Source organism: Microbacterium sp. UBA1097, from assembly GCF_002313585.1.
Lineage (GTDB): Bacteria > Actinomycetota > Actinomycetes > Actinomycetales > Microbacteriaceae > Microbacterium.
Window position 1 is genome coordinate 1 of the sequence record NZ_DCBW01000058.1, and the last position, 57,671, is coordinate 57,671.

General features: G+C 65.5%; 52 protein-coding genes, 2 tRNA genes, 1 other RNA gene and 1 pseudogene (1 of these 56 running past the window's edge). 15 read left to right on the forward strand and 41 right to left on the reverse strand.

What is annotated here, in order from left to right:
* Window positions 1-223: 223 nt before the first annotated feature.
* From B4F19_RS13370 to B4F19_RS15920, 12 genes and pseudogenes are all read right to left on the reverse strand, one after another.
* Window positions 224-676, reverse strand: coding sequence for a GNAT family N-acetyltransferase (locus B4F19_RS13370; protein WP_292735649.1), 453 nt, complete (start codon window positions 674-676; stop codon window positions 224-226).
* An 895-nt stretch (window positions 677-1,571) separates the two neighbouring features.
* Window positions 1,572-1,988, reverse strand: coding sequence for a hypothetical protein (locus tag B4F19_RS13375; protein WP_292735651.1), 417 nt, complete (start codon window positions 1,986-1,988; stop codon window positions 1,572-1,574).
* Entirely contained in the window at window positions 1,985-2,380 is a 396-nt protein-coding gene (locus B4F19_RS15915; protein ID WP_366768201.1) for a PadR family transcriptional regulator, read from the reverse strand. Before B4F19_RS15915 ends, B4F19_RS13375 begins: the two co-directional genes overlap by 4 nt.
* A gap of 18 nt (window positions 2,381-2,398) precedes the next feature.
* On the reverse strand, window positions 2,399-3,538 hold the full coding sequence (locus B4F19_RS13380; protein WP_292735652.1) for a hypothetical protein: 1,140 nt from the start codon (window positions 3,536-3,538) through the stop codon (window positions 2,399-2,401).
* Window positions 3,535-4,281, reverse strand: a complete 747-nt coding sequence (locus tag B4F19_RS13385; protein WP_292735654.1) for a CPBP family intramembrane glutamic endopeptidase — start codon at window positions 4,279-4,281, stop codon at window positions 3,535-3,537. Before B4F19_RS13385 ends, B4F19_RS13380 begins: the two co-directional genes overlap by 4 nt.
* A 3-nt stretch (window positions 4,282-4,284) precedes the next feature.
* Complete coding sequence (locus tag B4F19_RS13390) at window positions 4,285-5,220, reverse strand: SagB/ThcOx family dehydrogenase (RefSeq protein ID WP_292735656.1); 936 nt, start codon at window positions 5,218-5,220, stop codon at window positions 4,285-4,287.
* A gap of 834 nt (window positions 5,221-6,054) precedes the next feature.
* The gene (locus B4F19_RS13395) at window positions 6,055-6,972 is read right to left on the reverse strand and encodes a TOMM precursor leader peptide-binding protein (protein WP_292735658.1); all 918 of its coding nucleotides are present in this window, start codon (window positions 6,970-6,972) and stop codon (window positions 6,055-6,057) included.
* Between the two features lie 34 nt (window positions 6,973-7,006).
* Window positions 7,007-7,369 (reverse strand): hypothetical protein, encoded by a 363-nt coding sequence (locus tag B4F19_RS13400; protein WP_292735660.1) that lies wholly within the window; start codon window positions 7,367-7,369, stop codon window positions 7,007-7,009.
* 35 nt (window positions 7,370-7,404) lie between these two features.
* On the reverse strand, window positions 7,405-8,658 hold the full coding sequence (locus tag B4F19_RS13405; RefSeq protein WP_292735662.1) for a YcaO-like family protein: 1,254 nt from the start codon (window positions 8,656-8,658) through the stop codon (window positions 7,405-7,407).
* Window positions 8,659-8,905: 247 nt separating this feature from the next.
* Window positions 8,906-9,694 carry an ABC transporter permease gene (locus B4F19_RS13410; protein ID WP_292735664.1) on the reverse strand — a complete coding sequence of 263 codons (789 nt, stop codon included), beginning with the start codon at window positions 9,692-9,694 and terminating at the stop codon, window positions 8,906-8,908.
* A complete protein-coding gene (locus B4F19_RS13415) occupies window positions 9,691-9,876 on the reverse strand; it encodes a hypothetical protein (RefSeq protein WP_292735666.1) in 186 nt (61 codons plus the stop codon). The genes B4F19_RS13410 and B4F19_RS13415 overlap by 4 nt, the downstream gene beginning before the upstream one ends.
* A 153-nt stretch (window positions 9,877-10,029) precedes the next feature.
* A pseudogene (locus B4F19_RS15920) lies at window positions 10,030-10,659 on the reverse strand (ABC transporter ATP-binding protein); the annotation flags it as partial.
* Between the two features lie 537 nt (window positions 10,660-11,196).
* On the opposite strand from B4F19_RS15920, the gene B4F19_RS13420 reads away from it, so the two are divergent.
* Window positions 11,197-11,337 (forward strand): hypothetical protein, encoded by a 141-nt coding sequence (locus B4F19_RS13420; RefSeq protein ID WP_292735668.1) that lies wholly within the window; start codon window positions 11,197-11,199, stop codon window positions 11,335-11,337.
* On the opposite strand, the gene B4F19_RS13425 is transcribed toward B4F19_RS13420, so the two are convergent.
* A complete protein-coding gene (locus B4F19_RS13425) occupies window positions 11,309-11,689 on the reverse strand; it encodes a helix-turn-helix domain-containing protein (RefSeq protein ID WP_292735670.1) in 381 nt (126 codons plus the stop codon). The two genes, B4F19_RS13420 and B4F19_RS13425, sit on opposite strands and share 29 nt — an antisense overlap.
* Before the next feature lie 101 nt (window positions 11,690-11,790).
* Window positions 11,791-12,585, reverse strand: coding sequence for an MOSC domain-containing protein (locus tag B4F19_RS13430; RefSeq protein ID WP_228178023.1), 795 nt, complete (start codon window positions 12,583-12,585; stop codon window positions 11,791-11,793).
* 52 nt (window positions 12,586-12,637) lie between these two features.
* On the opposite strand from B4F19_RS13430, the gene B4F19_RS13435 reads away from it, so the two are divergent.
* From B4F19_RS13435 to chrA, 4 genes are all read left to right on the forward strand, one after another.
* Window positions 12,638-13,534, forward strand: coding sequence for a metalloregulator ArsR/SmtB family transcription factor (locus tag B4F19_RS13435; protein WP_292735672.1), 897 nt, complete (start codon window positions 12,638-12,640; stop codon window positions 13,532-13,534).
* Between the two features lie 74 nt (window positions 13,535-13,608).
* Complete coding sequence (locus B4F19_RS13440) at window positions 13,609-14,019, forward strand: arsenate reductase ArsC (protein WP_228178021.1); 411 nt, start codon at window positions 13,609-13,611, stop codon at window positions 14,017-14,019.
* Complete coding sequence (locus tag B4F19_RS13445) at window positions 14,016-14,780, forward strand: aquaporin (RefSeq protein WP_228178020.1); 765 nt, start codon at window positions 14,016-14,018, stop codon at window positions 14,778-14,780. Before B4F19_RS13440 ends, B4F19_RS13445 begins: the two co-directional genes overlap by 4 nt.
* Before the next feature lie 9 nt (window positions 14,781-14,789).
* On the forward strand, window positions 14,790-16,022 hold the full coding sequence (gene chrA, locus B4F19_RS13450) for a chromate efflux transporter (protein ID WP_292735674.1): 1,233 nt from the start codon (window positions 14,790-14,792) through the stop codon (window positions 16,020-16,022).
* Here chrA and B4F19_RS13455 read toward each other — a convergent pair whose 3' ends face one another.
* Complete coding sequence (locus B4F19_RS13455; protein WP_228178018.1) at window positions 16,023-16,601, reverse strand: isochorismatase family protein; 579 nt, start codon at window positions 16,599-16,601, stop codon at window positions 16,023-16,025.
* A gap of 20 nt (window positions 16,602-16,621) precedes the next feature.
* Window positions 16,622-18,928 (reverse strand): MMPL family transporter, encoded by a 2,307-nt coding sequence (locus B4F19_RS13460; RefSeq protein WP_228178017.1) that lies wholly within the window; start codon window positions 18,926-18,928, stop codon window positions 16,622-16,624.
* 53 nt (window positions 18,929-18,981) lie between these two features.
* Here B4F19_RS13460 and B4F19_RS13465 point away from each other — a divergent pair, with 53 nt between their 5' ends.
* Window positions 18,982-19,938: a DMT family transporter gene (locus B4F19_RS13465; protein WP_292735676.1), complete on the forward strand. Its 957-nt coding sequence runs from the start codon at window positions 18,982-18,984 to the stop codon at window positions 19,936-19,938.
* A gap of 7 nt (window positions 19,939-19,945) precedes the next feature.
* On the opposite strand, the gene B4F19_RS13470 is transcribed toward B4F19_RS13465, so the two are convergent.
* The 11 genes from B4F19_RS13470 to B4F19_RS13520 form a co-directional block, all read right to left on the reverse strand.
* On the reverse strand, window positions 19,946-20,332 hold the full coding sequence (locus B4F19_RS13470) for a hypothetical protein (protein ID WP_292730393.1): 387 nt from the start codon (window positions 20,330-20,332) through the stop codon (window positions 19,946-19,948).
* A gap of 209 nt (window positions 20,333-20,541) precedes the next feature.
* A tRNA-Thr gene (locus tag B4F19_RS13475) sits at window positions 20,542-20,614 on the reverse strand.
* Between the two features lie 68 nt (window positions 20,615-20,682).
* Complete coding sequence (locus B4F19_RS13480; RefSeq protein WP_228178014.1) at window positions 20,683-22,230, reverse strand: alpha/beta hydrolase; 1,548 nt, start codon at window positions 22,228-22,230, stop codon at window positions 20,683-20,685.
* Window positions 22,227-23,399 (reverse strand): DNA polymerase III subunit delta', encoded by a 1,173-nt coding sequence (locus B4F19_RS13485; RefSeq protein ID WP_292730400.1) that lies wholly within the window; start codon window positions 23,397-23,399, stop codon window positions 22,227-22,229. Before B4F19_RS13485 ends, B4F19_RS13480 begins: the two co-directional genes overlap by 4 nt.
* 59 nt (window positions 23,400-23,458) lie before the next feature.
* Entirely contained in the window at window positions 23,459-24,088 is a 630-nt protein-coding gene (gene tmk, locus B4F19_RS13490; protein ID WP_228178012.1) for a dTMP kinase, read from the reverse strand.
* Entirely contained in the window at window positions 24,085-26,817 is a 2,733-nt protein-coding gene (topA, locus tag B4F19_RS13495) for a type I DNA topoisomerase (protein WP_228178011.1), read from the reverse strand. The genes tmk and topA overlap by 4 nt, the downstream gene beginning before the upstream one ends.
* Window positions 26,818-26,880: 63 nt before the next feature.
* On the reverse strand, window positions 26,881-27,198 hold the full coding sequence (locus B4F19_RS13500) for an Rv3654c family TadE-like protein (protein ID WP_228178010.1): 318 nt from the start codon (window positions 27,196-27,198) through the stop codon (window positions 26,881-26,883).
* Window positions 27,198-27,530: a TadE family type IV pilus minor pilin gene (locus B4F19_RS13505; RefSeq protein ID WP_228178009.1), complete on the reverse strand. Its 333-nt coding sequence runs from the start codon at window positions 27,528-27,530 to the stop codon at window positions 27,198-27,200. The genes B4F19_RS13500 and B4F19_RS13505 overlap by 1 nt, the downstream gene beginning before the upstream one ends.
* Entirely contained in the window at window positions 27,527-27,724 is a 198-nt protein-coding gene (locus B4F19_RS13510; RefSeq protein WP_228178008.1) for a DUF4244 domain-containing protein, read from the reverse strand. Before B4F19_RS13510 ends, B4F19_RS13505 begins: the two co-directional genes overlap by 4 nt.
* 46 nt (window positions 27,725-27,770) lie before the next feature.
* Window positions 27,771-28,721 carry a type II secretion system F family protein gene (locus tag B4F19_RS13515; RefSeq protein WP_228178007.1) on the reverse strand — a complete coding sequence of 317 codons (951 nt, stop codon included), beginning with the start codon at window positions 28,719-28,721 and terminating at the stop codon, window positions 27,771-27,773.
* Window positions 28,718-29,746 (reverse strand): TadA family conjugal transfer-associated ATPase, encoded by a 1,029-nt coding sequence (locus tag B4F19_RS13520; RefSeq protein ID WP_228178006.1) that lies wholly within the window; start codon window positions 29,744-29,746, stop codon window positions 28,718-28,720. Before B4F19_RS13520 ends, B4F19_RS13515 begins: the two co-directional genes overlap by 4 nt.
* Window positions 29,747-30,130: 384 nt before the next feature.
* Between B4F19_RS13520 and acs the strand changes: the two genes are divergently transcribed.
* Entirely contained in the window at window positions 30,131-32,095 is a 1,965-nt protein-coding gene (gene acs, locus B4F19_RS13525) for an acetate--CoA ligase (RefSeq protein ID WP_292729770.1), read from the forward strand.
* Between the two features lie 92 nt (window positions 32,096-32,187).
* On the opposite strand, the gene B4F19_RS13530 is transcribed toward acs, so the two are convergent.
* Window positions 32,188-32,655, reverse strand: coding sequence for a RidA family protein (locus B4F19_RS13530; RefSeq protein ID WP_228178004.1), 468 nt, complete (start codon window positions 32,653-32,655; stop codon window positions 32,188-32,190).
* A 4-nt stretch (window positions 32,656-32,659) separates the two neighbouring features.
* Window positions 32,660-32,872, reverse strand: coding sequence for a DUF4177 domain-containing protein (locus B4F19_RS13535; protein WP_228178003.1), 213 nt, complete (start codon window positions 32,870-32,872; stop codon window positions 32,660-32,662).
* Between the two features lie 119 nt (window positions 32,873-32,991).
* Here B4F19_RS13535 and B4F19_RS13540 point away from each other — a divergent pair, with 119 nt between their 5' ends.
* From B4F19_RS13540 to B4F19_RS13555, 4 genes are all read left to right on the forward strand, one after another.
* Window positions 32,992-35,604, forward strand: a complete 2,613-nt coding sequence (locus tag B4F19_RS13540) for a transglycosylase domain-containing protein (RefSeq protein ID WP_228178002.1) — start codon at window positions 32,992-32,994, stop codon at window positions 35,602-35,604.
* Complete coding sequence (locus B4F19_RS13545; protein ID WP_228178001.1) at window positions 35,601-36,560, forward strand: metallophosphoesterase; 960 nt, start codon at window positions 35,601-35,603, stop codon at window positions 36,558-36,560. The genes B4F19_RS13540 and B4F19_RS13545 overlap by 4 nt, the downstream gene beginning before the upstream one ends.
* Before the next feature lie 24 nt (window positions 36,561-36,584).
* Window positions 36,585-36,658, forward strand: a tRNA-Pro gene (locus B4F19_RS13550).
* A 197-nt stretch (window positions 36,659-36,855) separates the two neighbouring features.
* On the forward strand, window positions 36,856-37,632 hold the full coding sequence (locus tag B4F19_RS13555; protein ID WP_228178000.1) for an HAD-IIB family hydrolase: 777 nt from the start codon (window positions 36,856-36,858) through the stop codon (window positions 37,630-37,632).
* Here B4F19_RS13555 and B4F19_RS13560 read toward each other — a convergent pair.
* Window positions 37,613-38,320 carry a FadR/GntR family transcriptional regulator gene (locus B4F19_RS13560; protein WP_228177999.1) on the reverse strand — a complete coding sequence of 236 codons (708 nt, stop codon included), beginning with the start codon at window positions 38,318-38,320 and terminating at the stop codon, window positions 37,613-37,615. The genes B4F19_RS13555 and B4F19_RS13560 overlap by 20 nt on opposite strands.
* 104 nt (window positions 38,321-38,424) lie before the next feature.
* Here B4F19_RS13560 and B4F19_RS13565 point away from each other — a divergent pair, with 104 nt between their 5' ends.
* A complete protein-coding gene (locus tag B4F19_RS13565; RefSeq protein ID WP_228177998.1) occupies window positions 38,425-39,267 on the forward strand; it encodes a DUF1295 domain-containing protein in 843 nt (280 codons plus the stop codon).
* 21 nt (window positions 39,268-39,288) lie between these two features.
* Here the strand turns inward: B4F19_RS13565 and B4F19_RS13570 are convergent, their stop codons facing one another.
* From B4F19_RS13570 to B4F19_RS13585, 4 genes are all read right to left on the reverse strand, one after another.
* Complete coding sequence (locus tag B4F19_RS13570; protein WP_228177997.1) at window positions 39,289-39,942, reverse strand: thymidine kinase; 654 nt, start codon at window positions 39,940-39,942, stop codon at window positions 39,289-39,291.
* Window positions 39,943-39,974: 32 nt separating this feature from the next.
* On the reverse strand, window positions 39,975-41,450 hold the full coding sequence (locus B4F19_RS13575; protein WP_228177996.1) for a malate:quinone oxidoreductase: 1,476 nt from the start codon (window positions 41,448-41,450) through the stop codon (window positions 39,975-39,977).
* A 52-nt stretch (window positions 41,451-41,502) separates the two neighbouring features.
* Window positions 41,503-42,573: an aspartate-semialdehyde dehydrogenase gene (locus B4F19_RS13580; protein WP_228177995.1), complete on the reverse strand. Its 1,071-nt coding sequence runs from the start codon at window positions 42,571-42,573 to the stop codon at window positions 41,503-41,505.
* A gap of 124 nt (window positions 42,574-42,697) precedes the next feature.
* Complete coding sequence (locus tag B4F19_RS13585) at window positions 42,698-43,984, reverse strand: aspartate kinase (protein ID WP_228178037.1); 1,287 nt, start codon at window positions 43,982-43,984, stop codon at window positions 42,698-42,700.
* A gap of 161 nt (window positions 43,985-44,145) precedes the next feature.
* Between B4F19_RS13585 and B4F19_RS13590 the strand changes: the two genes are divergently transcribed.
* Window positions 44,146-45,540 carry a threonine/serine ThrE exporter family protein gene (locus B4F19_RS13590; protein ID WP_267189641.1) on the forward strand — a complete coding sequence of 465 codons (1,395 nt, stop codon included), beginning with the start codon at window positions 44,146-44,148 and terminating at the stop codon, window positions 45,538-45,540.
* A 24-nt stretch (window positions 45,541-45,564) separates the two neighbouring features.
* Here B4F19_RS13590 and recR read toward each other — a convergent pair whose 3' ends face one another.
* The 7 genes from recR to ffs all read right to left on the reverse strand — a co-directional run bounded on the left by recR (window position 45,565) and on the right by ffs (window position 55,363).
* Window positions 45,565-46,158, reverse strand: a complete 594-nt coding sequence (gene recR / locus B4F19_RS13595) for a recombination mediator RecR (RefSeq protein ID WP_228177993.1) — start codon at window positions 46,156-46,158, stop codon at window positions 45,565-45,567.
* Window positions 46,159-46,160: 2 nt separating this feature from the next.
* Window positions 46,161-48,275 carry a DNA polymerase III subunit gamma and tau gene (locus B4F19_RS13600; RefSeq protein WP_292727096.1) on the reverse strand — a complete coding sequence of 705 codons (2,115 nt, stop codon included), beginning with the start codon at window positions 48,273-48,275 and terminating at the stop codon, window positions 46,161-46,163.
* Window positions 48,276-48,295: 20 nt separating this feature from the next.
* Window positions 48,296-50,839: a glycoside hydrolase family 65 protein gene (locus B4F19_RS13605; RefSeq protein ID WP_292735682.1), complete on the reverse strand. Its 2,544-nt coding sequence runs from the start codon at window positions 50,837-50,839 to the stop codon at window positions 48,296-48,298.
* Window positions 50,836-51,621 carry an HAD family hydrolase gene (locus B4F19_RS13610; RefSeq protein ID WP_292735684.1) on the reverse strand — a complete coding sequence of 262 codons (786 nt, stop codon included), beginning with the start codon at window positions 51,619-51,621 and terminating at the stop codon, window positions 50,836-50,838. The genes B4F19_RS13605 and B4F19_RS13610 overlap by 4 nt, the downstream gene beginning before the upstream one ends.
* 127 nt (window positions 51,622-51,748) lie before the next feature.
* Window positions 51,749-52,981: an acetate kinase gene (locus B4F19_RS13615; RefSeq protein ID WP_292735686.1), complete on the reverse strand. Its 1,233-nt coding sequence runs from the start codon at window positions 52,979-52,981 to the stop codon at window positions 51,749-51,751.
* Window positions 52,978-55,161: a phosphate acetyltransferase gene (gene pta, locus B4F19_RS13620; RefSeq protein WP_292735688.1), complete on the reverse strand. Its 2,184-nt coding sequence runs from the start codon at window positions 55,159-55,161 to the stop codon at window positions 52,978-52,980. The genes B4F19_RS13615 and pta overlap by 4 nt, the downstream gene beginning before the upstream one ends.
* A gap of 105 nt (window positions 55,162-55,266) precedes the next feature.
* Window positions 55,267-55,363: signal recognition particle sRNA small type (gene ffs, locus B4F19_RS13625), an RNA gene on the reverse strand.
* A gap of 142 nt (window positions 55,364-55,505) precedes the next feature.
* Here ffs and B4F19_RS13630 point away from each other — a divergent pair.
* Complete coding sequence (locus tag B4F19_RS13630) at window positions 55,506-56,519, forward strand: AAA family ATPase (RefSeq protein WP_292725875.1); 1,014 nt, start codon at window positions 55,506-55,508, stop codon at window positions 56,517-56,519.
* A 1-nt stretch (window position 56,520) separates the two neighbouring features.
* Window positions 56,521-57,671: the 5' portion of a DUF58 domain-containing protein gene (locus B4F19_RS13635; RefSeq protein WP_292735690.1), read on the forward strand. 70 nt of this gene lie beyond the right edge of the window; the window shows 1,151 of its 1,221 coding nt (coding positions 1-1,151); the start codon lies at window positions 56,521-56,523; its stop codon lies off the right edge, out of view.

A 57,671-nucleotide genomic window follows, 5' to 3' on the forward strand; every position in this document is an offset into this window, starting at 1 on the left:
GCGCTCACGACTCCAAATACTCAGCTCCGCAACGAGGTGATGCTGTCGAGGCGATAGCTGAGTCGCTGACGAGGCAGCAATGTCGGCTCAAGCGGATCTCCGAACCACTCGAAACGAGGTTCGCGGCCGCGCGTACTCTCCCCTCGACGGAACGATTCAATACCCACCAGTTACGTCCCTCCCCCGGAGCTACGGCACCACCCGATACTCGACGGCGAGCGGATCAGGTTTCGCTGCGGAGTGATCTGTCCGGGGAACGTTCGATGAGCCAGGGACGGTGATTCTCGCCGGGGGCGAAGCCCATCTCGCTCGGTCGGAAGCTCCGAATCGGAACCCGCCGAATGCTCGCGCCCAGAGATGCCGCAAATCGTTCGTTGAGAGCTCTTGCTGCGGTGTTCCCGTCCAGCGTCGCCGCGACGATATCGTGATGCGGCTCGGTGCTCGCAACCGCGTGCAGCAGCGCGAACCCTGCCCCGCGGCGTCTGGCCTGGGGAACTATTGCCACCAGTTGCACAAACATCGGCGCGCTATCCGTGCGACCAGCCAGAGCGATACAGAAGCCGACGGTGCAGTCCGAGATCTCGGCTAGGAAGACAATCTTCTTCTCGATCGTCGAAACGTTGAAAGCAACACCCTGGATGGTTGTTGACTCGCACTCTGCCTGGACCCAGCGCATCCACCTTCCGTCCTCAACCGTGGGCTCGGCAGGGCGAATCCACACTTCCGAGGGCGGCAATGAATCGAGACGCTCCCGCCACTCGTCAAAGCCCGGTTCCGCATACGGCGAATGAGCGTGCAGGAAAGTCATGAGCGCCGCCCAAGCCCCGGCAGGCCTCCCCCAACCGTGCGGACGCTGGAACCTGACAGCTGCCAGGCCTCGACCGGAGGGATGTATCGACTCCGCCGTTCGGCGCGAAGCTGAGCGCGACCTCGCTCCCGCAACTCCTCAAGTCGAGCGACCATCGCCTGCCCGGCGTGCTCAATTGCAGCCGACTCGACGGCACGTGTCCGAGGCGTGACCTCGGGATATGTGCTGCCGGTTGAAACAGTCGACGGCGCAGGTTCAAGTATCCCCGACGCGCGATGCCCCGTGCCACTGCATCGCGCTTCCGAGGCACTCTCGTGAGCACAGACCACGCCTGCCGCGGTCGCGGACGCACGCCGACCGCACACCCGACATATGACCCTGAACACTCCCTGCACCTCCGAGAATGACGAAGCGGTCGGCACAGATGCGCCCCGATCATCTGGGTAGAGAGTAAACGCGAGCTGCGACGCCGACACCAGCGTGCCCATCAGACCCCGATGCGCTACCTATAGATGTCCTGACCCAACGAGTTGCGATCGGTCTTCGAGGGGAACGGGCGAGCAGTCACCGGTCGGAGCATTGCCACTGATTCGGGCCTCACCCGTGCCCGCTGACGCAATATTTGCGCACACGCAACGCTTACTAGTGACGAGGAGGGCCACCGGCACCGCTTCCGTCGTTGGAAAGCTCTGAGTGAGAGGTCTCGTGCGCCAGTGGCCCTACTCTGGTCAGCGTTGCGGGCGCGAAAGTATTCCGAACCCGATCATTCAAAAAGCTCATTCTTCGTATAGCCCTCGTGCTGCCTGCGGAGATATAGCTGGATCGCAACAACCGCAGCGGCGCATGCAAGTGCGGCGAGTATCGACTCGAGCCACCCAAGAGGGAGGGCCTCGGGCCAGAAGAGGCGACCTGCGATCAACAGGTAGAAGGCGCATATGAACATGAAGGAGGCATACGCGAGTTCTCTGTGCAATCCGCGCGAACTTGCCCCGTCTGCGATTCCACAGCTAAGCCCGGACAAGAACCACACCGCACCGTACCCTCCTCCTACCCACGCCACACCCTCGGCGTTGTGTGTCGCGACGAAGTAGCTCATGAGGGGCAGGAAGGCGATGGTCGTGACCGAGTTCACCAACATGAACCACTTGAGGCATGTGTTGCGGATAAGTGATGCGTTCACTTCGCCCCTCTTTCGATAATGGCCTGGACTACGGGATCTGAAAATGCGCGGATGTTCCTATACGCGAAAGACTCAAGTACGCTGCGTCCGAGTTTGGACAACGAGAATATGTTCCTCGCCGGCCCGTGAGGCGACTGCTCTTGATGACGCTCGACCAAGCCAACGTCTGTATGTCGTCGCAACTGCCTATAGAGAACCTGTTCGGATGGCCGATATGCGCCATCCGTGACCTTCTCAACTCGAGCACGTATCGCCCCGACGTCACCCGCCGCTTCGTCAAGAACAACGAACGTCCAGAACGTAAGTAGACCTTGACGGAAGACGCTCTCCCAGCTCTCCCGAAGGTCGTCAGCAGCCGACGTGTTATGCATGCCTAGTATTATACTAGGCATTTAAATCACGCGCAATAGTCATTCGAGCGATCTCGGCTCCGGCCTGCGCAACCTCAATATCAGGTCGGGGTCGTGGACGCTGTCGACGCGAGCCGTTAGCTCACCTTCTAGTGATACTCCGAAGAACCTGGCGGCAGTGGTTGTTATGGCTGTCAGCACCCACTCCGTCGAGAGAAGGTGCGCCAGAAGAGTCGCTTCCTCCTTTAGCGCGAAGCCAGGAACAACTCCAACGCCTGGACTGAGGCTTGCGGGCAGCAACGTCCCGCCAGCCTCGACAAACGCGCTTACGGCCGTTCGCAGCACTTGCCACCCGCGTTCGACAACCCGCCGCTGCGCAGGTGACGGTTCTCGTAGCCCGGACTTCGAGGCGAGTTGCTGGCGGCCGGCAAGGTAACCTCCAAAGCGACGCATCTCCACTAGGTGGCGTGCGTGCGGAAACACGGGAACGAGCTCCTCGAGGTGGCTAGTCTCTAGTGCCTCGCGGGGGAGTATGGAGCGGCGAAGCGCAAGCATGCCGGTAAGAATCGCGACCCCAGACTGAGCAACTGCTTCGGCACGTCTGATCACCTCCTCATCACGCAGGTTCGCAATCCCACTCAACGTGTCGCCCTCATGGCTCGTTGTGCCGAGCACATGGTGAGCACCGACGAGCGCCGCGTTGCCAACCGCCGAGAGCTCGGCCGCAACGACTCGGGTCGTCCGGACGAGGATTGGCAGATGGGTTTGCGCCCGGACCGATCGCACGAACGCTGCGTCCCCAGTACGAACGCTAATGACACCCGTCTCTTCACAGCTGTACGCCGATAGTGAGCGCCCCAAGGCCATGCGATCGGTGATCTGCCTCTCGGACTCGGAGCGCGGGTCCTCGTCTGTGAGCGTTGGCCCCGCAGCAACGATGCGAAGCTCCGGGTGGGCGGCTCGTGCTCGGTAAATCGACTCGAACGTGGATCCCGAGTCGACCACAGCGCCGACACCGAAGCGGAGCGTGGCCTCCGCGATGGCGTCCGTGGCCCTGGTCGCGGAGTCCTGGAGAGACTCGCGGTATCCCATGAGCGAGGAACCCGCGTCCAATAGGAGCGGCGTCCTTACCTCGTTCGCATCCGTCTTGTCCCAGCCGCCACGCTGGAAAGTCGCTATGCCATCGCGCGCATCTGTCACGGGGAGATTCTCGCCCCCTCTCCGACGTTAGCCCGTGGTTTGCCCCAGCGACGAAATTGCCGCCACACCAGGATTTGGTAGCCGATGTGCACCATCAGAGCGGGCAGGATCGAACCCGACACCAGGGCAACGGCACCGAGCGATAGGCCGAGCAATATCTTGCCCAAGACCGCAGGCAGCCCGAAAGCCAGATGGCTACCGGCGTAGAAGGTTGCCTGCAGTACGAGAGCCAACCACGGGTCCAGGCCCAGCGGAACGCAGACGAGTAGTACCGTTCCTCGGTAAAGCACTTCCTCTGCGGTCGCCGTCCACAGCGTGATGCCCGCGAACACTGCGGGTCTCTGAGCAATCAACGCTACGCCGATGAAGGATTCATCTACTCCCGGCATCGTCCCGCGGAGGCTTGCCGGGAGCGCATCTACAGGTGTCCTGCTGGCGCGTCGATTGATGAGCGCGCGAGACAGACGTCGCTCAAGCTGGAAAGCAACAAAACCGGCGACACTCCCTGCAACGAACGCCGCGACCATTACCCAAGGGCTTCCAACCTGGACGGCGTTGAGTGGGTCGCCGCCGACGCTCGCCGAAAGCCCAATAGCCACGAGCAGGCAGGTCGCGCCAAGCAGCAACGGCGCAACTATTGACGTCGTTCGACGGAGGGATGGAAGTATCGAGGTCGCGAGGAGCGAGTACCCCCCCAGAACAAGAAGCGGTATCAGCAGGAACCCAGCGACTGTCCCTGCCATGAGTTACTCTTCCGGCGCCAGCGTTATCCGCCCCGCTGGCCCGATTCCGATCAAAAGGCTCACAAATTGACGGGAGCCATCGAGCTTGAAGAAGTTGTTGATCGCCTCGTCGAAGAATCCTGCTACAGCGCAGCAGCTGTAGCCGGTCGCGGTCGCAACGAGATAGAAGTTCTGCGTGAGAGCCCCTAGATCGACGTGAGAAAAACGCAGCGAGCGCGTCTTGTATTTCCACGCCACTTTTTCCTGATTGTGAATGATCGTCACAACCAGCGGCGCGTGGAACAACCAGTCGCCTTCAAAAGTAACGTCCTGAACCGCGAGTCTCATGTCGCCTCGATCCCGGAGGACCAGCGCATGCCCGACTGGATCGTACATGTAGAAACCTGGCTCGAGCCCAGCCACGCGGTTCACGATGATTCCAACATCGACAGAGTTGAGCCCACCGATAGTTGGATACCGGAATAGCGGCATGTCCTTGACTCCGTAGCCCGCCTCAACCCCGCGGCGACCGGCGGCAAAGTGTAGCAACGTCGATAGCTCATCAAGCGTGACCGGCTCATTGGAGAAATTCCGGTTCGATCGGCGCGCGTTCAACACATCGCTGAGGGCCACATCGAGCTTGTCAGCGGGCGGCGGTAGAGAGATCGCCTCCTCGCGTGCGCTTATGTAGTCCAGGAGATCAGTTGGTAGTTGAGTGCTCTGGCGCTGCGATGTGAAAAATTCGCCTACGGAGCGCACAAAGACACGCTGGATGATCTCTGCCAGACTCGCGGGTTCGCCCGAGCGCTCGTTGACTACGTCAACGGCGGACTCGATGACTTCGCGAATCGCATCCTGAGAGCGAGCGGGAAGGGACGGAATCACGTCGATGGCGAGCTGCACATTCGGATCGAGTGTCCGCTTCGAGGAGGTATCAATAGTTACAGAGGTAGCAGCCATCAGGATTCTCCAACGTTCTGAGGGGCATGTCCATGAGTCGCGGGCGACTCGATTCGACTTAGCAACAAGACCGCGACTGTTCCTCGGTCCACACCATCGTTCCGCAACAGGTCGTTTACCTCGCGATCTATGAACGCTTCCACCAGCGCTGGGCGCCAACCAGTCCCCGGGGGCAACAAGCATCCCCGGAGAAGTCCGGAAGCGACGAGTCCGGCACTCATAAGTGACGAGCGGTAGCCACGCTCGCCATGGAGGAACTGCGACCGCGCAATTGTCGCCACGAGGAACGCGAACGCTCTGCCAGGACCAGACAGGTTAGGAACGCCGGGTATCGCGTGTTGCAGTGCGACTGTGTCGTCCTCGCTCCACGTCGCCTCATACACGAGGTCGGGCCGGCCTGGCACCTGTCGCCAAAGTGCGCCGTCTGCGACCACGAGAACGTCAACACCATAAAGAGCGGCCACCACCTGCGGCTCTGTCCAACACGGAGCGAAGACTTGCGCGAGTTGCGGAGCCACTGTCTGCCAACTCACAACTCTATTGGAACCCTCCTCAGCCATCCGCTTTGCACCTTCATCGGCTGTTGTGAAGTAGAACTCGCGCACCGTGGAGGCGATCTTTTCGGGCAATAGCCGCTTGACTCCCGCGGGAGTGAGACTCGATGCAAGGTGATAGCGCTCCCCTTCGGTCCCCCGCGCGTCACCCAGCCGACTCGCGGCCGCCTTGACGCTGTTCGGGTCGAGCTCAACGGTGTCCAGTGGTGGCACGAGCGTCTGTTCGAGCATTCGCTTCACTTCGTCCACGCTAATTGCCATTAGTTCGACCTCCTCTGTGTCAGATGAAAGGGTGTCGCAGGTAAGGGCGGTTTTGGATGCACGCGGGACAGCGAGGGAGTTGGAGCACTCGATCCTTCACAATCTCGAGTCGCCCTAGATCTACTCGCATCACAGCGCCCTCAAGGAAGCTGCCCCTACCTGCGAGGTGTTGAGCGACCGAGATTGATGTGTACGAAGCAGCCAGGTCCGCGACGAAGCGAGGCAAGATCGACCCGCTGCCAGCTCCCAGTGATGACTTGTAGTAGAGGTAGTCGAGCCGAAGCGAGCGCGCAGCCTCGTCCATGGTGTCAAAGTCATGGAAACATGCGGTGTACTGAGGCCGAAAGAGAGGCCCGATGACGCATTCAGCTCCATCAACGAAGACCGCATGCCATGGCCGCCCCGTGCCGAGAGCGATTTCGTTAGCATCAAAGAACACGCCGATATTGGGCTGGTCCGAGGCAACAACGACAAGATCTGAATCGTCGAAGACTGCTGAATCAACCTCAGGGCATGACGCAACTTTCGCGCCGAGATCACCGAGTTGAGCAGCCAACGCCTCCGCGATCATCCCCTCACCCACGATGCCGACCATCGCATTGGTGATTTGCTGCGGGGCAGGTAGGTCAAGGCCGACTGAAATGAACGCGCCAGTCGTAGCAGACTCCTGTATCAACACCCTCTGGTCGACGAGCGTCTCGATCATGGAGTCCACGACCTCGGTGGGCACATCCTCTGAGACGGCCAGAGTGTCCCTAGAAGCGGGCAAAACAAAGTGTTCAACGATGTCACCGAGCACGCCGTTTCGTTGATCATCCTTCATTCGTCGCGAGAGCGTCGAACGGCTTCCCAGCCGAACGACGATCTCGTCGTTGCTACTACGGACGACCGTAAGCGCCGGATTCACGACAAGCTTTGAGTCTGATGTTTCGAGCAAGATACCCCCTTGAATGACATGGAATAACGCAGGCTCACCATCGCGAATGGTGATAGTTCCTCTGGACGATGGACAAGAGAAGTGCGACAAGAATCCCCGCGCTCCCCAGCGCAGTCAGAGTGTTCCATACGAGGTCGACGCCCTCGACCAGCATGGCCGTCGCCACGATCAGCGACAACACTGAGTACGTCGCCGCCGAAACGACGCCCAGCCAGCGGCGCCACAATACGAAGAGAAAGGAGCTTCCAACCCAGCACCCAGCGAGCACATGCGAACCAAGGCTTGGCTCGGGTATCCCTTGAATAGGACCTACGACGAGAGTCAGCGCAAGCACGCACCACTGCAGGAGCTTGATGCCAAGCAGGACCAGCACCACTCGCCAGGCACCCATGCTCATCGAAGCTCTGGGGGTGGTCTCATCGCTCGACGCACTCATGGGAACGGCAAGGGCTGGGTGGTGAGATCGTCATACCCCAGAGGCGTAGTGTCGATGCTCATGATCTGACGGATTTCACGGTACCGCCGGTGTCCCAGCATGGGCATATTCGGCGGGAAGGCGGGCACCAGTTCCGGGATTAGAACCTTCCGCAGACGCACCACATCAAATGTCGACGGCGTGAAATCAAAGGCTATGGGCGTAAGAGAGTGCTGCTCGCAGATATCAAGAACGCGCGCCAATTCGGCGTTGGGGTTGTCCCCGCGCCAATCGGGTAGTGACGAAAGGGGAGCTACTCGCTGCTGGGGATCTCGGAAGTACCAGTCGAGTTGCCGCTGGTTCGCTGGAAACCCATAGTACGGAATGACCTGGATAAAGTTGTCGAAATCGCTCGGGCGTGCATCCTCATCGATGCCGAACATCCGCTGGTAGCCGCCCGTCAACTCCCATGACGGCGCAAGTGCGGGGATCCGAACCATGCGCTCAGCCTGCACGAGTTCCGACACGGCACTGCGCATCGCCTCCTCTGCGTTTAGTCCGACCCCTCCACCGGCAAGGTACCCGTTGTTCGGGGCGGTTGGATCAATGGCGACGACCGTGATGACGGAGACATCTGGGATATCCAATGCGTGGCTATAAAACGTCACCTCCACGCCTGCCCGGTCGGCGGCAGCGAGCCACTCACGCAGCCCCTTGTTACGAAGAGGGCGGTCCAGTTCGATGCGAGCCGGCGGAATCCGGCAATACCAGCTGAGGTTGATGGCATCCCGTTCGATGAGCTCGAGTATCGCGTGGTGCAGGGCCTGCTCGTCCGTGATGTGAGTGGCTAGGCCGCCCGAGCTCGAGAATCCAACGCGTTGTTCGTCGAACTGCATGACGTAGAAGAGATGGATGAGTTGTGCGGGCACCCAGATCTCTTGGTTAGTGACGAGATCGACACCCACAACCCAAGACAGCTCGGTATCCTCCGTCCACGGATCGCAGAGGAAGCCCGGGCTCGCCAACTGCTCGGGCGCACAGAGCTCAAGGGTTGCCGGACCAACGGCGCGAAGTCCTGCCTGAACTAGCTCGGAGTAGGTCGCGCGGCGCTGCTGGGAGGGGTCGGTTGCTTCCAACGAGGACAGGCTGCCAAGCATTCTCTCAACCGCCTCGCCGAGCGATGAGGCGACGGTATCGAAGAGCGTCAGACCTTTACCTCCTCCGTATATCTCACGATCGAGTCCCGCAGACGAGCCGCTAAGACCGAGCATCCGAGAGAGACTATGGTCCAAGGACATCGGCGTTGCGGAGCCCTGATACCCGCCTATACCCACCCCGGGCCGGAAGACCATGAGCAGATTGCGAATGGCCCCAAAAGGTGAATATACCGATGTCAAATCATGGAGCGCATTCGCCTCATTGATAGGCATCACGGGCGGAATCCATGGGGTGGTCGAGTTCAGCTGAGTTACTTTCACCATGTCCTTCTCTCGAACCTAAGAGCAGTCGCAGATCGTGTCACGAAACTACACGCTTCGAATTCTGAAGCCCGACCCACGCGGCCAGGGCGGCCACCGGAAGAACCGCAAGCGATTTCCATATCGTCCCCTCGGCTGGCGGGGTGCTTGTATAGACCGCCGTAAGCCACTCAAACCAATGTCGGAGCGGATTGAACTGCATCAGGTCCTGAATCCAGGTAGGCAGACCGCCAAGAGGAGCTGCCGCTCCACTGCCGAAGAAAAGAACGAAAAACAACGCTGCACTCACGGCTTGTGTAGTTCGAGTGCTGAGCGGAAGGGTGCCCAGGAAGTAACCGACAGCGCATAGCCAGGCAACGAGCAGCACGTTCAGACCTATGAACTTGGGCGACACGCTCGTCAGGAGAAGTCCGTGGCCTATGCCGACAACCGCGACAATAATCGCGGCGGCAAGCGCGAGTAGTACGCAGGTAGCAGAAATGATTGCTACCCCGAATACCCACCCCGGCAACGGCATTACCTTGTACCGGCGGTCAGCACCGCGCGCCCGCAGCTCTGCGAAATAGATGGGCATACCCATCAACATAAGGTTCGCTGAAACAGTTCCAATTAGCGTCGGAAACATGAAGTCGATGAATCTAATGCCCTGATCGGTCTGCTCGTTCGCGTAAGGGAGGCCAATGAAGAGATAAATGACCAAGGGGAATGCGAGAGAGAAGAAGACCGCCACGGGCTCGCGCAGCAACAGAAGTACTTCCTGTCGCGCCCACACTGCTAGCATCCGAGCGCGCGAGGCTCGACGGCCGGTTCCGGACTGGACAGTGGTCATGCGGCCTCTTCCGATCGCGCGAAAAGGAACACGTCTTCCAGCCGAATAGGACCCACGATGACGTCCTCGGCAGCATCGTCAGCGTCGATTGCCGCACGTAGGAGCTCGATCTCGTGACGCGAGCCGATAGCCACCATCGTTGAGCCCGCACGGCTGTGACGAAGCTCCGATGACTCGATCATCGCCATAGTGGACGGAGAAGCTGATGGAATCCGAATCCGCCATTCTCCGCCGCTCGTGGCGATAACACTGCTTACACTGCCGTCTAGGATCAGGCGCCCATTCCGCATCATGATAACGCGATCAGCGAAGGCCTCGGCCTCGCCGAGGTCGTGCGTACTCGCGAGCACTCCGCACGACGGTCCAGTCGTGGCACGCAGGAGCTCCCAAAGCTCCGCACGCCCCTCTGGGTCCATCCCGGACGTGGGCTCGTCGAGGAGTAGAAACGGTGGGCGACCGATGCATGCGATCGCAATGTCAAGCCTCCGCTGTTGACCACCCGACAGCCTATCGACGGGCGTCTTCCACGCATGCGCTAGACCGACCCGCTCCAGGAGGTCACGAGGATTTTCGGGACTCGGGTATAAACAGGCAGCCGCGTGGAGCGCTTCCCCCGCACGAAGTCGATTAGGTAATCCGGCCTGCTGCAGCTGTACGCCGACAAGGCTCCGATGCGGCCCGCCGGGCCGAACTGCGACGCCTGCGATCGATGCGCGTCCGAGTGTGGGACGGCGTAGCCCGACCAGCATTTCCATCGTCGTGGTCTTGCCGGATCCGTTAGGCCCCACGAGGACAACGACCTCGCCTGCATGAATACGGAAGCTCGCGCTCTCAACGACGGTGTTAGCTCCGTACGTCTTTGAGAGGTTGTCCGCCTCGGCGACTGGGACGTCACTCTTTGGCACAGCCTCTCCCCCCTTTGCTAGCCGACAACATTCGGTGCAGTGCGCTCGTGGAGGCCGCACTGCACCGAATGCTCAGTGGTGGTTAGAAGATGCTCCAGCTGAAGATGTTGAACCAGCACCAGCAACAGCATGAACAGCACCATCCGCCTGGAGCGGCTACTCCCTCGGCAGCGAAGTGCTTCTCCTCCACGCGATCAATCGTTGTAATCATGCGAGACCTCTCATATCTCGTTGGTTACTTGACAGCGCTTCATCTCGTCGGACCCCGAATGCTCCGACCCCCGACTTGTCCCGAAGCGGCACCAGCTTATCTGCGCGGGCGGAATCGGTCTAGAGGATTCGTGCTACAAGCACGTTACGCATCGTCCGCGAGCGCTCCGATTGCCGAGTAAGGATCCCAGCGACATAAGGCGCAAACAGATCCCGAGCATTGCTCGTAGAGCCTTCATGTCCTAGCTTCCCCACGGACGACCGAAGCGCTGGCTTCAGTTCAGCCGCTGGTGCCTCACGGCTCCAAACCAGACGCAATCGCAACCAATCCGAGCGTGAGGAGCCCAGCGATCCTCGGCCTCCAGCGACCGTCCAGCAGTGGTGCGCATGCGGATCGACAGCACCCAGGTCCACGGTCTCGCACTTCCCCAGCAGGACTACGCCGACCTGGCGAAGGCACTGCTGGAGGGCGCCCGCAACGAAGAAGCCAAGAAAGCCGCTATCGACCAGGACGTGGACGCAGTCTGACACTCTCAGCTTTGAGCACTCGATGCACAGCACCGAAACTTGAGCCGAGTTCGGCCGCGATTGGCTTGATCGCGAAGCCCTCTTCATACAGCGCAACGGCTCGAGTTCGTTGCGCCTTCGTCAGTGGCTGACGACGCATCTGAACTCCGCGATCATGGAGCAACTCGAGGACGCTCGGTTTCGAGATGCCGAACTGCTTGCACAACGCGGGCGTGCCAACACCGGACTCGTACAGCCCTACCATCTCCGCCACCTGCTCATCGGTGAGGCGACGACGAATGAGCCAGGAGCGCTCCACCTCGTCCCGGTCAGGGTTGGAATCTGTGGGTATGGTCGCCATGAGTTCGGCCAACTTCTGCACCTTCTCCAGAGGTGGGAGCAGCCGTCCTGATTTATTAGAGGCTGATCCTACCGGGCCCACCATGTCAGCGTTACTCGAGTGGTTGTCGCGCGCTATGCGACCTCGACGGGGTCACCAATGCGGAGAACTCCGCCGCCGCTCTTGGGGAGCAGCAGAACACCCAGCGTCGGCGCGGACTGCCCGAGTTCCCGCGTGAGGGTTCGCAGCAGTGGCGCGTCCTGCAGACCGGTGTCGGGGTTTGCCATGATCGCAGCGCACCGCACGATAGGACGCTGCACCGCGAACACGACGTCGCCGATCCGCACCCTCCCCTGCCACTCGAGCTCGCTCCACGGCGCAATGCCCTCGACCACGATGTTGGAGCGGAATCGGCGGTCATCGACAACGCCATCGGTGGCCCGCCCAAGTTCCACGACGGATGCCGCCGCATGAACCGACACATACCCGCGGGGCCGGTCCTGAAACTGCGAGGTGACGCCGTCACCAATGAGCCGAAGCGGAAGCCGGCCGGGGCGCTCTAGATGCCGGGCATCGGAAGTCTCACGCAGCCATGCCGTGACGGAATCCTCGATCTCTCGGCGACCCGCGTCGTCGAGAGCGGCATCCACGAGCATGCGATCGCCGTCGCTGATCGTGAGCCAGCGCCGATGGCTGTCGTAACTCAGCTTCAGCCGCGCGAGCGAGGGCATGTCCATGAGCGCAAGGCCGCGCTTCTTCGGCCAGTACGGCAGCCCGTCCTCGACCTCGGGCTCGACGGCATCGGCGAACCGAAAGGCAAGCACCCGATCACCCTCGACGCGCCCGTCGTCCTGCACCACGATCTGCTCGCGCACTTCGGGCGTGAACCCCTTCACCGGGTAGCGATACAGCGCGGCGACAGATGCCATGCCGCCATCGTGCCACGCGCCGGGTACCGCTCACTTCGATAGACTGCGATCAATGGATGCCGGAACGGATGCCGCGCTCACATCACTGGGCGACCCGACCCGCGCCCGCATCCTGAGCCTCATGCGCGCCTCCCCCGACGGTCGTGTGCTCGTCGGGCGGCTCGCGACCGAACTCGGTCTGCGTCAACCGACCGTCAGCCACCACATGAAGACCCTGCTTGCCGACGGCATCGTGAGCCGCGAACCGGTAGGACGCCAGGTCTGGTATTCGGTGGCGCCGGATGCCGCAGACCGCGTCGACGCGCTCCTCGGCCGCCCCCGCGAGGCAGCATCCGTCGACCTCGATCGGATCGCGGCCGACCTCCAGGCGCGATTCGGCGAGCGCGTCGACGCCGACCAGATTCGTGAGGTCGTCGCCGACAGCCACGCACGCCTCTCGGCGACGGATGCCCCGCTCCTGGCATCCCGCACCTTCTCGTTCGCCGCGAGCAGGCTCGACGCGCTGACCGCGGCATCAGCAAGACCGTCGGATACCACCCCGAGCGTGCTGTTCGTGTGCGTGCAGAACGCCGGCAGATCCCAACTGGCGGCCGGCATCCTGCGCCACCTCGCCGGCGGCGCGGTCAGCGTGCGAACCGCTGGCTCTGCACCTACCACGGACGTTCGCTCGACGATCGTCACCGCGCTGGATGAGATCGGCGTCTCGATCGGCGACGAGTTCCCGAAGCCACTGACCGACGAAGCAGTTCGTGCCGCGGATGTCGTCATCACGATGGGATGCGGCGACGCCTGCCCCATCTATCCCGGAACGCGATACCTCGATTGGGAGCTCGAAGATCCCGTCGGCAAGCCGCTCGCAGCCGTGCGCGGCATCCGTGATGACATCGACAGGCGCGTGCGAGAACTCCTCACAGAACTTCGCTCCGCCGAGAAAGTGAACACGAGCTGAACTCCCCTGGGTTCGGCTTCCCCGATAGATAGATAACCATCTATGCTTTTCTCATCCCGAGAAAGGTGAAGCCCATGTCGACCACCCCTCCCGTCGTCCTGTTCGTCTGCGTTCATAACGCCGGCCGCTCACAGATCGCCGCTGGATACCTGCAGGCCCTCGCCGGCGACCGTGTCGAGGTCCGCTCGGCGGGATCTCAGCCGAAGGACCAGATCAACCCCGTCGCCGTGCAGGTCATGGCCGAAGAGGGCATCGACATCGCGAACAACGCGCCCAAGGTCCTTACTGTGCAGTCCGTGCAGGAGTCCGACGTCGTCATCACGATGGGATGCGGCGACGCCTGCCCGATCTACCCCGGCAAGCGCTACGAAGACTGGCAGCTTGACGACCCGGCCGGCCAGGATGTCGAGACCGTGCGCCGCATCCGTGACGAGATCCGGGGACGCGTCGAGACCCTGCTTTCCGAGATCGCCCCCGCCGCGTGACTCTCGCTCCCCTCGCCCGCCGAGCCGCCGCGGAGTTCCTCGGCACCGGACTGCTCGTCACGGTGGTGGTCGGCTCGGGCATCATGGCGACCAGGCTTACAACGGATGTCGGCATCCAAATGCTCGCCAACAGCATCGCGACGGCCCTCGGCCTATCGGTTCTGATCCTGATGTTCGGCACGATCTCAGGCGCACATTTCAATCCGGCGGTGTCGCTCGTGGACTGGTTCCTCGGGCGGCGCCGCCGAGTGGGGCTCACAGGGCCGATGCTCGGGATCTACACGCTCGCCCAGATCGCCGGCGCTATCGGCGGAGCCGTCCTCGCCAACGTCATGTTCGACGTGCCCACGAGCCTGTCGACCACTGCCCGAGCAACTCCGGCAACGCTGATCGCAGAGGTTGTCGCGACGTTCGGACTCGTGCTGCTGATCGTCGCGCTCGCCCGCACCGGGCGCGGCGCTGCAGCAGCACCGGCGGTAGGCGCATACATCGGTGCGGCGTACTGGTTCACCAGCTCGACGTCGTTTGCGAACCCCGCGGTCACGATCGGGCGCCTGTTCAGCGACACCTTCGCCGGCATCGGGGCTCCGTCGGTACTCCCGTTCATCGCCGCGCAGCTTGTCGGCGCTGCTATCGCGGTGGTCGCAGCGATCGCGCTCTTCCCCCACGTCGCTGATGCTGCCGAAGAGATCGTCATCCCGCATGCGGATGTCGATCCCGACGCCTCAGCTGTTCACCGCCGCGACCGAACCGCCCCGTAGAATCCGGCCGTGACCGCGAGCGCCCACGACACCGCCACCGCATCGCGCGGCTCGGCAGGCGAGGTGTTCTGGGCCTTCCTGCGCCTGGGCCTTACCTCCTTCGGCGGACCGATCGCGCACCTCGGCTACTTCCGCGACGACCTCGTCGTGCGACGCCGGTGGATGAGTGACAAGGCATATGCCGACCTGGTCGCCCTGTGCCAGTTCTTGCCCGGGCCGGCGTCCAGCCAGGTCGGCTTCGCGATGGGCCTGCACCGTGCCGGCCCGCTCGGCGCTCTCGCGGCCTTCCTCGCTTTCACGCTGCCCTCGGCGATCCTCATGGTCGCCTTCGCGTTCGGCGCGGCACTGTTTGAGGGTGTCATCGGTGCGGGTCTGCTGACGGGCCTGAAGATCGTGGCGGTGGCTATCGTCGCCCAGGCGGTCTGGGGCATGGCGAAGACGCTGACCCCCGATGCGCGGCGTGCCTCAATTGCCGTGGTTGCGGCAGTCGTCGCGCTCCTTCTCGCGGGATCGATCGGACAGGTCCTCGCGATCGTTCTCGGCGCGGTCGCCGGTCTCCTCCTTTGCCGGTCCGCGCCCGCCGGAATCGGCGACACCGGTCTCATGCGTTTCCCGGTATCACGCACAGCAGGAGTCGTCAGCCTGGTGGCGTTCGTCGTCATCCTGCTCGGGATGCCGATCCTCGCCGCCCTCAGCAGCAACGGGGCTGTGAGCTTGTTCGACACGTTCTACCGCGCCGGAGCCCTCGTCTTCGGCGGCGGACACGTCGTCCTCCCGCTGCTGCAGGCGGGGGTGGTCGAGACCGGATGGGTGAGTCCCGAGCAGTTCCTCGCCGGCTACGGCGCCGTGCAAGCGATGCCCGGGCCGCTGTTCACCTTCTCGGCCTACCTCGGGACCCTGTCATCGGTCGGCCCCGGCGGCGTTCTCGGCGCCGCCATCGCCCTGGTCGCGATCTTCCTTCCCGGGTTTCTGGTACTGGTCGGTGTGCTGCCGTTCTGGAACGCTCTTCGAGGGCGAACCTGGATGCAGTCGCTCATGCGCGGGGCGAACGCCGCCGTGGTCGGCATCCTCGGCGCGGCTCTCTATGACCCGCTCTTCACGACGGGGATCGTCGGCGTAGGGTCGTTCAGCCTCGCGCTCGTGTGCTTCGTGCTGCTCATTGCGTGGAAGTTGCCGCCCTGGGCAGTCGTCCTCATCGGGGGTGCGGGCGGCATCCTGCTGGCTGCGCTGGGAGTTTCCTGATCAGGTCGGAATCTCGACCAGTTCAGCGCCGGCGTGCGCGACCTCGGCGAGCGCAGCCTCACTGGATTCGGCGGCGACCCCCGCGATGAGGTTCGTGATCACCCGCACGTGTCTGCCGTGCGCGATCGCGTCCAGCGTCGAGGCGCGGACGCAGTAGTCGGTGGCGATGCCGGCGACATCCACCTCGAGGATCCCGTGCTCGGTCAGCAGATCCGACACCTTGGCGCCGTCATCCGTCGTACCTTCGAAGAGTGAGTACGCCGGTTCTCCTTGCCCCTTCTTGACGTGGTGGGTGACGGATGCCGTGTCGAAACCCGGGTCGTACTCCGCGCCCTCCGTCCCGCTCACGCAGTGGACCGGCCACGTGTCGACGAAGTCAGGTTCGGGATGGAAATGTCCGCCATTGTCGTGATCGGGATGGTGCCAGTCGCGCGAGGCGACGATGATGTCGTATTCCTCGGCGTGCGTCACGAGGTACTGCGAGATCCGTTCGGCTACGGCATCCCCGCCCTCGACACCGAGCGCGCCGCCTTCGGTGAAGTCGTTCTGGACATCGACGATGAACAGTGCCCTACCCATAACGTCGAGGCTACGCTCGTTCACCCGTCGTCGGAATCCCGCTTCTTCCGCAGCGCACGGCGGCTGAGCGGCTGCGACTCGCCCTCGGCGTGGGTGGCTCCGACAAGGTCAGCCGACCGCGGGTCGTGAACCGCTCCCACCACTTCGGGTCCGCGCCGCCAGAGCTTCGACGGCCACCAGATCGCCCGCCCGATGTCGTACGACAGGGCCGGGACGAGGAGCGAGCGCACGACGAAGGTGTCGAGCAGCACACCGAACGCGACGATGAACGCCAGCTGTGCGAGGAACAGGATCGGGATGACCCCGAGCGCAGCGAAGGTCGCTGCGAGCACGAGGCCCGCCGATGTGATCACCCCGCCGGTGGCGACGAGCCCGCGCAAGATGCCGCGACGCGTGCCGTGCACGAGCGACTCCTCCCGCACGCGCGACATCAAGAAGATGTTGTAGTCGACGCCGAGGGCAACGAGGAACACGAATCCATAAAGCGGTACTGCCGGGTCTGCGCCCGGGAACCCGAGGACGTAGTCGAAGACGAGCGCGCTGACACCGAGGGCCGAACCGAACGACACGACAACCGTGAGGATCAACAGGACCGGCGCGAGCACTGCCCGCAGCAGCAGCATCAGGATCAGCAGGATGACCACCAGCACGATCGGGATGATGACGGTGCGATCGCGGATCGAGGTGTCGTTCGAATCGACATCCGTCGCCGTCACTCCGCCGACCAGGGCGACACCGTCGCCGAGCTCGTCGGTGAACGCGACGCGCAGGTCGCGCACGGTTTGCTCGGCCTCGACCGAGTCCGCGGCATCCGTCAGCGTCGCGATCACGAGCACGTCGCCGTCCGAGACGGTGGGGCTCGGCGCCGGAGTACCCGGCGGCCCGAAGGCCGTGAAGACCGGCTCCCCGTTTTCGACAGAGACAGGCGCCTGTCCGCTCGGCGAGTCCTCGGAGGCGACAGATACCGAGTCGATCCCGGCGCTGTCGTCGAGGATCGTGACCGCGGCGGCAAGCTCGCTCTCGGGAACGATCACGTAGACGGGGCTACCGGAGCCTGCCGGGAAGTGCTCGGCGAGAACATTCTGCCCGTCTCGCGCTTCGGAATAGCCCAGCACGAGGTCGCTGGATGCCACACCATCCGCTTTGAACTGGGTGACACCGAGGGCTGCCACCAGCAGCGCGACCGTCGTGATGATCCAGACCGGGCGCGACCGTCGCGCGATCAGGCGCGCTTGGCGTGGCCAGAATCCCTTGACCGGCTTGGTGAAGTCGTCGGGAAGCTCTGCGAGCCCGTGCTTGGGGATGAACGGCCAGAACGCTACGCGGCCGAAGAGCGCGAGCAGCGCGGGCAGGAAGGTGAGGGCGGAGAGCATCGCGAACGCGATGCCGATCGAGGCGATGGGTCCTAGCGCCCGGTTGGTCGCAAGATCCGAGAGCAGCAGGATCAGAAGACCCGCGATGACTGTGCCGCCCGACGCGAGGATCGGCTCGAAGGATCCCTTCCAGGCACGCAGCGTCGCGTTCCATCGCTGCTCGCCCTCGCCGATGGCCTCCCGGAATCTCGCGACATACAGCAGGGCATAGTCTGTTGCCGCGCCGATCACGAGAATGAACAGGATGCCTTGGACCTGACCGTTGAGGACGAAGACGCCGGCGTAGGCGAGCCACCACACAACGAGCAGCGCCACGGTCAGCGCGAAGGTCGAGGTCATGAGCACGAGGATCGGCAGCAGCGGCGATCGGTAGACGATCACCAGGATGACGAACACCGCCACTAGGGCGACGATGAGCAGCAGTCCGTCGATGCCGAGGAATCCCTTGACGAGGTCAGACGTGAAGCCTGCCGGTCCCGTTACCCACCCCTCGAGCGGCGCCTGCAGATCGTCGGTGACGAGGGTACGGATCTCTTCGACGATCTCACGCACTTCACCCGACGAATCGATCGGGATGAAGACCTGCACCGCTTCGCCGTCATCCGAGACCACCGGTGGGGATACTCCATCGAGGACACCGTCGATGTTCGCGATCTCGTCGACGAGCGTCTGGACCTCGGCGAGCTGATCATCGGTGAGCTCTCCGTCGCCCGTCACGACAAGGACGGCGGGGATTGCTTCGTCACCCAAGAAGTCTGGGAGGCGCTCAGCGACGCGCGTGGCGTCCGCGCTCTCGGGGAGGAAGCTCGACTGGTCGTTGCTCGCGACCTCGTCGACCTTTCCGAAGTAGGGGCCCCCGACCGACCCCACCCCGACCCAGATCAGCACGAGCAACGCGGGGATGCCGATTCGCAACCACCGGGAGGGGCGGACGGAGTTCTTCTTCTGAGCCATCTTGCTAGCTTATCTAGCTAAACCGGCATCCGCGCAAGCCCTATCGTTGACGGATGGTGTCGGCAGCAATCGCTCTCCTGGGAGCGTTCATTTACGGCGCCGCCGACTTCTTCGGGGGCCTTGCAGCCAGACGCTTGCGCTCGATCGTCGTTACCGCGACGGCGGCTCTGAGCGGTCTGGTCGTTCTGTTCATACTGATCCCCCTGCTCGGAGCCCGGTGGAACATCGAAGACGTCGCCTGGGGCGCGCTCTCGGGAGTGTTCGGCGTGACAGCAATCGCGCTTCTATACGCCTGCCTCGCGATCGGCCCGATGAGCATCCTCTCCCCCGTCACCGCGGTCACGTCCGCGATTGCACCGATGATCTGGGGGCTCACAATCGGCGGTGAGAGCCTGACGGTCACCGGCTACCTCGGGCTCGGGGTGGCTCTGATCGCCGTCGTGCTCGTCGGATTCATCCCCGGACAAGGTGCGGTTCGTCCGTCAGCGCGCGGACTCGTGATGGCGATCGGCTCTGGATTGGCGATCGGCGCATTCCTTATCACCCTCGATCAGGCCAGCGATGACAGCGGGCTCGTGCCGATGATCGCCAACCGCGCCACGAACGCGACCATCACGATGGTCATCGTCGTTGCGATGATCATCGCCGCCACACGGCGGGGAGCCAGCGCGACATCCGCGCTCCGAGCCCGCGGTATCGAACTCGGCGCGACCCCCACCGGGCACGCCGACCTCGAGCATGCGCGCACCTCTCCGGCAGGGACGGCACGATCCACGCCCGCAGGATGGGGCCTTGCCTTCGTGTGCGGTGTGCTTGATGTCACCGCCAACGTGCTGCTACTCGCTGCACTCCGTCTCGGAGACCTGTCGATCGTGGCAGCCCTTACCGCGTTGTACCCCGCCGGGACGATCCTGCTCGCCGCCGTCGTGCTTCGCGAGCGCGTCGCTGCCGTGCAGTGGCTGGGTCTTGCGCTGGCTCTGGGCGCCGGCGTGCTGCTGGCACTCGCTTGACGCGGCGTCAGCCCTCAAGGAACAGCAGCACGACCGACACGACAAGGCCGATGAGGGCAAGCGCGGCGAAGCCTGCGGTGAGACGAGCGAGCGAGCGCACCAGCGGCGACGTCCGGGAGACCCGGACGGTATCGTGCCGACCGAGGCGCGCCCACAGGTCGACCTCTTCATCGTGCACGGTCGCGCCGTGCGGCAGCGGGGCTTCGCCGAGGATGCCGCTGTCATCGAACCATCGCACCACCTCGCCGGCGGGAGTTGGCGAGACGACGGCCCGTACGGGCACCCACGACCCGTCGGCGACCCACGCGATCAGGGCCGCGATGCCGAGGAGCACAGCCGCGCCAAGTCCGATCCAGGTGTAGATCTCCAGGGCAACGGCTAGCGCGGGTGGCACAGCCCCATTCTCTCAGGGAGCGGACCTGCCCACCCAAGGGTTCGCTCCCCCGGGCCATAAACGGAGCCACCTAAGGGAATCGTCCCCACCGCCACTCCAGCCGCCGCTTCGCGGCGCCCGGAGCCTCTGGCGGCGTGGGCCCACCCAAGGGTTCACTCCCCGCCGGATGAACGAAAGAGACCGCCCTACGGACGGTCTCTTTTGTTCAGAGCCACCTAAGGGAATCGAACCCTTGACCTATTCATTACGAGTGAATCGCTCTGCCGTCTGAGCTAAGGTGGCGTGATCGCTCGCGCGATGCACGATCAACGATCTTACCGTGTCCCCACTCGGCTCGTGACCACCTGTCACTACTCGCAGACAAGGCCGTCGGCTGGCACGATGCCGTCGATGAAATAGGCCTCGACGGCATCATCCACGCATGTGTTGCCCTTGTTGTAGCCGGTGTGGCCCTCACCGACGCGCGTGATGAGCACGCCCGACTCGAGCTGCTCGGCCAGCGCGACCGACCAGTCATACGGTGTCGCCGGGTCACCCGTCGTCCCGATCACCACGATCGGCTCGGCACCTGCTGCGGCGATCGGCTCCCGAACGCCAGTAGGTGCGTATGGCCATACGTCGCACAAGTCCACGCCCTCCCAGTAGGGGGCGATGGTCGGGGCCTGCTGGGCGATAGCTGCCTGAGACGCAGCGCGCTCGGCATCCGTCTCGCCGTCCGGGTAATCCATGCAGTTGTAGGTCAGAAAAGCCTCGGTCGAATTGTCGAGATACTGGCCGCCCTGGCGGTTGTAGTAGAAATCGGCGAGAGTGAATGCGGTGCTGGGATTCCCCCGCAGCACGTCGGTGAGCGCCTGCGTGAGGTACGGCCAACTCTCTTCCGCGTACAGCGCGGTGACGATGGCGGTCACGAGCGAGTCAGCGCCCAGCATCCGGCCATCGCTGTTGCGGATGGGGTCGCGGTCGACGCTGGCCAGAAGGATCGCAAGATCTCCCATGGCCTCATCGACCGAACCGCTGAAGGGGCAATCGCTCTGACCCACGCACGACGCCATGTAGGCGCGCAGCGCGTTCTCGAAGCCGATGGCCTGCTGGGTCGAGACATCAAGCCCGCTCAAGGACGGATCGATCGCGCCATCGAGCACGAGACGCCCGACACGATCCGGGTAGTGCTTCGCGTACGTCGCCCCGAGGAAGGTGCCATACGAGTAGCCGAGGTAGTTGAGTTTCTCGTCGCCAAGAACCGCGCGCAACAGGTCCATGTCCTGCGCCGCGTTTCCGGTCGTGATGAACGGCAGGATGCCGTTGCTGTTCTGCTCGCACGCGGCCGCGAACTCCTGCTGTTGCTCGGTGACGAACGCGTCCCATTCGGCGGAACGGCGCTGCCCGGGCGGGATGTCAAAGACGAACGAATCCATGCCCGCAGCGTCCAGGCACGTGACCGCGGTGGACTTACCGACCCCGCGGGGATCGAAGCCAATGACGTCGTAGTTCTCCTCGAGCGCCTGACCGACCGCGAAACCCAGGGAATCGCGCACGAGATCCACGCCGCTCGCTCCCGGGCCGCCGGGATTGGTCAGCAGCGAACCGAGCGGCTCACCACCGGTCGCCGCGTGACGGATGACAGAGAGGTCGATCGTTCCCGCATCCGGGTCGCTCCAGTCCAGGGGCGCGGTGACGGTGGTGCAGTCAAAGCCTTCGCCGCAGGCGGCCCAGTCCAGTGTCTGCTGATAGAAGGAAAGAAGATCCTCCGCGACCCCGTCGGTGATCGGTGTCGGGGAACGGTGCGGGGCTGAGCTCTGATCCGGCATCGGGATGAGGTAGCAGCCGGCGAGCGCGACAGCCGCCGCCACCATCGTGGCGCTCGCTGTCAGGATGCGTCGAGCGAGGCGTGCGGTCATGGTGTCCTTCCCGACGAGACGGTGATGAGCAGGCTCTCGAGAGCAAGGGTGGGTGCGACGTTCTGTTCGAGGTTCCGGCGCGTGCGGGCGATCTCATCGAGCACGACCAGCGTGCGCTGCGGTGACCACGCCGCCGCGAGCGCGCGAAGGTCCTCGTCCAGCTCTCGGTTGATCAGGACACTCCCTCCTGTCGGGTCGGTCCTGCCGAACTGAATCATGAGTACGTCGCGGTACAGCGATTGCAGATCCGTGAGCACGCGGTCGATTCCGTCGCGCAGGCTCCGGGTCGCGCGGCGCTTCTGATCCTCTTCGAGCGCGGTGATCTGCGCTCGAACCGCCGGCGGCACGGCTGCGCCCTCGGCGATTCCGAGAGTGCGCTTGAGGCTCTCGCGCTCGGTCTCGTCTCGCTCCGTGGTGAGCGCCTTGGCGTCATCCGTAGCCGCCTGGACGATGCGACCTGCCACATCGACAGCATCGCCGACGCTGCGAACACCGAGCGCAGCTCGCAGCGTCACGTCTCGACGTGCACGAGCTTCGCCATCCGTGGCGAGCCGCTGTGCCATGCCGATGTGCCGTTGCGCGTGCCGCGCTGACTGCTCAGCAGTGACGGGATCGGCTCCGGTTCGCTGGGCGATGAGCGCAGCGACGTCGGCGACGTCGGGCTCGCGCAGGCGCACCACACGCACCCGAGAACGGATGGTCGGAAGAAGGTCTGCATCGCTCGGGGCGCACAGCACCCACACGGTGCGCTCGGGTGGCTCCTCGAGCGCTTTGAGCAGAACGTTGGAGGTGCGCTCGGCCATGCGGTCGGCATCCTCGACGATGATCACCCGATACCGGCCGAGCGAGGGGGCGAAGTAGGCGCGCTCGACCAGCTGCCGAGCCTCGTCGATGCGGATGATGACCTGCTCGGTTCGCAGCACTGTCACATCGGGGTGGGTCCGCGCGATCACCTGACGCATCGTGGCCTCGTCGCCGGGCTCGGCGATGAGCGCTGCCGCGAACGCCGCAGCGAGGGTCGAGCGGCCAGAGCCGGGTGGACCCGTGATCAGCCAGGCGTGCGCGAGTGAGTCGGGGTCGGATGCCGCGGCCTGGAATTGCGCGACGGCCTCCGGCTGCCCCCACACGGCGCCCCACGGAACTACCTGTTCGGGGGGCGCTTGCTGCATGCAGCCCAGCGTAGCTGCGGCATCCGACGATCTGCCGTGAGTCACCGGGGCGGCCTACGTCACCGAGCGAGCAGAGCCGTCACCCTCGCGCGGACCGCCTCGGCGATCTCGCCTGCCGGGAGCGAGGCATCCAGCACGAGGAAGCGCTCGGGTTCAGCGGCAGCCAGCGCAAGGTACTCGGCACGCACGCGGGCATGGAACTCGTCACGCTCTGCCTCAAGCCGGTCGAAGGGCTTGTCGGCGGCGTCGAGCCGCGCGCGAGCTGCCTCGGGGTCGAGATCCAGCAGCACGGTGAGGTCAGGAAGCAACCCTCCGGTAGCCCAGAGCGACAGGTCGCGGATCTCGTCGCGACCCAATACCCGACCCGCGCCCTGGTAGGCGACGGACGAGTCGAGGTAGCGGTCCTGGATGACTACCTCGCCCCGCGCGAGAGCCGGGCGCACCACCGTGGCGATGTGATGAGCTCGGTCGGCTGCGTAGAGCAGCGCTTCGGCACGCGGCGACACCTCGCCTCGATGGTGCAGGACGATGTCACGGATGAGCACACCGACCTCGGTCCCGCCGGGTTCGCGCGTGCGCACCACGATGCGGCCCTCAGACTCGAGCCAGTCGCGAAGCAGGCTTGCCTGCGTGGTCTTGCCCGACCCGTCACCGCCCTCGAGGGTGATGAACAGTCCCGGTGAGGTCACTTCTTGGCCGTCGTCTTGCGCGTCGTCGTGGCGCGCTTGGTCGTGCGCTTGGGTGCTGGCCCCTTCGCGCGTTTGTCAGCGAGCAGCTGCACGGCACGCTCGAACGTCACATCATCGACCTGTTCACCGCGCGGAATCGTCGCGTTGGTCTCACCGTCGGTGACGTAGGGTCCGAACCGGCCGTCGCGCAAGCGGATCGGCTTGCCGCTGGTCGGGTCGGCCTCGAACTCCTTGAGCGCACTCGACGCGCGGCGGGCACCGTACTTCGGCTGGGCATAGAGTTCGAGCGCCTGCTCGAGCGTGATGTCGAAGATCTGCGCCTCACTCTCGAGCGAGCGCGAGTCGGTGCCCTTCTTCAGGTACGGACCGAATCGACCGTTCTGCGCCGTGATCTGCTCGCCCGAGGCGGGATCCTCACCCACGACACGCGGCAGATCGAGCAGGCGCAGCGCCGTCTCGAGGTCGATCGTGTCCACCGACATCGACCGGAACAGTGACGCCGTGCGGTTCTTCGGGGCAGCGCTCTTCGCGGTGGACTTCTTGCCCTTCGCCGCGGGCGCCGGCTCAGCCGGTGCTGTCTCGAGAACCTCACCGGTCTCCGGGTCAACGACCGCGGCGGCCTCGGGCTCGGTTTCTTCGATGTAGGGGCCGAATCGGCCATCCTTGACGACGACGAGCTTGCCGTTGGCGGGGTTCTCGCCGAGGACGCGGTTGCCGGCGACCGGGGCGTCGATCAGTTCCTGTGCCTTCTCGGGCGTGAGCTCGTCGGGCGCGAGGTCGTCGGGAACGTTGACGCGGCGCGGGTCGGCATCCGGGTTCGCAGGGTCGATGACCTCGAGGTAGGGCCCGTACTTGCCGACACGCAGGGTCACGGTGTCGCTGATCGGACGCGCGTTGAGCTCACGCGCGTCGATGTCGCCGAGGTTGTCGACGATGTTGCGAAGGCCGACGTGGGCATCCGAACCGTAGTAGAACTCCTTGAGCCACTCGATGCGCTTCTGCTCACCCCGCGCAATGGCGTCAAGGTCGTCTTCGAGCGCGGCAGTGAAGTCGTAGTCGACAAGCTCCGAGAAGTGCTCTTCGAGCAGACGCACGACGCTGAACGCGACCCAGCTGGGCACAAGGGCCTGACCCCGCTTGGTGACGTACCCGCGGTCGAGGATGACGTCGATGATGCTCGCGAACGTCGACGGGCGTCCGATGCCCTTCTCTTCGAGCGCCTTCACGAGGCTCGCCTCGGTGTAGCGGGGCTTGGGGCTCGTGCTGTGGCCCTTGGGCTCGACATCCGTGAGACTCAGCACATCGCCGACCGCGAGCGCCGGCAGCGACTGGTCGTCGGAGCGGTCGGCATCGGCACGCTTTTCGTCGCGGCCCTCTTCGTAGGCTTCGAGGAAGCCCTTGAAGGTGTAGACGGTTCCGGATGCCGTGAACTCGGCCTTCTTGCCATCGGCATCGAGGGCCAGCGTGACGGTGGTGGTCTCGTACTTGGCATCCGACATCTGGCTGGCGATCGTGCGTTTCCAGATGAGGTCGTACATGCGCTCTTCGTCGCGGTCGAGCTGGCCGGTGACCTCGCTCGGGCGGCGGAAGAACTCACCCGACGGACGGATCGCCTCGTGCGCCTCCTGCGCGTTCTTGGAGTTGTTGCGGTACGTCCGCGGGTTCAGCGGCACGGCCTTGTCGCCGTAGAGCTCGACGGCCTGCGTGCGCGCGGCGGTGACCGCCTGCGCCGACAGGGCCGTCGAGTCGGTGCGCATATAGGTGATGTACCCCTTCTCGTAGAGGCGCTGAGCGACGCTCATGGCGTGTTTCGCGCTCATCGAGAGCTTGCGGCCTGCCTCCTGCTGCAGGGTCGAGGTCGTGAACGGCGGCTTGGGGCTACGGGTGCCGGGCTTTGCGTCAAGGGCGGTGACGGATGCCTCAGCAGCGGCCTCCACGGCTGCGGCGAGTGCGCGCGCCGCTGCTTCGTCGAGGACGACGACCGCCTTCTTCAGCTGGCCCTTGTCGTCGAAGTCCGCTCCGCGCGCGAGCGATGCGCCGTCGAGGCGCGCGAGGCGCGTCGTGAAGGAAGAGCCATTCTTGCCGGCGAGAGCCTCGACGTCCCAGTAGTCGGCGGGAACGAACGCCATCCGCTCCCGCTCGCGGTCGACGACCATGCGGGTTGCGGCGGACTGCACGCGGCCGGCAGAAAGGGCAGCTCCTTCGCGGCCCGAGCCGACCTTGCGCCACAGCACCGGCGAGACATCCCACCCGTAGAGGCGGTCGAGCACGCGCCGGGTCTCCTGCGCGTCGACCAGGGCAAGGTCGAGGTCTCGGGTCTTGTCGACGGCGGCACGGATCGCATCCTTGGTGATCTCGTGGAAGACCATGCGCTTGACGGGAACCTTGGGCTTGAGCACCTCGAGCAGGTGCCAGGCGATGGCCTCACCCTCGCGGTCCTCATCTGTGGCCAGCAGGACCTCGTCGGCATCCTTCAGTGCGCGCTTGAGTTCAGCGACGGTCTTGGTCTTGCGATCACTGATGACGTAGTAGGGGTCGAAGTCGTTGTCGACGTCGATCGAATACTTCCCGTAGGCCTGCTTCTTTTCGGCCGGGATGTCCTTCTTGCTCGCAAGGTCGCGGATGTGTCCCACCGAGCTGAGCACCTCGTACCCGTCGCCCAGGTATCCCTGGATCGACTTCATCTTCGTCGGGGACTCGACGATGACAAGCTTCTTGCCTGTGGCCAACGAAAGCTTCCTTTCTTCGATGCACACCATACACACACGGCGACACAGCGAAGGCTGAGAGCGCTACGGTGGCGGGCCGGCGCGTGCGGTTGCAGTGACCTCGAACGCGCCGAAGGGAACCGAAACCGACACGGTCGCGATGAGCTCGACAAGCTCGCACGAACGCATCCGTGCTCCCAGCGCGGAAGCGACCTCGGCAGCCCGATCGCAGGGGACACCGGGGACCGCTCCGGATGCGGCATCCGCTGCCGCGAGAGCCGCCGAGTCAGCCGCGCCGGCCACGCGTTGGGCGACGACGGATGCCGCGCCCACGCCCGCCGCCGCCACGATCACCGCAGCACCGATCACCGCAATGCCCGCCGAGGCAACGGTGCCCGCCATTACCAGCCATCCGCGAGGGCGCAGCCGCGCGCTGTGACGGGAATCCCGGAAACCGTGCGCGCCGCGGTCACGCACACGAGGTCTCCCTCGTCGCTGATCTCGACCGACGCGCCGGGGACGGCTGCCTGCACGACGGCACTCACGCGCGCGCCGCTTTCGCCGCGTGAGGCAAGGCGCGCAGCGTCGGCAACGGCATCCTGCAACAGAATCTGCCGCCCGGCAGCACCCAGAATCCCGACGGCGAGAAGCACCACAACCGCGACAGCAGTCATCGCGATCGCGAACTCGGCGGCGACCGACCCGCGATCACCGCCGAGTCCGTCGCGGATCATTCGACGCTGAGCGCGCGGCGCACCAGGTCGGTGAGGATGCCGCGCACCTCGTCCGAGCGCATGATCACGACCAGAAGGCCAGCGAAGGCGACTGCGGCCATCGTGGCAATCGCGTATTCCGCGGTGGCGGCGCCGGTCTCGTCCAGAAACAGCTCGCGCGCGGCACGCGAGGTCAAACGGGGCAGTGAGGACATGGGTTCTCCAATCGGTTGAGGCGGTGGGCACGTGGGTTGGGCACGGTCACGGAAGCTGAAGAGAAACGGAAGGCAGGATGCTGAGAAACATCGGCGCGACGCCCAGGCACAGGAAGGCAGGAAGCGTGCACACGCCGAGCGGAAGGAGCAGTTTGGTCGACAGGCGAGCTGCGCGCAGGCGACCGTCGACCCGAGCCCGGTGCCGATCCAGCGCGGCCGCCGAGCGCAGCAGTTCGACTGCCGGAACTCCTGCCGCCTCAGAAAGGAGGAGAGTGTCACGCACCGCCACGGAATCGTCGGCATCCGCGCCGCGCGCGGCATCCACGAGGGTCCGGGCCCGCGACACCGATACGCCGCCGCTGAGCGCTATCGCGGTGAGGTCGGCATCCATTCCCGGCATCACGGCGTCACGGTGAGCGGCAAGCGCCAGCCGCGACGTCCAGCGTCGCCCGGCCATGAGTAGCCCGACGCCGGCCACGGCACATGCCCATCCGGCAGGCTCGCGCAGCAACGTTCCGAGGGGATCGAACCCCAGGGCGAATGCGAGACCGATTCCGACAGCCGGAAGCCAGCCGAGCAGTCGAGCAGTGGACGTCGGTTCGGCCAGAGCGACGCGGATCTCGTCAGCTGACTCCTCGGCATCCCGCAGCACGTCGGCGAAGGAGCGAAGGGCGGGCGCCAGCGGCGCCCCGACCGTCGTCGCGATCGACCACGCCGCAGCCACGTCTCGCCACATTCGTCGCTCTCGTGCGTGGACCGACTCGCCCACCGCATCGACTCTCGCGATGCGGATCCTGCGGCGTGGCTCCGGTGCGGGCTCGACGGCCAGGGCAGCGATCGCGCTGTCAATTCGGGCACCGCCGTCGACGGCATTGACGACCTGCGACGCCTGCAGGTCGCCCTGCTTCGCCAGATGGTCCCAGGCACGAGTCGGGGTGACCCCGGCCTCGAGCAACACAGCGACGCGCAGAACTGTCTCGGCGACCTGCGCTGTCATGACAGCTCCTCTATATGGAGGCGACCGTCGGGGCCGAGCGTTGGGCGGCCGAGAGCGCCGATGCGACGGATGCCGTCGCCGTCACGGGTCACGTGAATGACCACGCCGATCGCGCTCGTGACCTGCCGTGCGAGGGCGTGGTCGGTGAGGCCCGCGAGTGCGCCGAGCGCCTCGAGCCGCGCCGGGACATCGCCGAGGCTGTTGGCGTGCACGGTGCCGGCACCGCCGTCGTGACCGGTGTTCAGCGCCGAGAGCAATTCGCGGATCTCTTCGCCGCGGCACTCCCCTACGACGAGCCGGTCCGGCCGCATTCGCAACGCCTCGCGCACAAGGCGAGCGAGGGTGATCCCGCCGGCCCCCTCGAGGTTGGGTTGTCGCGCTTCGAGGCGCACATGGTGAGGATGCTCGAGACGCAGCTCGGCGACATCCTCGATGGTCAGGATGCGTTCGTCGCGGCCGGCTTCGGACAAAAGCGCAGACAGCAGCGTGGTCTTGCCCGCGCCCGCGGCCCCCGTGACCAGCACGTTCTCTCGGGCGGCGACGATGTCGCGCAGCCGGTCACCTACCGTGGCATCGAACATGCCACGCCGACCGAGCTCAGCCACGGTGACCGATTGCAGGCGCGGGACCCGAATGGATACGAGCGTCCCACTGACCGACACGGGAGGAAGCACAGCATGTACCCGTGCACCGCCGTCCAGCCTCACGTCGACGCACGGGTGTGACTCATCAATGTGTCGACCACCCGCCGCAATCAGAGACACCGCGAGATCACGCGCGTCGGCCTCCGAAAGCTCGATGCCTGCCGCGCGACGCGGCCCGTGGCCTCGGTCGACGAAGACTTGCGGCCCGTTCACGAAAACGTCAGTCGTCGCGGGGTCTTCCAGGTGAGGACGCACGCGCTCCAGCGACGGATGACGCAACCAGTCTGCTCTGCGCAGGGCACTACCACCATCAGGCGCGAACTGTCCGCCTACTCCGCGCCCGGCGGCGGAGGGCGGGAGCGGGACGAAGAGGTCAGGCATGCATCGACGGTAGGCATCCGGTTCCTCGCGGACCGCGCACCGGCGCCATAGCGCGGTCAAACGCGCCGACAAGGCGGGCTGGGGAGGAACGCTGCCGAGCGACAGGATGAAGCCCCAACACAAGAGAAGGCGGCATCCCATCGGGGGAGAGGGATGCCGCCGTGCGACACCGTTATCGGGGGTGGTCGGTGCCGCGATGCCAGAATCAGATGTTCGGCCGCGCACCAGCATACGCAACGAAAGGGGCCGTCACAATCCGTTGTGGAGAATCCACCTGCCCACTTCCGGAGGTAGTGTGCCCGAGCGGTGCTGACTAGCCTTTCGCTAGCTCTCGAGACGAGACGAATCACGAGAACCACTCAAGCCCGCGAAGGAGCGAGCCGAATGAGCAGTCAGATCGACCACCTGCTGAACGAGACCCGGCGGTTCGCCCCGTCTGCAGCTTTCGCCCAGAGTGCGATCGGTCGCGCCGAGCTCTATCAGCGCGCCGCTGACGATCGCGAGGACTTCTGGGCGGAGCAGGCGCGCGAGCTGCACTGGCACACGCCTTTCACAGAGGTGCTCGACTGGTCGACTCCCCCGTTCGCGAAGTGGTTCGCGGATGGCGCGCTCAACGTCGCCTACAACTGCCTCGACCGGCACGTCGAAGCGGGCAACGGCGACCGGGTCGCGCTGCTGTGGGAGGGAGAGCCCGGCGACACGCGCCGCGTCACCTACGCCGAGCTGACCGACGAGGTCAAGCGCCTGGCCAACGTCCTCGAGGGCCTCGGGGTCGGCGAGGGCGACCGGGTCGCCATCTATATGCCGATGATCCCCGAGTCGGTTGCCGCGATGCTCGCCGTCGCGCGGATCGGCGCGATTCACTCGGTCGTGTTCGGCGGCTTCTCGGCCGACAGCCTGCGCGCACGGATCGACGACGCCGGCGCCAAGGTCGTCATCACCGCCGACGGCGGCTACCGCAAGGGCAAGGTGTCGGCGCTCAAGCCCGCCGTCGACGCCGCCCTCAGTGACCGCGGATCGGGGGAGCAAGAGACCGTCGAGCACGTGCTGGTCGTTCGTCGCGGCGAGAACCCCGTCGAATGGACCGAGGGCCGCGACATCTGGTGGCACGACGCAGTGCCTGCGGCATCTGCCGATCACGAGGCAATGCCGTTCCCGGCAGAGAACCCCCTCTTCATCCTCTATACCTCCGGTACCACCGGGAAGCCGAAGGGCATCCTGCACACCTCCGGCGGTTACCTCACCCAGGCCGCCTTCACGAACCGCGTCGTCCTCGACCTGCACCCAGAGTCGGATGTGTACTGGTGCACTGCCGACATCGGGTGGATCACCGGTCACAGCTACGTCACCTACGGTCCGCTGGCCAACGGTGCAACGCAGGTCCTCTATGAAGGAACGCCCGACACCCCGCATCCGGCGCGCTGGTGGGAGCTCGTCGAGAAGTACGGCGTGACGATCCTCTACACCGCCCCGACGGCCATCCGTTCGTTCATGAAGATCGGGCGCACCGCGGTGCAGAAGTTCGATCTGTCGAGCATCCGGCTGCTCGGCTCGGTGGGTGAGCCCATCAACCCCGAGGCATGGATGTGGTACCGCGAGGTCATCGGTGGGGATGCCGCTCCGATCGTCGACACGTGGTGGCAGACCGAGACCGGCGCGATCATGATCTCGGCGCTGCCCGGCGTCACTGAGGCCAAGCCCGGAAGCGCACAGGTGCCGCTGCCGGGAATCGGCGTGGATGTCGTCGACGAGGCCGGCGAACACGTCGGCAACGGGAACGGTGGGCTGCTCGTGCTCACCGAACCGTGGCCCAGCATGCTGCGCGGCATCTGGGGCGACCCGGAACGGTTCGTCGAAACCTACTGGGAGAAGTTCCGCGATCAGGGCTATTACTTCGCCGGCGACGGCGCGCGCCTGGACGAGGACGGCGACGTGTGGCTGCTCGGCCGCGTGGATGACGTCATGAACGTCTCAGGTCACCGCCTGTCGACGGCCGAGATCGAATCGGCTCTGGTCGCACACGAAGCCACCGCCGAGGCGGCAGTTGTCGGGGCATCCGATGAGACCACCGGTCAGGCGGTCGTTGCGTTCGTCATCCTCAAAGAGAGCTTCCTCAAGGCGCACTCCCCCGAGGGCCTCGCTGCGCAGCTGCGGAGCTGGGTCGCCGAACAGATCGGCCCGATCGCCCGCCCGCGAGACATCTACATCGTCGGCGAACTCCCCAAGACCCGGTCGGGCAAGATCATGCGCCGCCTCTTGCGCGACGTGGCAGAGGGCCGCGAGGTCGGCGACACCACGACCCTCGCCGACACCGCCGTCATGTCGGTGATCTCGGCGCAGGTTCGCTGAGCTCGGCATCCGTGGGGTAGGCGAAACCCGCGGGGTAGGACGTTTCGGAACCGAATCGTCTTACCCCGCGATAATTCGTTCGCCCGTGCGGCTCAGGCGAGGGTGAAGACGACCTCGACCTCGACGGGGCTGTCCAGCGGCAGCACGGGTACGCCCACTGCCGAGCGCGCGTGGCGCCCGGCGTCGCCAAAGACCTCACCGAGCAGTTCGCTCGCGCCATTGATGACGCCCGGCTGCCCGGTGAACTCGGGGACTGATGCCACGAAACCGGTCACCTTGAGCACGCCGGTGAGCTTGTCCACGCCACCCGCGGCGGCGGCTGCGGCAGCTATCGCGTTGAGCGCGGACTGACGCGCATAGGATGCGGCATCCGAAGCGGGAACGAGCCCGTGGCCGTCACCGACCTTGCCGGTGGCCGGCAGCGCACCCGAAACGAAGGGGAGCTGACCGGCGGTGTAGACGAGGTCGCCGTGCACCTTCGCGGGGATGTAGGCCGCGACGGGCGGGGCGATCTGGGGAAGATCGATGCCGAGCTCTGCAAGGCGGGCGGAAACGCTCATCGGGTCACTCTCCGAACTGCTGGGCGGCAACGGCTGCCGCATCGAGGCCGGCGTTGGCTGCTCCGCCGCCGGTGGGACGCTTGAAGTATCCGACCAAACCGCCCTCAGGGCCCGGGACCACCTGCACGAGCTCCCACCCCTGCTTGCCCCAGTTGTTGAGGATCGCAGCGGTGTTGTGGATCAGCAGCGGCGTGGTCATGTACTCCCACGTGATCATCGGGGCTCCCGGGTGGTCGGTGATGGCGGGGGAACGGATGCTTCCCTCCAGCCTCGACCTCGCGGGCACGCGCGAGGCTGTCGAGCCTTCGCACAGGAAGCTCCCTTAGCATCAAGCCTATGCCTGAAACGAAACGAACGGCTGGCGGCGTGCTCGGCGGCCTGCTCGGTGTGGTCGGCCTCAGCGCCGTGGCAGGAGTCCTCGTTGCCGCCACCGTGACGCCGGCGATCGCCCTTTCCGGTGCCGCAGCATCGAGCGCGATCACGCTTTTCGACAATCTTCCCAGCGCGCTCGAGATCGATGAGCTGATGCTGCCGACGACCTTCTACTGGATGAACCCCGACACGGGTGAGTACGAGGTCATGACGCAGTTCTATGACCAGAACCGTGACCCGGTGACCTTCGATGAGGTCGCGCCTGTCATGTACAACGCGATCCTCTCGAGCGAAGACAAGAACTTCTACTCCCACGGCGGCGTCGACCTGGTCGGCACCGCTCGCGCCGTCATCTCCGGCGGTTCGCAGGGTGGTGGGTCCTCCATCAGCCAGCAGTACGTGAAGAACATCCTCATCCAGAAGTGCGAGGCCGAGGTCGGCACCGGCGAGGACGCCGATATGACGCAGGAAGAGATCGACGCTGCGAAGATCGCTTGTTTCGAGGATGCGACTGTCGCCAGCGGCGTCGAGGGTTACCAGCGCAAGCTGCAAGAGATGCGGTACGCGATCGCCCTCGAGCAGAAGTACTCGAAGGACGAGATTCTGCTCGGCTACCTCAACATCGCGAACTTCGGCGGCCAGAATTACGGCATCGGTGCCGCCGCACACTACTACTTCGGCGTGAGCCCCGCCGATCTGACGCTCGGCCAGGCCGCGGCGCTTGCCGGCATGGTGCAGACACCGAACCTCTACCGCCTCGACAGGCCGGATGGGTCCTGGACCGACAAGGACGGCAATCCAATCAACAGCGCGGCAGACGGCTATTCACTGACCAAGGAACGGCAGACCTACGTCCTGAACCGGATGCTCGCCGACGGGAAGATCACGCAGGAGGAGCACGACGCGGCGGTCGCCGAACCGATTGTCCCTGTTATCACTCCGGCCGACACCGGCTGTGGGGTCGTCCCCGGTAAGGCGGCGTATTTCTGCCAGTATGCGCGCGGCATCATGGAGAACGACGAGGCCTTCGGCGCAACGAAGGAAGAACGGACGAAGCTCCTCAAACAGGGTGGCCTCAACGTCTACCTGACGATCGACCGGCGCCTGCAGGCCGCTGCCGAGCAGGCGATGGTCGACAACGTACCGACGTCGATCGAGGGCTACACGAACGCCGACACGGGACGCCTCGGCGCTGCGACCACGAGCATCGAGACCAAGACCGGTCGCATCCTCGAGATCACGCAGAACACGAACTTCAGCGAGACGATCAAGGATGACGCCAACTACTCGTCCCTCGTGTACGCCGGCAACCAGAAGTACGGCAACTCGAATGGATTCGAGGGTGGGTCGACCTTCAAGGTCTTCACCCTGCTCCAGTGGCTACAAGAGGGCCATTCCGTGAACGAGGTTCTCAACGGAAACGTCCAGGTATTCAAGACATTCCGCAACAGCTGCTACGGCGACATTACGAACAACACGACGCTCATCAACAACTTCGCGAAGAGTTCCGGCTACGTAGGCACGCCGATGCGCTTCACCGCCGACTCGCTCAACACCGGCTTCCTTGCGATGGCGTCAAAACTCGACCTCTGCGGCATCGAGAACACCGTGGCGAAGATGGGAGTGACCCTCGGCAACGGTGAGCCCGTGCAGGTGCGGGTGCCGTTCGCCGTCCTCGGTCCTCACAACATCGCACCGATCGACGTCGCATCGGCCTACGCGACGATCGCGAACAACGGCGTGCACTGCACACCCAAGGCCATCGATCGCATCACCTACGCCAACGGCAACGAGATAGCCCTGCCGGAAGCGTCCTGCACCCAGGTTTTGGAACCGAACGTCGCCGCGACCGCCGCGTACGCGCTTCAGGGTGTTATGACGAACGGTTCGGGTCGGGCGTCCAATCCGTATGACGGTACGCCCATCCTCGGCAAGACCGGTACGCACGAGGCGAAGCAGACGTGGCTGGTCGGGTCGAGCACGAATGTTACGACCGCCGTCTGGGTCGGCAACTCTGTCGGTGACGCGGACGTGAGCCGCTGGCCGTGGAACCACCTCTACACTCGCCACTCGGTTGCAAAGCCCATCCTGCGGGCGGCAAACGCGCTATACGGGGGGGACGGATTCCCCGCGCCCGACCCGAACCTCACCAAGACCGTCCTCTATGACCTGCCGAACGTGGTCGGCCAGAGCGTTGAGGCAGCGACCAAGACGCTCGAGGATGCCGGATTCGAAGTCATCGTCGGCGACGCGGTCAACTCGACCGAGGGTGCGGGAATTGTCGCCCAGCAGGATCCCGGCGGCGGCAAGGTTGCGGGAGGCACGGTCGTCACGATCTATCCCAGCAACGGACAGGGTGTGACCGTCCCCGCAGTCAGCGGTTCGGTTGATCAGGCGCGAAACACCCTGCAGGGTGCGGGCCTGAACGTCACCGGCGGCACGTGTAACAACCCCGCGGCGACGGCAACCGTGACAGGCACGAGTCCCGGCGCGGGAACGATGGTCGGGCGCGGCTCCACCGTGAACATCAACGTGAACTGTACGGCGCCCGGGCCCACCCCGGCCCCCACCCCGTGAGTTCTCCGCTCGGACGCACCGCCCTCACGACCCTCGGGGTCGTGGGGGCGGTCGGCGTCGGCACCGCCGTCTGGGGCATGGGAATCGAGCGCTACCTCTACACGGTTCGACGCCATGAGGTGCGCGTCTTGCCTGCAGGCTCCGCTCCGCTCCGGGTCCTGCACCTCTCCGACATCCATATGGCGCCGTGGCAGCGTCGCAAGCAGCGGTGGCTTGCAGGACTTGCCGACGAACTTCGCCCCGACCTCGTCGTGAACACCGGAGACAACCTCGGGCACGCTGAGGGAATCACCGGCGTCCGTGCCGCGCTCGACCCACTGCGTGGCATCCCGGGGGCCTACGTGCACGGATCGAACGATCACGACGCCCCACTCCCCCGAAACCCCTTGTTGTACTTCTCTGGGCCGTCGAAGTCTGTGCCCAGGCCCGAGCGGCTCGACGTCGGCGCACTCGACGACTACCTGCAGAACGATCTCGGTTGGCACGAGCTGAACAACGCTGCTGCGGCCTTCCCCGTGGCCGGACGCACCATCGCAGCGTTCGGTGTCAGCGATGCCCACCGGCACTGGGACCGCCTCGAGGTCCTCCCGCCGCTCGTGGCCGACCTGAAGGCGCAATCACCCGACCTCACGATCGGCGTCAGCCACGCTCCTTATCGCCGCGTGCTCGATTCCTTCACGGGGCTCGGCGCCGACATGATTTTCGCCGGACACACCCATGGCGGCCAGGTACGGATGCCCGGATTCGGTGCCCTGGTGGCCAACTGCGATATCCCGCTCGACCAAGCGCGGGGCCTCAGCACGTGGCGCAAGGAGGGACGCTCGGTGCCGCTGAACGTGAGCGCCGGCGTCGGTCATTCGATCTACGCGCCGGTGCGCTTCGCCTGCCGGCCGGAGGTCTCGCTGATCACTCTCACGGCGGTCGAAGCCGACGGCGGTTCGGGCGGCGAGCGCTGATCGGGTAGACTCGAACGGTTGCCACGGGGTGTGGCGCAGCTTGGTAGCGCGCGTCGTTCGGGACGACGAGGCCGCAGGTTCAAATCCTGTCACCCCGACGCATTGTCTTGCGGGAGCCGACCAGAAGTCGGCTCCCGCAAGACAATGATCGCGGTGACTAACGGGCCCCAGCGCCCGAGGCTCCGCACGACGCAACGCGGCGTGTGGAGTGGCCCTGGGGCGCACCCCGACCATCGAGCAAGATCACAACAATCAAGACCTGACGGTGTCGTCGCCCCCTCCCGGAAGGATCCTGATGGCCACCCCTCCCCGCCTGGTTGCGTTCGATCTGGATGACACTCTCGCTCCCTCGAAGAGCGCGATCGATCCGCGCATGGGCGATCTGCTCGTCGCTCTCGCCGCACGCGTCGAGGTCGCGATCATCTCGGGTGGGCAGCTCGCGCAGTTCACGATGCAGGTCGTCGACCGTCTTCCCGAGGCCTCAGCTGACACGCTCGCTCGGCTGCACCTGCTCCCCACCTGCGGCACGCAGTACTACCGGCTGAGCACTGACGGTATCGACACGATCTACGCCCACTCGCTCGCCGACGATGAGAAGCAGCGCGCCATCACCGCCGTCGAGGAGGAGGCCAAGCGTCTGGGGCTGTGGGAGTCCGAGACCTGGGGCGAGATCCTCGAAGACCGCGGCTCGCAGATCACGTTCTCCGCCCTCGGGCAGCAGGCCCCTGTCGACGCGAAAATGGCCTGGGATCCGACGGGTGAAAAGAAGAACCGGCTCCGCGAAGCAGTTGCCGCTCGCGTGCCAGACCTCGAGGTGCGCTCGGGCGGATCGACATCCGTCGATATCACCGCGCGCGGAATCGATAAGGCCTACGGGATGCGTCAGCTCGCCGATCAGACCGGCATCGCGCTCGACGACATGCTCTTCGTCGGTGACCGTCTCGACCCGGACGGCAACGACTACCCCGTGCTCGCCATGGGCGTCACCTGCCAGGCTGTCGAGGGCTGGGAAGACACCGCCGAGTTCCTCGAGGCGCTCATCCCGACGCTGCCTACTCCGTCGGAGCGGTAACCGTCGCGTAGTAGCCGCGGATGTGGTCGGTTACTGCGGCACGCGCAGCTTCGGCCTGGCCCTCGCCGATGAGCTCGACGATCCGGTGGTGCTCGTGGCGCAGGCGGGAAGCAGCGCCGTCCCAGTCGGCGATTCGACGGATGCCCCGCGCCACATATCCCTCAATCGCGTCACGGAGGCCTCCCATCATCGCCACCGTGACGCCGTTGCCTGCAGCTTCGGCCAGCGCAAGATGCAGTTGGGCATCAAGGGCGACGAACTCTTCGGGGCTCAGCGACTCGTCATCCATCGCGGCCAGCACCCGCTGAACGTCGACGAGCACGGGCGACTCTGCGGACGCGAGGTCGGCAACGACAGCCGATTCGAGCGCAATACGGGTCTGGACGACATCCTCGACTGCGAAACTCTGCGCCGCCAGCTGCAGCCGCAGCAGCGCCGACATGCCGCCGGACGGCGTGCCGATGATGATCGCACCGGCAGTCGGGCCTGAACCCGTCCCGGTGCGGATCAGCCCCATCACCTCGAGCACCCGCAGCGCCTCGCGAACACTCGATCTGCCGACACCGAGGGTCGTCGCCAACTCGCGCTCGGGCGGCAGGCGGTCGCCGGGACCGAGTTCTCCACTCATCAGATCGCTCTCGATCCGATCCAGCACGATCCGCCAGGCCTTGGCCGGGGCATCCGTCACAGGCACTCCTTCGTCTGCCTCAGGCTACCCAGTGGTCTGACCACCACCAAACGCGCACGCGCGATGACCACGCAAAACCCCTGCGCCGACGCTAGCGTGGGGGCATGGATCCCCTCCTTGTCGTCATCGGCATCGCCGCCGCTGTCTCACTGTTCTGCTGGGTCGCCTCGATCATCACGAAAGACACCTCGTGGGTCGACCGGCTGTGGTCGATCGTGCCCGCAGTCTACGTGTGGGTGTTCGCGGTCGCCGCACTCGTGGCCGGCGAGGATGCGACGCGTCTGGTGGTCATGGCGGTCCTCGTCACCGCCTGGGGTGCACGCTTGACGTTCAACTTCGCCCGCAAGGGCGGCTACACCGGGATGGAGGACTACCGGTGGGCGATCCTGCGGGCCCGGATGTCGCCCGCGCAGTTCCAACTCTTCAACGTGTTCTTCATCGTGCTGTACCAGAACGCGCTGCTCGTGCTGATCTCCCTCCCCGCCCTCATCGCGTGGCAGAATCCGACGCCCTTCACCGGATGGGATGCCGCCTTCGCCGCACTGTTCGTGCTGTTCCTCGCCGGCGAGTTCATCGCCGATCAGCAACAGTGGGACTTCCACAAGGCCAAGCACGCTGCGGGCGGTACCCTCGAGCCCGGATTCCTCACTACCGGACTGTGGCGCTACAGCCGGCATCCGAACTTCTTCTTCGAGCAGGCGCAGTGGTGGGCGTTCTACGCGCTCGGCGCCACAGCGGCCGTCACCGCCGGCGCGGGACTCTGGGGCGGCGCCATCAACTGGACGATCATCGGCGCCGCACTGCTGACCGTCCTGTTTATCGGCTCCACAGTGTTCACCGAGTCGATCTCGGCATCCAAGTACCCGGAATACACGCAGTACCAGCGGACGACATCGATGCTGGTACCGCTGCCGCCGCGTCAGCGGCCTGCCGAAGCCAACGCCTGAGGCCGCCGCGGACGGAGGGGCTCAGCGTCCGTCGATGCGCCCGCCGGACTCGCGCAGGTAGCACTCGGCGCACATCGACTCGTACGTGACCCGGTCTGTCGAGAGCTCGTCGATCGCGACCTGATCACCGTCGAAGACGAACCTCCCGCCGACCAGACGGGCGTTGAAGATCGCCTTACGGCCGCACCGACAGATCGTCTTGAGCTCTTCGAGCGAGTGGGCGAGCTCAAGAAGCCGTCGCGATCCCGGGAACGCGTGGGTGCGAAAGTCAGTGCGGATGCCGTACGCGAGCACCGGTACACCATCGAGCACGACGATCCGGAGCAGATCGTCGACCTGCTCGGGTGTGAGGAACTGCGCCTCGTCGATGAGGAGACATGCGACATCCGTGCGACGGCCTTCGGCTTCGGGAACGAGCGCTTCGTTTTCGCGGCGAACCAACTGTTCCCGGTGGTGCGCGAACAGCTCACGCAGGTCAGCGACGGGAGGGATGAGGAAGTCCACGGGACGCGTCACACCGAGCCGGCTCGAGATGTGATCGGCTTCCTTCGTGTCGATTGCGGGTTTGGCCAGCAGCACGTGCTGACCGCGCTCCTCGTAGTTGTACGCCGCCTGCAGCAGGGCGGTGGACTTTCCGGAGTTCATCGCTCCGTACCGGAAGTACAGCTTCGCCACGTTCGGATCTCAGCTCGACGGATAGGCGAGCATTACGCCTTCAGCGCGAGGACGTTCGCGGTCTCGGCAAGGGTCTGCTGCGCGGCATCCGGGTTGCTGTTGAGGTGCCCGCCGTAGCTCGGGATGAGGTCGCGCAGCGTCCCCTCCCACTCGTCGATGCGGTCGGGGAAACTCGACTTCAGGATGCCCAGCATGATCGCCACGGCAGTCGAGGCACCCGGGGAGGCACCCAAGAGGCCGGCGATCGTGCCGTCGGCCGAACTCACGACCTCGGTGCCGAACTGCAGCACGCCGCCCTTCTCGGGATCCTTCTTCATCACCTGGGCGCGCTGGCCGGCGTTCAGGAGCATCCAGTCCTCGTCCTTGGCGGTCGGCATGAAGGTGCGGAGGCTGTCGACCTTGCGCCTCTTGTTCTTGAGGAGCTCTCCGATCAGGTACCGGATGAGGCTTGGATTGTCGATTGCGACCTTGATCATCGGCCACAGATTGCCGGGGCGAACCTGGGCGATGATGTCGAATATCGAGCCGCGCTTGAGGAACTTCGGACTGAACGTCGCGAACGGTCCGAACAGCAGCGAGGTCTCACCATCGACGACGCGAGTGTCAAGGTGCGGCACCGACATGGGCGGCGCACCGACGGATGCCTGCGAGTAGACCTTCGCGCGGTGCTGGGCCACCAGGGCGGGGTTGCTGGTCTTGAGCCACTGCCCACCGATCGGGAAGACGCCGTATCCCTTGATCTCGGGGATACCGGATTTCTGCAGAAGCTTGATTGCCCATCCGCCCGCGCCGACGAACACGAAGCGTGCCCGCGTCTTGCCGGGAGTGCGACCGACCTGGTTGCGCCACGACACCTCCCAGGTGCCGTCCTTCAGCTTCTTCAGTCCCGTCACCTGGCGGTCGGTCACGACCCGACCACCATGCTGCTTCAGGTTGTCGAACAGCTGTCTGGTGAGGGCACCGAAGTCGACATCCGTGCCGGCCGGGACGCGCGTCGCCGCGAACGGCTCGTCGCTCGCGAGACGCTTCTGCATGAGCAGCGGAGCCCACTGGTTGATGACCCGAGAGTCTTCGCTGTACTCGATCCCGGCGAACAGCGGCTGCGTCTTCAGCGCCTCGTAGCGGCGCTTGAGGTACGCGACATCCTTCTCGCCGCGCACGAATGTCATGTGCGGCGTCGAGTTGATAAACGTCGACGGTTCGTCCAGGATGCCGCGCTCGACCAGCGATGCCCAGAATTGGCGGCTGAGCTGGAACTGCTCATTGATCGAGATCGCCTTGGCTGGATCCACGCTGCCGTCGGCTGCCGCCGGCATGTAGTTCAGCTCGCACAGGGCGGCATGCCCCGTCCCGGCGTTGTTCCAGGCGTTTGAGCTTTCCAGGGCGACATCGCCCAGCCGCTCATAGACCTCGATGGTCCAGTCGGGTTCGAGTTGGGAGATGAAGGTGCCCAGGGTGGCGCTCATCACACCGCCACCGATCAGCAGGACGTCGACGGGTTCGGTCACCGGTCAAGTCTACGGGCGGCTGGAACGATATCTCGACGTCGAGAGATCGGGATCAGACCTGTGCACCCAGACGCGCGGCGACCAGCTCAGCGATCTGAACGGCATTGAGCGCTGCACCCTTACGGAGGTTGTCGTTGCTGATGAACAGCACGAGCCCCTTGCCCTCGGGAGCGGACTGGTCGGCGCGGATGCGTCCCACGAAGCTGGGGTCCTTGCCTGCGGCCTGAAGCGGCGTCGGCACCTCGTCGAGGCTGACGCCCGGAGCGTCGGCGAGGATCTCCCGCGCACGTTCGGGCGTGATCTCGCGCGCGAATTCGGCATTGATGCTCAGCGAATGCCCGGTGAACACGGGAACGCGCACGCACGTTCCCGCGACGCGGAGGTCGGGGAGCTCGAGGATCTTGCGGCTCTCGTTGCGGAGCTTCTTCTCTTCGTCGGTCTCGTTCTGGCCATCGTCGACGAGGTTGCCGGCGAACGGGATGACGTCGAACGCGATGGGCGCAACGTACTTCTCGGGCTGCGGAAAATCGACAGCTGAGCCGTCGTGCACGAGGCGCAGGGTGTCGCCCTGGGCGAGCACACCCTCGACCTGGCCGAGCAGCTCCTGCGCGCCGGCAAGGCCCGAGCCGCTCACTGCCTGGTAGGTCGAGACGATGAGGCGTTCGAGCCCGGCCTCGGCATCCAGCACCTTCAGCACCGGCATCGCGGCCATCGTCGTGCAGTTGGGGTTCGCGATGATTCCCTTGACCGCCTGGTCGATCGCGTGCGGATTGACCTCGCTCACGACGAGGGGAACCTCGGGGTCCATGCGCCAGGCGCTGGAGTTGTCGATAACGGTGGCACCAGCCGCCGCAAAGCGCGGTGCGTGGGCACGGCTGCCGGTCGCTCCGGCCGAGAACAGGGCGATGTCGATGCCCGCCGGGTCGGCGGTTGCGACGTCCTCGATGATGACGGTGTGACCGCCGAACTCGACAGCGCTGCCGGCAGATCGAGCGGTGGCGAACAGCCGCAGCTCCCCGATCGGGAACGACCGCTCCGCGAGAATCTCGCGCATCACGGTGCCGACCTGGCCGGTGGCGCCGACGACGGCGACGGAGAGTCCTGAATCGGAGATGCGGGTCATTGTGCTTCCTCGTCCGTTCCGCTGTCACAGAACGATGCGCACGGCGGTCGTGGACCGCCGTCTGTGACAGTGGAGCTGGTGCGGTGCGAGCCGCGGGTGGTGCGACTGCGGGGTTGCAGAGAGTTTAGCGGCCGGTGCCGGCGTAGACGGTGGCGGCACTGTCGGCATCCAGCCCGTAGGCGGTGTGCACGACGCGAGCCGCCTCGGCGATGTCGGAGCCGCGAAGCACCACCGAGATCCGGATCTCGGAGGTCGAGATCATCTCGATGTTGATCCCCGCAACGCTCAGCGCCTCGAAGAGGGTCGCTGATACGCCCGAATGCGTGCGCATCCCCGCACCGACCACCGAGAGCTTGCCGATCTGGTCGTCGTGCACGAGGCTTTCGAAGCCGACCTCGCTCTGGTCGGCGGCGAGCGCCTTCAGCGCCGGCGCGGCATCCTGCTTGGGGAGCGTGAAGGAGATATCGGTGCGTCCGGTGGCGGCAGCCGACACGTTCTGCACGATCATGTCGACGTTCGCACCCGACTTGGCGACGATCTTGAAGATCTCGGCTGCCTTGCCGGGCACATCCGGGACGCCGATGACGGTGATCTTGGCCTGACCGAGGTCGGTGGCGACCCCCGCGACGATGGGTTCTTCCATGGTGACTCCCTCCGGAGCATCGGGACGGGACTGGCCCGGACCCAGGACGTAGGTGCCCTCGCTCGAGCTGAACGTCGACCGGGCATGAATGAGGACGCCGTGACGGCGGGCATATTCGACGGCGCGGATGTAGAGCACCTTCGCACCATTGGCGGCGAGCTCCAGCATCTCTTCGCTGGAGACGACATCAAGCTTTCGCGCCATCGGCACGACGCGCGGGTCGGCGGTGAAGATCCCGTCCACGTCGCTGTAGATCTCGCAGACGTCGGCCTCGAGGGCCGCTGCGAGCGCCACAGCGGTCGTGTCGGAGCCACCGCGGCCGAGGGTCGTGATGTCACGGGTGTCTCGGTTGAAGCCTTGGAAGCCGGCCACGATCACGATGGCGCCCTCGTCGAGAGCCTCGCGGAGTCGAATGGGAGTGACATCGACGATGCGGGCGGCGCCGTGCGTGGCATCCGTGATCATGCCGGCTTGACTTCCGGTGAACGAACGCGCCTCGAAACCCATCGATGAGATCGCCATCGCCAGCAACGCCATTGAGATCCGCTCACCGCTCGAAAGCAGCATGTCGAGCTCGCGCGGAGCGGGAATCGGTGCGACCTGGCCCGCGAGGTCGAGAAGCTCGTCGGTCGTGTCGCCCATGGCGCTCACGGCGACAACGACGTCGTGACCGGCACGACGTGTGTCGACGATCCGTTTGGCGACGCGCTTGATGCTCTCGGCGTCGGCCACCGACGACCCACCGTACTTCTGGACGATCAGCGCCACATGCAACTCCCGGGATGACAGGCTCGGATGCCGAACCCAGCGACCCATTCTACGGAGGCGCACATGCCGAACACGTCATGGGGACCGTCGGCGCCAGGTAGCACCGGAACGCGGCACGTAGGGTGGACGAAGCCATCCGTGACGACCTGGGAGCTTCCGCCATGCAACGTCGGCGTCGCCTACCGAATCCACTTGGCCGCCTCTTCCGTATCTCCGCAGACGCCTACCCGGCGACCGAAGCGCTTCCGATCGTCGATGACGCCGCTGCGGTGCGCATCCTCGACTTCGCCGTCCGCTTGGGCGAGACGATGCTGGTGACTGGGGCTCCCGCCTCAGAGGTGACCTTTGCGATCGTGCGCGCCGCCGGCGCGTACGGTCTACATCCGGTGCACGTGGATGTCACATACAACTCGATCACTGCTGCCTATCACCGCAGTGGCGAAGACCGTCCGATCACGCTTTTGCGCGTTGTCCGGGCGGCGGCTCCCGACTACGAGAAACTGCTGCGACTGCAGGCGCTCCTGAACGAGGTCACGAGCGGCCTTGCGCTACCGGAGTCGCGGGCGCGCCTGACCGGGATCCGACGAACACCTTTCTCCCGTCGACCGATCATCGTGGTCGCAGCGCAGGGCCTGCTCGCCGTGGGCGTTGCGATCATGTTCGGCGGCAATCCCGTTGTGACGGTTCTCGCGTTCCTCGCTGCAGCCCTCGCCGCGCTCACACAATTCGGTCTCGCGCGGGCACGGGTGCCGTTCTTTTTCAGCCAGATCACCGCCGCCGCAGTCCTGACGCTGTTCGCATCGCTCGCTCCCGCGCTGGCTGGAACAGGCCTGCCGGGCGCCGCTGACGCACGCCCCTCCGTCATCGTCGCCTCAGCGATCGTGTTGATGCTCGCCGGCCTCACCGTCGTGGGAGCAGCCCAGGATGCGATCGACGGGTTCGCCCTCACCGCATCGGGACGCATCCTGGAACTGACCACTCAGACGCTCGGCGTTGTCATCGGCATCCTGGTGGGTCTGCAGGTCGCCAGCCTTATCGGGCTCACCGTCGATCCTCCGAGCGAGGCTCTCCCCCTCGGCGCCATCCCGCTGCAGTTCCTGGGCGCCGCACTGATCGCCGTATCGGTGGCGGTCATCAACGGGTCAGGGATGCGGATCATCCTCGTCAGCGCGGCACTAAGCGTCGCAGCCTGGACCGGCTACCTTCTGGCGTCGCTCATCGGCCTCGACACCGCCGCAGCATGCGGCGTGGGCGCCCTCGCCGGCAGCTTCATCGGCATCCTGCTCGCCTACCGCCTCCACGTGCCGTCGGTAGCCGTGACGGCGGCAGCCATCTTGCCAATGGTGCCCGGTGCGATGGTCTTCCGGGGCCTGCTCACGCTGGTGCAGTCAGGTGAGGACCCGGCTCACATGCTCGTGGGGTTCGGGACACTCGTGAACGCCGGAGTGATCGGTATCGCACTGGCTGTCGGCGCATCACTGGGCATCTACCTCGGGCAGCCGGTGCGGGCGACCCTCACGAGTGTCATGAACGCGCGCGCCCGGTTCCGCATCTGAGAAGCCGGGTTCTGCTGACCCGACTCAGATCGAGCGACGACCCTCGAAGGCGCGACCGAGCGTGACCTCGTCGGCGTACTCGAGATCACCACCGACCGGCAGACCCGAGGCGAGTCTCGTGACTGTGATCTGCAGGGAGGTCAGCAGGCGCGACAGGTAGGTCGCTGTAGCTTCACCCTCGAGGTTCGGGTTGGTGGCAAGGATGACTTCCTGAACCGTACCGTCGGCAAGTCGCTGCATGAGCTGCGCGATGCGCAGATCGTCGGGACCGACACCCGCGATCGGGCTGATCGCCCCGCCGAGGACGTGGTAGAGCCCGCGGAACTCGCGCGTGCGCTCGATCGCCGCGACATCCTTCGCGTCCTCGACGACGCAAATCAGCGTCTGGTTGCGGCGAGGGTCGCGGCAGATGCTGCAGCGATCCTGCTCCGATACATTGCCGCAGAGCTCACAGAACCGAACCTTTTCCCGCACCTCGGCGAGCACCTGCGACAGTCGCGACACATCGAACGACGGGGTCTGCAGGATGTGAAATGCGATGCGCTGCGCCGACTTCGGCCCGATACCGGGAAGCCGACCGAGCTCGTCGATGAGGTCTTGGACGATGCCGTCGTACATGCTCAGCCGAACCTCGTGGGTGATGCGTGCGGTTCTTCACGGATGAAGCGCGCCCCCAGCAGCTGGCGCACCACCGCCTCCCCGTAGCGCTGCGTTCCGTCGGGAGCCCGGGCGATCCGCTGTGCGACGACAGGCGCCTGCTCGGGGGCGACATCCAGATCGACACCCTCGCTGTCATCATCGTCGGCTGAGGGCTCATCAGCATCGAGGACGTCGCCCTCCCGGGGAGCCGGAAGCTGCACAGCGAGACCGACCGGCGCATCCTCGGGCTCGTCATCGACCGCGAGAGAAGGCGCAAGGACCGCGGTCGGCGCTTCGGACGAGGGGATGGGGGCGACCGCCCAGTCCGTCACGGCGGGAGCTGCGGCAGCCGCTGTCGTTCCGCCGCGAGGCTGCGCTGTCGTTCCGCCGCCACGAGGCGGGGCCGGCGTGCCGCCTCCGGGCTGTGCACTCGCGCCGCCGCCGGGCTGCGGCGTCCGGGGCGCCTCGCCCGGGCCCGGCCCGCCAGTAGGCCCGCCGTCTGAGGGGCCTGACGAGTCCGAGGGTCCGCCCGCGGGGTCGTGCTTGGCAAGGTACTTCACCCGGATGCCAAGAACCTGCTTGATCGCGGTGCGAAGATCTTCGCTGGGTCCTGCGCCGGCAAGAAGATGCTTGAACTTGGCGACGTCGGAAGCGTTCGCGAACGTGAGGGTGAGCACGTCGCCCGAGAAATCGGCAACTGTCGCGACAGACACCAGCAACCATGACGAGCGACTGATGCCCTCCAGCGCGGCAAGTACCGCAGCCCACTGCTCCCGAACCACGCCCAGCGTCACCGGCTCGGTCAGTGGCGCGGGAGGCACTGTCGCAACGCTCGTCTCCGAAACGCTCGCTTCCGTAGGCGCGGGCGAGGGAGTGGGAGCAGCAGGGGCCGGAGCAGCGGCGGGCGCCGGGGCAGCAGCGGCCGCAGGGGCAGGGGAAGCAGCTGGAGCGGGTGCCGGGGCAGCGGCCGCAGGGGCCGGGGAAGCAGCTGGAGCGGCGGCGGCCAGCGCCAGAACGCGCGCGCACATGAGCTCGAGCTGCAGTCGCGGTGAGGTGGCACCGGTCATCTCGTCGAGCGCGGCGACAACGACATCCGCTGTGCGCGAGAGCCGTTGAGCGCCGAACCGGTCTGCTTGCGCCGACATCCGCTGGAGGTCTTCGGGGGATGCGCCCCGTAGCACTGCTGCGGCGCCGTCCCCCGTCGCGGCGACGACGATGAGGTCGCGCAGCCGTTCCAGAAGATCGTCGACGAAGCGGCGCGGGTCTTGCCCGGTCTGTACAACCCGGTCGACGGCGGCGAAGACGGCACCGGCGTCGGATGCCGCGAGCGCGTCGACGATCTCGTCGAGAAGCTCGGCATGCGTGTACCCGAGAAGTGCGACCGCGCGTTCGTACGTGACGGCGCCTTCCGAGCCCGCGATGAGTTGGTCGAGCAGCGACAGCGTGTCTCGCGGGGACCCGCCGCCGGCGCGGACGACCAGGGGCAGCACACCGGGATCGACGACCACGCCCTCGCTCTCGCAGAGCGAGCCCACATACTCGAGCATCGCCGCCGGCGGGACGAGTCGGAACGGGTAGTGGTGCGTGCGCGACCGGATCGTGCCGATGACTTTCTCAGGCTCGGTCGTGGCGAAGATGAACTTCACGTGATCGGGAGGCTCTTCGACGAGTTTGAGCAGGGCGTTGAATCCCTGCGGCGTCACCATGTGCGCCTCGTCGAGGATGAAGATCTTGAACCGATCACGTGCGGGTGCGAAGACGGCGCGCTCCCGCAGATCGCGTGCGTCATCGACACCGTTGTGGCTGGCGGCGTCGATCTCGACGACATCCAGGGATCCCCCGCCGCCGCGTCCGAGCTCGATGCAGCTCTCGCACGTACCGCAGGGGGTGTCGGTCGGTCCCTGGGCACAGTTCAGGCACCGCGCGAGGATGCGCGCCGAGGTCGTCTTGCCGCACCCGCGAGGCCCGGAGAACAGGTAGGCGTGCCCGACGCGGTCGCCCCGCAGCGCGGTCATGAGCGGTTCGGTGACCTGACTCTGCCCGATCATCTCGCCGAACGCCTCGGGGCGATACCGGCGGTACAGGGCGGTGGTCATTCGTCCAGCCTAGGGCGTGGTCACGACATCGGGTCAGCGGCCTGCGGCAGCTGATCCGGCACGCTCTCGAACGTCTCCGGCGACCCCACGATCGGGATCGAGGTCGTGACGACCGGCACGGATGCCGACAGCAGCGACCCGTCGTCGCGGGTGACATCCGCGAACTGACGAATCGAGGGTCGGCCGGGAATCACCGGACCCTGATCGGCAAGCGGAATCATCAGCTCTTGCTCGGGGTCGATGACGTACTGAGCGCCCCGCACCGAGAACGAGACGCTCTGCCCCGGCCCCGCCGCGAACCACATCCGGTCGCGGGCGATCGTCACCTGCAGCCGCGTGCCCTGCCAGTGCAGCGTGAAGGAGAGCTCCGGCCAGTCGGCAGGCAGCCGCGGATCGAAGCTCAACTCCCCGAAGTGGTCGCGCATACCTCCGAATCCACTGACCAGCGCGGTCCAGACGCCGCCGGCCGAGGCGACGTGCACGCCATCCGCGGCATTGTGATGCAGGTCGCCGAGATCGACATAGATCGAGTCGAGGAAGTACCTCAGGGCGAGGTCCTGGTAGCCGACCTCGGCAGCGAGGATCGCCTGCACGACTGCCGACAGCGTCGAGTCCCCCGTCGTCAGGGGGTCGTAGTACTCGAAGTCGGCCAGCTTCTCTTCGGCGGTGAAGTGGTTGCCCTGCAAGAACAGCGCCAGCACCACGTCGGCTTGCTTGAGCACCTGGTACCGGTAGATCACCAGCGGGTGGAAGTGCAGCAGCAGCGGCCGCTGGTCGGGCGATGTGTTCTCGAGGTCCCAGACTTCCTTCTCGAGGAAAACGGCGTCCTGGGGGTGGATGCCGAAGGCATCGCTGAACGGGATGTTCATCGCCTCAGCCGCGGCCTCCCACGCCTCGACCTCGTGCTCCCCCAGGCCCAGGCGATCCACCATGAGGCGGTAATCCTCGGGAGCGTCCAGGGCCATGTCGCGCAACGTGTGGGCAGCGAAACGCAGGTTGAAGCGCGCCATGACGTTCGTGAAGAGGTTGTCGTTGACGACTGTCGTGTACTCGTCGGGCCCCGTCACACCGTGGATGTGGAACGACCGCTCGGAGTCGAGTTCCGTCTCACGCCAGAACCCGAGGCTCGCCCACATCCGGGCGGTCTCGACGGCGATATCGACGCCTTCGCGATAGAGGAACTCGGTGTCGCCCGTCGCCCGCACATACTTCGCGAGGGCAAAACTCACGTCGGCATTGATGTGGTACTGAGCGGTGCCAGCGGCGTAATAGGCCGAGGCCTCCTCACCGTTGATCGTGCGCCACGGGAAGAGCACCCCGGCCTCGTTGAGTTGACGCGCGCGCCGACGCGCGGCGGGAAGCATGAGGTACCGCATCCGCAGTGCGTTTCGCGCCCACTGCGGGGTCGTATAAGCCAAGAACGGCAGCACGTAGATCTCGGTGTCCCAAAAGTAGTGACCCGAGTAGCCCGACCCCGAGACACCCTTCGCGGGGACGCCGAGCCCATCGGCCCGCGCGGCAGCCTGGGCGAGCTGGAAGAGGCACCAGCGGGTCGCCTGCTGCAGATCGTCATGGCCGCCGATCCGAACGTCCGAACGCTCCCAGAACGCATCCAGCCATTCGCGCTGGCGCGTGAAGAACGTATCGACGCCCTCGGCCTCCGCGCGATCAAGGGTCCTGCGGCACCGATCGACCAGTTCCCGAGCGGGCACACCGCGCGAGGTGTGGTAGCTCACGAGCTTGGTGACGGTGACCGGCACGCCGGCCTTCGCCCGGACGCGGAAGACGTTCTTGGCGATGTCGGGTTCGATCAGGCAGCGGGGGTCGTACTCGTTGTCGGTGGTGATGATGTGGTCGGCCACGACCGCGATCGTCATCTCGGATTCGGATGCCTTGTAGGCCAGCGCCGACCGCGTGCCGTCCTGCCAGTACTCCTGTGGCTGCAGAACGCGCTGGTGGATCCGCTCGGCCCGGCGCGGATCGAATCCCGCCTTCTTGGGTGCGACGGGAGTTCCGCCGTAGACGTCCTCGCCGTCTTGCCGGTTGATGATCTGACAGCTGATGGTGACCGGCGCATCGGCGTTCAGGACCGTGACGGTCTGCCGAAGGATCGCAAGGTGCTTCTCCTCGAACGACACCAGCCGATCATCCTCGATCAGCACCTCTTTGCCCGACGGTGTCACCCACAGGATCCGCCGACGCATGACGCCGTCGCGCAGATCGAGGACACGCTCGTACTCACGCACATCGGCGATGTCGAGTGACAGCGGCTCGTCGTCGACGTAGACCCGCATGATCTTGGCATCCGGGGCGTTGATGATCGTCTGGCCGACCTCGGCGAACCCATACGCCTGCTCCGCATGCCGGATCGGGAAGACTTCGTGGAAGCCGTTGATGAAGGTGCCGTGCTCGTGCGCGAAGCGACCCTCGGGGCTGTTGCCCCGCAAGCCCAGGTAGCCGTTACCGACGGCGAAGAGTGTCTCGGAGACCCCGACCTCGTCGTGCGAGTAGCTCGTCTCGACGAGCCGCCATGGGTCGATGGGGTAGCGATCACGATCGATCACGCGGACTCCTCCGGTTCGGGTGCGAGAGCAGCGGTAGGGATGCCGGCACCGTCGCCGTCGAGGAACTCGGCCAGATCGGAGACCACCACGTGTGCGCCAGCGTCGCGCAGCACCTCGGCTCCGACGCCACGGTCGACGCCGACCACGAGCGCGAATCCGCCAGCAGCCGCGGAACGTACCCCTGACAGGGCATCTTCGACGGCCGCGCTGGATGCCGGGTCGACACCGAGCATCGCAGCAGCCTCGACGAACACGTCGGGGGCGGGCTTGGAGGCCAGCCCGTCGCGTTCGGCGATGACGCCGTCCATGATCACCTCGAAGCGATCGATAATGCCGGCGGCAGTGAGCACTTCCCGGGCGTTCTTGGAACTCGAGACCACCGCGATCCGGGTACCGGCATCCCGCAGCACGTCCAGCAGCGCGAGCGAGCCCGGATACGGCGCGATTCCTTCGCTTCGCAGCACGCTCTCGAAGACAGCGTTCTTGCGGTTGCCGATGCCGCAGACGGTGTCGATCTCAGGCGAGTCGCTCGGGTCGCCCCAGGGTACTTCGACATCACGGCTCCACAGCAGGCTCGCGACGCCGTCGTAGCGCTTCTTGCCGTCGAGGTGCTCGAAGTAGTCACGCTCGGTGTACTCGGGCGTGATGTTCCACGCCGCGAAGAGCTCCTGAAACATCGCCTGCCACGCATGCATGTGCACCTCGGCGGTCGGTGTCAGCACCCCGTCCAGATCGAAGAGCACCGCATCGTAGGCGGTGAGATCGGGAAGAGCGTCGGCCACAGGAATCCTCCCGGCGGGTGGCGATGTCGAAAGCGTTGGCACGAGCCATGGCAATAGGTCGGGTACGGCTGACGCCGTGGTGCAAGCGTAGTAGTTCGACCCTGCCGCAATGCTGGTTTGCGGGCGCTCAGCCCTGCGCGACGCCCAGAGTTTGCCGAGCGATCTCGAGTTCTTCATTGGTCGGTACGACCAGGACGCTCACCTCAGACGCATCGGTCGAGATACGACGGATGCCGCGCTCCCGCCGCTCGTTGCGTTCGGGGTCGATCTCCACTCCCGCAAAGCCGAGGGTTTCGAGGGCCGCCGCACGGATGATGGGCGAGTTCTCGCCGACGCCGGCGGTGAAGGAAATGACATCCACGCCGCCGAGCTGCGCGAGATACGCACCGGCGTAGGTGCGCAGGCGATGGATGTAGACGTCGAAGGCCAGCGTCGCCGCCTCATCGCCGTCCTCGCGTCGCTGTTCGATGTCGCGCATGTCGGAGGCCCCCGCCAGGCCGAGCAGTCCCGAGCGCTTGTTGAGCAGATCGTCGAGGTCGTCGATCGAGAGCCCCGCGCGTCGCGCAAGCTGGAACACGATGGCCGGGTCGACGTCGCCCGAACGGGTGCCCATGACAAGTCCCTCCAGCGGTGTGAGCCCCATGGACGTGTCGACCGAACGACCACCGTCGATCGCGGTGACCGAGGCTCCGTTTCCGAGGTGGAACACGATCTGCTTCAGGTCTCCCAGCGGCCGGTCGAGGAACGCCGCTGCGGCTTCGCTGACGAACTTGTGTGAGGTGCCGTGGAAGCCGTACCGGCGCAGGCGGTGCTCCTGCGCGAGTTCGGTGTCGATCGCATACGTGTAGGCGGCGGGGGCGAGCGTCTGATGGAACGCGGTGTCGAAGACGGCGACGTGAGGAATCGTGTCGAACGCTTCCTGTGCGGCACGGATGCCCTGCACCGCCCCTGGGTTGTGGAGGGGCGCGAGTACCGACAGGTCTTCGATGTTGATGAGCACCAGCGGAGTCACCAGCGTCGGCTCGAAAAAGCGCGCCCCACCGTGCACGACGCGGTGACCAACGGCGACGGGCGGATTCGCCTGCAGTGAGGGGCCGTGCGCAGCGAAGGCATCGATCATCACCTGGAAGCCTGCGGTGTGGTCGGGAATCGGCAGGTCTCGCTCGGAGGTCGCGCTCACGAATGTCGGTGCCGGCTCATCCGGGGCGAACTCCGCCGCGGTGACGGTGTGACGCGCGTGACCGTTCTCTTGCCCGATCCGTTCCACGAGGCCCGAGGCGAGCACCGCTTCGTTGTCCATGTCGATCAGCTGGTACTTGAATGACGACGAACCGCTGTTGACGACGAGGACGACACTCATGCGGTGGTCCCTTCCTTCTCACTGGATGCTGGAGCCGAGGTGTCGGCATCCGCTTGGGCCTGAATCGCGGTGATCGCGATGGTGTTCACGATGTCGTCGACCAGCGCGCCCCGCGACAGGTCGTTGATGGGTTTGTTGAGCCCCTGCAGGACGGGCCCGATCGCGACAGCTCCGGCCGAGCGTTGGACCGCCTTGTAGGTGTTGTTCCCGGTGTTGAGGTCCGGGAAGACGAAGACTGTTGCGCGACCGGCGACCTGTGAACCGGGCATCTTCGCGGCGGCAACCGCCGCGTCAGCCGCTGCGTCGTACTGGATGGGGCCCTCGACGAGCAGTTCCGGCGCCCTGTCGCGGACCAAGGCGGTGGCTGCGCGCACCTTCTCGACATCCGCCCCCGACCCGGACTCCCCCGTCGAGTACGACAGCATCGCGACGCGGGGGTCGATCCCGAACTGCGCGGCTGTCGCTGCAGACGAGATCGCGATGTCGGCGAGTTGCTCAGAAGTGGGATCAGGGATCACGGCGCAATCGCCGTACACGAGCACGCGGTCGGCCAGAGCCATGAGGAAGACGCTCGACACCACCGAGACACCCGGCTTGGTCTTTATGATCTCGAACGCCGGACGGATCGTGTGCGCCGTCGTGTGCGCAGCGCCCGAGACCATGCCATCGGCCAGGCCCAGGTGAACCATCAGCGTCCCGAAGTAGGACACGTCGGTGACGGTGTCGGCTGCCTGATCGAACGAGATCCCCTTGTGGGCCCGCAGGCGCGCGTACTCCTGCGCGAACTGTTCGACGTAGTGGGGGTCGAACGGGCTGATGATCTGCGCTGCTGTCAGGTCGACGCCGAGCTCTGCCGCTCGCGTGCGGATATCGCCCTCATCGCCGAGGATGACGAGGTCGGCGATGCCGCGCGCGAGGACTGTCGCGGCGGCCCGGATGACGCGATCGTCGTTTCCCTCGGGAAGCACGATCCGCCGCCGATCCGCGCGGGACCGCTCCACGAGCTGGTATTCGAACATGAGTGGGGTGACGACTGACGACCGCGCCAAGCCGAGCGATCTGCTCAGCATCGCGGTGTCGACGTACTGCTCGAACATCGACAGCGCGGTGTCGTACCGCCGCTGGGATGCCGCGGCGAAGCGTCCCCGCGTATTGATGACCTTGACGGCGGTCTCGAAGGTACCCTCATCGGTTGCGATGATCGGCAGGTTCGAGGAGACGCCATCCATCAGCCTGTCGATCTGTTCGGGCAGGGGGAACGGGCCGTTGAGCAGGATGCCGGAAATCGACGGGAACGTGCCCGAGGAGTGCGCCAGCAGCGTCGCCAGCAGCACCTCGGTGCGGTCGGCTGGGATCATGACGATGGAACTCTCACTCAGCCGCGGCAGCACGTTGACCATCGACATCCCCGCGATCACGACACCGAGGACCTCGCGCGAGAGCAACTCCTCGTCGCCTTTGATCAGTGTCCCATCGATCGCCGCCATGACCTCGCGCATCGTGGGGGCCACCAGGAACGTGTCCTCGGGAATCGCCCACACCGGCACGACACCGTCGGATGCCACGTGCTCGGGCTCGCGGGCGTGATCGATGACCTCACGCACGGATCCGACGACGTCTTCGATCCGCTCCGCATCCGCACGGTTGACGATCACCGCGAGGAGCCCCGCTCGTCCGTGGGCGAGCTCGGCCAGTGCTAGTGCGGTGATCTGGCCAATCTCCTCGGGGGTTCGCGCAGGTGACGACCCGAGCTTTTCCGCTTCGCCGGTTCGGCCGCTCATCACGAGCAAGACTGGGGCACCGAGATTTGCCGCGATGCGGGCGTTGTAGCCGAGCTCCGCGGGTGACCCGACGTCCGTGTAGTCGCTCCCCACGATCACGACGGCGTCACACTGCGCCTCAACGGCCTTGTAGCGCTCCACGATCTTGCCGAGGGCAGCGTCGGGATCGGCGCGCACCTCGTCGTAGGTCACGCCGATGCAGTCGTCGTACGGAAGATCGACACCGTCGTGCGCGAGAAGCATCTCGAGCACGTAGTCGGGTTCCGTGGTCGAGCGGGCGATCGCTCGGAACACGCCGACGCGTGGGGTGGCATGGCTCAACGCATCGAGCACCCCCAGGGCGATCGTGGACTTTCCGGAGTGACCTTCTGCCGAGGTGATGAAGATGCTCTGCGCCACCCCATCAGCCTAGGTGCGACCGCGGGGGCGCCGCCGGGTGCCTACCGGAGAAAAACCCGAGGCAACCGAATGTTCACGCCCCGTTGCGTCAGGACCACGCGGGAATGAAAAGACTCTCCGCGCACCCGGCAGAGCCTGGTTACCCTTGCTACGTTTCCGTCCTGGGGGAGTTGGCCTGGATGCCGCCGCGCGGAGAGCTTCCCCTAGTCTAACCATTCGTCCCGTCGGGATTCGCGGCGTCCTCCCAGAGCCGCACCCGGTCAGCCGAGGTTACGATTGTGCAACGACCGACGAGGCGCCGCATATCCGACGAGGCGGCGCGCGCACAGGCGGAGGGGGTCGGCATGACCGAAAGCGTCATCCGCGAGGAGCGGGTCACCGCAGAAAGCCCGCCAATCGCCGTGGAGCGCTTCGCCGAGGTCACCAACGCGATCCTCGGGGCAATCACATCCGTGATCGACGGCAAGCCGGAAGCGGCTCGCAGCGCACTCATCTGCCTGCTCGCCGAGGGGCACCTTCTTATTGAGGATGTCCCCGGAGTCGGAAAGACGATGCTTGCCCGGGCGCTGGCAGCATCCATCGACGCCGCGGTGCGACGCATCCAGTTCACGCCCGACTTGCTCCCGGGCGACGTCACCGGTGTTTCGGCCTTCAACCCCATCGAGCGTGAGTTCGAGTTCAAACCGGGTGCCGTGTTCGCCAACATCGTCATCGCCGACGAGATCAACCGCTCCTCCCCCAAGACCCAATCCGCACTGCTGGAGGCGATGGAGGAACGGCAGGTCACCGTCGACGGGCACACACACCTCGTGCCGCACCCGTTCCTGGTCGTCGCCACCCAGAACCCTCTCGAAATGGAGGGGACGTACGCGCTTCCCGAGGCGCAGCGCGACAGGTTCACGATGCGGATCTCGATGGGCTACCCGGATGCACGCGCCGAGACCCTCATGCTGCGCCAGCGTGAGACAGTCAACCCGCTCGAATCCGTCCGACCCGTCGTCACAACCCACGAGGTGGCTGAGCTGATCGTCGCGGCGCGGCATATTCATGTGGCGCCCGCGATCGAGGAGTACACCGTTTCCCTCGCTCAGGCGACCCGCGCTCACCCCGACCTGAAGCTCGGAGCGAGCCCGCGCGCGACGCTGCAACTCGTTCGAGCTGCCAAGGTGGCTGCAGCGCTGGAGGGACGATCTTTTGTCATCCCCGACGACATCACCGGCCTCCTGCATCCGGTGTTCGCCCACCGCCTGATCGCCACACGCGCAGCCGGCGGAGCCAACCACGGCGAAGCCGCGGTGGCGGATGCCCTCGATCAGATCGCGGCAAGCGCCCGCGTCCCGCTCGCCTCGCGGCGGTGACATGCGCTGGTGGCCATTTACGCCTCGGGGCACCGGTGCCCTGATCCTCGCCATCGCTTCGTTCGTGATCGCGGGAGAGACCGGCGTCGTCGAACTCATGTTCTTCGGTGTCCTCATGGTGGTGGTGTGTGCGGGGAGTCTCGCATCGCTCTGGTTTCGGGCGGCTCCCACCGCCACGCCTCGGCGGATCGTTCCCGACGTCTCGACGGTCGGCAAACCCACGACCGTCACGGTGACGCTCCGGCCGCCTTCGCGCATGATGGGCAGGTCCGGACGGTGGCACGAGCTCGCCGACCCGGTCTTCATCGGCGAGCTTGAGGGCGACCTCAACTGGGGCGGGGCCGACAAGGCAGCCTCGGTGACATATAGGGTGACGCCCAGCACGCGTGGCACCTACGCTCTCGGTCCGCTGCGGGTCATCACCGAAGACCCCTTCGGGCTCGCCCGACGCGCGGTGCGCGTGATCGAAGCCGAATCGGTCCGGGTCGCTCCCGCGCAGGTCGAGGTAACGGCACTGCGGGCGATGACGGCGACAGCGGGTGGGGCGCTCCACGCCACCCACACGCAGCGCGGCCATGGCGTGGACAATCTGCTGGCCCGCCCCTACCAGCCAGGGGATTCGATGCGCCGCATCCACTGGCGTGCGTCAGCTCACCACGACGGACTCATGGTGCGCCAGGAAGAGAATGAGGCTGCACCGGATGCCGTCGTCGTGATCGACCGGGACGATGCGCGCTGGGGCGCCGGGGCCGCCGCAGCGCCCGGGCAGGATCCCGCTTTCGAGGCGGCAGTTGCCACTACCGTGTCGGCTGTCGCGCAACTGTCCCACGACGGCTACACCGTGAGCGTGCTCGAGAGCGACGGAACACCCCTCCACGAGCCCATCGAACCGGGCGAGAAAGCACTCCTCGACGCGTTCGCCGCAGATTGCGCAACCATCGTCGCCGGCACTGGGCACAACATCCATGACTTACCGCGCGCCTTCGCCCGCGTCGGCAGCGGCCCGATCGTCATCATTACCGGCACCCTCTCGGAGGCCGATGTCGCCGCCCTCGCTCCGATCGGCGCACACACGACCCTGCCGATTCTGCTGGCCACCGACGCCAGCGCTGACGCCTTCGACCGAGCGGCGGAGTTGGGGTGGCGGGTTCA

What these genes read in the sequence shown, in the direction of transcription:
- B4F19_RS13530 (WP_228178004.1), bottom strand. Translation starts at nt 32,655, where the DNA reads ATGAGCGTTTCCGCCCGCCTTGCAGAGCTCGGCATCGATCTTCCCCAG.
- acs (WP_292729770.1), top strand. Translation starts at nt 30,131, where the DNA reads ATGAGCAGTCAGATCGACCACCTGCTGAACGAGACCCGGCGGTTCGCC.
- B4F19_RS15915 (WP_366768201.1), bottom strand. Translation starts at nt 2,380, where the DNA reads ATGCCTAGTATAATACTAGGCATGCATAACACGTCGGCTGCTGACGAC.
- B4F19_RS13430 (WP_228178023.1), bottom strand. Translation starts at nt 12,585, where the DNA reads ATGGCATCTGTCGCCGCGCTGTATCGCTACCCGGTGAAGGGGTTCACG.
- B4F19_RS13555 (WP_228178000.1), top strand. Translation starts at nt 36,856, where the DNA reads ATGGCCACCCCTCCCCGCCTGGTTGCGTTCGATCTGGATGACACTCTC.
- recR (WP_228177993.1), bottom strand. Translation starts at nt 46,158, where the DNA reads ATGTACGACGGCATCGTCCAAGACCTCATCGACGAGCTCGGTCGGCTT.
- B4F19_RS13415 (WP_292735666.1), bottom strand. Translation starts at nt 9,876, where the DNA reads ATGATCGAGTCATCGGAGCTTCGTCACAGCCGTGCGGGCTCAACGATG.
- B4F19_RS13480 (WP_228178014.1), bottom strand. Translation starts at nt 22,230, where the DNA reads ATGACCGCACGCCTCGCTCGACGCATCCTGACAGCGAGCGCCACGATG.
- B4F19_RS13510 (WP_228178008.1), bottom strand. Translation starts at nt 27,724, where the DNA reads ATGTCCTCACTGCCCCGTTTGACCTCGCGTGCCGCGCGCGAGCTGTTT.
- B4F19_RS13435 (WP_292735672.1), top strand. Translation starts at nt 12,638, where the DNA reads ATGGATGCCGGAACGGATGCCGCGCTCACATCACTGGGCGACCCGACC.
- B4F19_RS13500 (WP_228178010.1), bottom strand. Translation starts at nt 27,198, where the DNA reads ATGGCGGGCACCGTTGCCTCGGCGGGCATTGCGGTGATCGGTGCTGCG.
- B4F19_RS13390 (WP_292735656.1), bottom strand. Translation starts at nt 5,220, where the DNA reads ATGGCTGCTACCTCTGTAACTATTGATACCTCCTCGAAGCGGACACTC.
- B4F19_RS13405 (WP_292735662.1), bottom strand. Translation starts at nt 8,658, where the DNA reads ATGCTCGGTCTTAGCGGCTCGTCTGCGGGACTCGATCGTGAGATATAC.
- B4F19_RS13420 (WP_292735668.1), top strand. Translation starts at nt 11,197, where the DNA reads ATGCGGATCGACAGCACCCAGGTCCACGGTCTCGCACTTCCCCAGCAG.
- B4F19_RS13565 (WP_228177998.1), top strand. Translation starts at nt 38,425, where the DNA reads ATGGATCCCCTCCTTGTCGTCATCGGCATCGCCGCCGCTGTCTCACTG.
- B4F19_RS13460 (WP_228178017.1), bottom strand. Translation starts at nt 18,928, where the DNA reads ATGGCTCAGAAGAAGAACTCCGTCCGCCCCTCCCGGTGGTTGCGAATC.
- B4F19_RS13515 (WP_228178007.1), bottom strand. Translation starts at nt 28,721, where the DNA reads ATGACAGCGCAGGTCGCCGAGACAGTTCTGCGCGTCGCTGTGTTGCTC.
- B4F19_RS13535 (WP_228178003.1), bottom strand. Translation starts at nt 32,872, where the DNA reads ATGATCACGTGGGAGTACATGACCACGCCGCTGCTGATCCACAACACC.
- B4F19_RS13615 (WP_292735686.1), bottom strand. Translation starts at nt 52,981, where the DNA reads ATGAGTGTCGTCCTCGTCGTCAACAGCGGTTCGTCGTCATTCAAGTAC.
- B4F19_RS13580 (WP_228177995.1), bottom strand. Translation starts at nt 42,573, where the DNA reads ATGACCCGCATCTCCGATTCAGGACTCTCCGTCGCCGTCGTCGGCGCC.
- B4F19_RS13540 (WP_228178002.1), top strand. Translation starts at nt 32,992, where the DNA reads ATGCCTGAAACGAAACGAACGGCTGGCGGCGTGCTCGGCGGCCTGCTC.
- B4F19_RS13465 (WP_292735676.1), top strand. Translation starts at nt 18,982, where the DNA reads ATGGTGTCGGCAGCAATCGCTCTCCTGGGAGCGTTCATTTACGGCGCC.
- B4F19_RS13600 (WP_292727096.1), bottom strand. Translation starts at nt 48,275, where the DNA reads ATGACCACCGCCCTGTACCGCCGGTATCGCCCCGAGGCGTTCGGCGAG.
- B4F19_RS13485 (WP_292730400.1), bottom strand. Translation starts at nt 23,399, where the DNA reads ATGCAGCAAGCGCCCCCCGAACAGGTAGTTCCGTGGGGCGCCGTGTGG.
- B4F19_RS13385 (WP_292735654.1), bottom strand. Translation starts at nt 4,281, where the DNA reads ATGGCAGGGACAGTCGCTGGGTTCCTGCTGATACCGCTTCTTGTTCTG.
- B4F19_RS13520 (WP_228178006.1), bottom strand. Translation starts at nt 29,746, where the DNA reads ATGCCTGACCTCTTCGTCCCGCTCCCGCCCTCCGCCGCCGGGCGCGGA.
- B4F19_RS13630 (WP_292725875.1), top strand. Translation starts at nt 55,506, where the DNA reads ATGACCGAAAGCGTCATCCGCGAGGAGCGGGTCACCGCAGAAAGCCCG.
- B4F19_RS13400 (WP_292735660.1), bottom strand. Translation starts at nt 7,369, where the DNA reads ATGAGCATGGGTGCCTGGCGAGTGGTGCTGGTCCTGCTTGGCATCAAG.
- B4F19_RS13370 (WP_292735649.1), bottom strand. Translation starts at nt 676, where the DNA reads ATGCGCTGGGTCCAGGCAGAGTGCGAGTCAACAACCATCCAGGGTGTT.
- B4F19_RS13440 (WP_228178021.1), top strand. Translation starts at nt 13,609, where the DNA reads ATGTCGACCACCCCTCCCGTCGTCCTGTTCGTCTGCGTTCATAACGCC.
- B4F19_RS13590 (WP_267189641.1), top strand. Translation starts at nt 44,146, where the DNA reads ATGCAACGTCGGCGTCGCCTACCGAATCCACTTGGCCGCCTCTTCCGT.
- B4F19_RS13410 (WP_292735664.1), bottom strand. Translation starts at nt 9,694, where the DNA reads ATGACCACTGTCCAGTCCGGAACCGGCCGTCGAGCCTCGCGCGCTCGG.
- B4F19_RS13455 (WP_228178018.1), bottom strand. Translation starts at nt 16,601, where the DNA reads ATGGGTAGGGCACTGTTCATCGTCGATGTCCAGAACGACTTCACCGAA.
- B4F19_RS13505 (WP_228178009.1), bottom strand. Translation starts at nt 27,530, where the DNA reads ATGATCCGCGACGGACTCGGCGGTGATCGCGGGTCGGTCGCCGCCGAG.